The sequence below is a fragment of the Aquamicrobium terrae genome, assembly GCF_040545735.1.
Taxonomy (GTDB): Bacteria; Pseudomonadota; Alphaproteobacteria; order Rhizobiales; family Rhizobiaceae; genus Mesorhizobium; species Mesorhizobium terrae_A.
Window position 1 is genome coordinate 55,804 of the sequence record NZ_JBEPML010000017.1, and the last position, 48,469, is coordinate 104,272.

The following is a 48,469-nucleotide window of genomic DNA, read 5'->3' on the forward strand; positions in this document are numbered from 1 at the left end:
GTGAGCACCAGGTCGGTGGCTGTCAGGCCTTCCTTCAACTTGCCGGTCAGGCGGAAGCCGATCACCTCCGGCAGGAGCATGGACACGGGCTGGCCGAGCATGGCCGCCTCGGCCTCGATGCCGCCCACGCCCCAGCCCAGAACGCCGAGGCCGTTGATCATGGTGGTGTGCGAATCGGTGCCGACGCAGGTGTCGGGATAGGCCGTCGTCTCGCCGTCCTCGTTGTTGGTCCACACGACCTGGCCGAGATATTCGAGGTTGACCTGATGGCAGATGCCGGTGCCGGGCGGCACGACGCGGAAGTTGCGGAACGCCTGCTGGCCCCACTTCAGGAACTTGTAGCGTTCCTCGTTGCGCTCATATTCGAGCTCGACATTGCGGGCGAAGGCCATCGGCGTCCCGAATTCGTCGACGATGACCGAGTGGTCGATGACCAGGTCCACCGGCACCAGCGGATTGATCTTCTGCGGATCGCCGCCGAGCGAGGCGATGCCGTCGCGCATGGCGGCAAGGTCGACCACCGCCGGCACGCCGGTGAAGTCCTGCATCAGCACGCGGGCCGGACGATAGGCGATCTCGACGCCGGCGGTGCCCTTGTCGGTCAGCCAGCTGGCGACGGCCTGGATCGATTCCTTGGTGACGGAGCGGCCGTCCTCGTTGCGCAGCAGGTTCTCGAGCAGCACCTTCATCGAATAGGGAAGCTGGGAAACCCCGGTAAGGCCGTTCTTCTCGGCCTCGACCAGATTGTAGTAGACATATTCGGAGCCGCCAGCGGTCAGCGTGCGGCGGCAGTTGAAGCTATCGAGAGATTTGGACACGTGCGATCCCATCCTAAAGTCGTTCAGCCTGATGGGGAACGGACTCCGATGGCATGCTCATCACGCGCAAAGGTGCGGGTACGGCCATTTCCGCTGTCCGCTCCCAAGCGCTCGGGCCGTTCAAGGCGGCTCGCGCACCGGTTCGGCGCAATATGGTTTGCCTTCCCCGACCGCTGGGGTTGGTAAGCTGCATATAGAGAATATCCTGGAATAGTTCTAGACGGTGTTTGGGCATTTTTGACGCAGCGCCAGGCTGCACCGCCACGGGGCCGGAAAAGGAGAGCGAATGCGGCTGATTGCCGAGAATCTGGGCGGTGAACGCGGGGGAGACATCGTGTTCACCGATATCGGCTTTGCGCTGGAAGAGGGCGAGGCGCTGGTCGTCACCGGCCCCAACGGCTCCGGCAAATCCACCCTGCTGCGCGTCGTCGCCGGCCTCCTGCCGGCATCGCAAGGTCAGGTGCGTCTCGAGGGCGGCGGCGAGGCCTGGCCCTCGTCGGCCGCCGCCTGCCACTATCTCGGCCATCTCAACGCCATGAAGACGGCGCTGACGGTGAATGAGAACCTCGCCTTCTGGCAGAGCTTCGCGGGGGAGCCGAGACTCGGCATCGCCGAGGCGCTGGAGGCGGTGGGGCTCGGCCATATCGGCCACCTGCCCTTCGGCTATCTGTCCACCGGCCAGAAGCGCCGCGCCGCGCTGGCCCGCCTGCTCATCAGCCACCGGCCCGTCTGGCTGCTTGACGAACCGACCGCAGGGCTCGACAAGGCGTCCGAAGCGCGGCTCGCCGCCATGATGGAAGATCACCGCGCGGCCGGCGGCATCCTCGTCGCCGCCACCCACCTGCCGCTCGGGCTCGAAGGGGTGCGAACACTGGAGATGGGGGAAGTGCCACATGGGTAAAGACCCGACCATACGGTCCAAAGGCGTGCCCCCCACCCCTTACCCCTCCCCACAAGGGGGAGGGGAATTTTGCGCCGCAACTGCCTGTCGCATCGGTATTTTTGGAAAGGTGGCCAGGTCGACGTCTCCCCTCCCCCCTGTGGGGAGGGGTAAGGGGTGGGGGTACGGGGCGGAAACCACCTCATGCTAGCCCTCTACCTGCGCGACCTGCACCTTTCCATGCGCGTCGGCGGCGGTGCGCTGACCGGCATCGTCTTCTTCCTCGCCGTCATCGCCACCATCCCCTTCGGCGTCGGGCCGGACCTCAACCTGCTCGCCCGCATCGGTCCAGCGATCCTGTGGATCGGCGCGCTGCTGGCCTCGCTGCTCGGCCTCGACCGGCTGTTCCAGGCCGACCGCGAGGACGGCTCGCTCGACCTTCTGGTGCTGGAGGCCGACCGCCACCTGCTGCCGTTGACCGTGCTGGTGAAATGCCTCGCCCACTGGACCGGCTCGGTGCTGCCGCTGGTGATCGCCGCTCCCCTGCTCGGCCTGTTCATGAACATGGAGCCGCTGGCGATCGGCGCCACGGCGCTGACCCTGCTTGCCGGCACGCCGGCCATCACCTTCATCGGCGCGGCCGGGGCCGCGGTCGCCGTGGCGCTGCCGCGCGGCGGGCTGCTGATCTCCATCCTCGTGCTGCCGCTGACCATCCCGGCGCTGATCTTCGGCGTCTCGGCAAGCTACGGCGCCGTCGAGGACCCCGCCCCCTTCCTCCAGCCGTTCCTGATCCTGGTGGCGCTGACCCTGTTCCTCGCGGTGATCGGGCCGCTGGGCGCGGCACTGGCGTTACGCCGCAGCTCCGACTGATTGCAAGGCCGGACGGCCAAGTTTAAGGAAAAGCCATGGCTATGCGAAACGACCTGTCCCGGATCGGCGTGCGCGCGCAGGAGGTGCGGCCGTGACCACGCACGACCTCTACGTCGCGGCGGCCTATGGCATCACCGTCGTGGTGCTGGCCGGCCTGATCGGCTGGATATGGCTCGACCAACGCGCCCGCCGCCGGGAACTGGCCGAGCTGGAAGCCGCCGGCATCCGCCGCCGTTCCGACCGCAGCCAAGCGAAGAAGCCATGAGCGCGCAAGCCCCGAAACCCGTTTCGCGCCGCCTGATGGTGCTGCTGCCGCTGGCCATCTTCCTGGCCCTGTGCGGCGTCTTCCTCGCCCAGCTCCTGTCCGGCCGCGACATTTCCGAAATCCCCTCGGCGCTGATCGGCGAGCCGGCGCCCCCGACCCGGCTGCCGCCCTTGCCTGGAACGAACCTGCCCGGCCTCGATTCGCAGGAATTCCCCGGCAAGGTGACGCTGGTCAACGTCTTCGCCTCATGGTGCGTGCCCTGCCGCGACGAGCACCCGATGATGATGGACCTGGCGCGCGACGGGCGCTTCGCCGTCACCGGGCTGAACTACAAGGACAAGCCCGCCAACGCGCTGAAGTTCCTGGCCGAGCTCGGCAACCCCTATACCGCGATCGGCACCGACGAGAACGGCCGCGCCGGCATCGACTGGGGCGTCTACGGCGTGCCGGAAACCTTCGTCGTCGGCAGGGACGGCCGCATCGCCTACAAGCATGTCGGCCCGCTGACGCCGGCTTCCGTGACGGGCAGGCTCATGCCCGAAATCGAGAAGGCGCTGGCTGCCCAGCCCTGAAGCGGGTTGCGATCTTTCCGAAAAGCTATTTCTTCCCGGAAACCTCGTCGAGCGAATGCCGCATGATGAGCGGCATCTGGCTCATGGTGAACAGGATGGTGATGGGCATGATCCCCCACACCTTGAACGCAACCCAGAAATCGGTCGAGAACAACCGCCACACGATCTCGTTGACCACCGCCAGGAACAGGAAGAACACTCCCCAGCGCAGGGTGAGCTTGCGCCAGCCCTCGGCATCGAGCCGGAAGGCGGATTCGAGCACATAGCCGAGCAGCGACTTGCCGAAGGCGAGCCCGCCGAGCAGGGTGACGCCGAACAGCGTGTTGACGATGGTCGGCTTCATCTTGATGAACAATTCGTCCTGCAGATAGAGCGTCAGCGCGCCGAACACCAACACGACGATGCCCGACACCAGCGGCATCACCGGCAAGGTGCGGGTGAGCAGCCACGACGCGGCCAGCGCGATGGCCGTCGCCGCCATGAACAGGCCGGTGGCGATGAAGATCGGGCCGCCGAAATCCGCCAGCAGCGGAAATTTCCCGGCCAGCCACTCGCCGCGCGAATTGGCGAAGAAGAACACCAGAAGCGGCCCCAGCTCCAGCGCCAGCTTGAGAACGGGGTTGATACTTTCCTTGCCCCGACTGCGGGTTTCGGAAGGATCACGCTCGAAGAGGGGCTGGTTCATTGGGGCTCGCTACCTGTCAAATCGATCGCTTGCACGTTTCCTGCGCGATACCGCGCTCTATCCCGTTCCGGCAATGGCCTTGGCGAAATCGCCGGCCGAGAACGGTTCGAGATCGTCCACCTGCTCGCCGACGCCGATGAAATAGACCGGCAGCCTGTGCTTGGCGGCGATGGCGACAAGGATACCGCCGCGCGCCGTGCCGTCCAGCTTGGTCATCACCAGCCCGTTGACGCCGGCCACGTTGCGGAAAATCTCGACCTGGTTGAGGGCGTTCTGGCCGGTGGTGGCGTCCACCGTCTGCAACACCGTATGCGGCGCTTCCGGATCGAGCTTGCCGAGCACCCGCACGATCTTCTCCAGCTCCGCCATCAGTTCGGCCTTGTTCTGCAAGCGCCCGGCGGTGTCGATGATGAGCACGTCGGAGCCGGCCGCCTTGGCCTGCTCGAAGGCATCATAGGCAAGGCCGGCGGCATCGGCGCCGAGCTTCGTCGCGATCACCGGAGAATTGGTGCGCTCGCCCCATATCTTGAGCTGCTCGATTGCGGCGGCACGGAAGGTGTCGCCGGCCGCCAGCATGACCGAGAGCCCGCCTTCGGTGAGCTTGGCGGCGAGCTTGCCGATGGTGGTGGTCTTGCCGGTGCCGTTGACGCCGACGACGAGGATGACATGCGGCTTGTGCGACAGGTCGAGTTCCAGCGGCTTGGCCACCGGCCCCAGCACCTTCTCCACTTCCGTGGCCATCACCGCCCGCACCTCAGCGTCGGAGACGTCCTTGCCGTAGCGGCTGGCCGCCAGCGCATCGGTGACGCGCAACGCCGTCTCGACGCCGAGATCGGCGCGGATCAGCACGTCCTCCAGGTCCTGAAGCGTGTCATCGTCCAGCTTGCGCTTGGTGAAGACGCCGGCGATGTTGCCGGAAAGCTCGCGCGAGGACCGCGCCAGCCCTTCCTTCATGCGCTGGAACCAGGATTTCCGCGCAACCGGCGCCGGCGCCGGCTGCGCCTCCTGCTTCTGCTCGACCTTCTTGGTCACCGTCACCCTGCCGGCGGCAGGCTTCGGCTCCGGGGCGATCTCGACAGGCGGCGGTGCGACAGCGGCCGGTTCAGGTTCGTCGTCTCTCCTTGAGACCTCGACTTCCGCCTGCGGCTCGACCGCCTCCACCGGTGCAGCCGGTATGTCCTGCTCGATCTCGCCAGGTGCGGCCGGCTCACCCTCCTCGTGGGAGGTGTCAGGCACTAGCGCTTCCGCCGGGGCATCCGCGCCTTCGGCGTCGCCTTCCCTCAAAATAGAGGTAGAGGGCGGCACTTCCACCGGCACTTCGGCCGGAACCTGCTCGGGCTCGGCCGGGACCTCGACCGGCGGCGCGGCAGGCTCTTCCTGCGGCGGTGGAGCGGGAACTTCCGCCGGCGGCTTCGGAGCCTCCGGCGCGGGCGCGGGAATCTCAGGCTTATCGGGCTGAGGCGCGGGTGCCGGGGGAACTTCCGGCGGCTCGGGTTTGGCCGGTTCGGGTTCCGGCCGGACCGGTTCCGGAGGAATCTCCTGCGGTTCCGCCGGCGGTGGTTGCGGTTGAGGCTCCGGGGTTACCGGCTGTTCCGGTGGCGGAACGGGTTCCGTTTCCGGTGCGGGTTCCGGCCGGATTTCCGGTGTTGGTTCCGAAGGCACAGGCTCGCTCTCACCCTCTGCCCTCCCCTGCGCCGGCTTCAGCGCGTCGAAATTCAGCGGCGGAAGCGGGGCCGTTTCGTCGGGTTTTTCCTCGACCGCTTCCTTCCTGCCGAAGGAAAAAACCTTCTTGATGAAGTCGAATGCCATTCCGTCCCCTTGGATCAGGCCGCGCGCGCGGCGAGCGGCACCGCCTGAAGCTGCGCGCCGTCATTGCCCGTCACCACCGCCTCGACGATCTCGCCCGGCTGGCCGGCATCGATGGCGGCGAGGGTAAACCCCTCGGTGCGGCCGAGCCCGTCGCGCTCGATCAGGATCGATTGCGAGGTGCCAGCAAGCGCATCCAGATGGCGGCGATAGGCGGTCTCGCCCGCCGCCCGCAACCGCGCCGCCCGCTCCTTCACCACCTCGCGCCGGACTTGCGGCATGCGCGCCGCCGGGGTGCCCTCGCGCGGGCTGAACGGGAAGACGTGCAGATGGGTGAGGCCGCATTCCGCGACGATGTCGAGCGACCGCTGGAACATCTCCTCGGTCTCGGTCGGGAAGCCGGCGATGATGTCGGCACCGAACACGATGTCGGGGCGCAGCTTGCGCACCTCGGCGCAGAAACGGATGGAATCGGCGCGCAGATGCCGGCGCTTCATGCGCTTCAGCGTCAGGTCGTCGCCCGCCTGCAAGGACAGGTGCAGGTGCGGCATCAGCCGCCTTTCGGTGGCGATGGCGTCCAGAAGCTCATCGTCGGCCTCGATGGAATCGATGGAGGAGAGGCGCAGCCGCTTGACGTCGGGCACCTGGGCGAGGATCGCCTTCACCAGCCGCCCGAGCTTCGGCGCGCCGGGCAGGTCGGCGCCATAGCTGGTCATGTCGACGCCCGACAGCACCACCTCGGCATAGCCGTTACCGGCCAGACGCTTGACCTGCTCCACCACCGCGCCCATCGGCACGGAGCGTGAATTGCCGCGCCCGTAGGGGATGATGCAGAAGGTGCAGCGATGGTCGCAGCCGTTCTGCACCTGCACGAAGGCGCGCGCTCGCCCCTCGATGGCATCGACCATATGCGAGGCCGTCTCGCGCACCGAAAAGATGTCGTTGACGCGCGCCTTCTCGAACAGGTTGACGCCGAAATCCGGCAAGGCGCGATAGGAGTGGCTTTTCAGCTTCTCCTCGTTGCCCAGAACGAGATCGACCTCGTCCATTGCGACGAAATCCTGCGGGCCGGTCTGCGCCGCGCAGCCGGTGACGATGATGCGCGCTTCCGGATTCTCGCGCCGCGCCTTGCGGATCGACTGCTTGGCCTGGCGCACGGCTTCCGCCGTCACCGCGCAGGTGTTGAAGATGATCGCCCCACCGGCCAGTTCGCCGAGACCGGCGGCGGAAGCCTCGCGGCGCATCACCTCGGATTCGTAGGTGTTCAGCCGGCAGCCGAAGGTGACGACCTCAAGGCCCTTTGCACCCTGTGTGGTGTCGCCGTCGCTCATCAGGCCGCGCTCTCTTCATCGCGCTGCCAGGCACCCGTGGCTGGATCGAAGCTGCCCGAAAACTCCCATTCGGCGGCGCCCGTCAGCACGACATGATCGTCGTCGCGCCATTCGACATGGAGCGGGCCGCCCGGCGCTGTCAGGGCAACGCTGCGTCCGGTGCGACGCGTGCGGGCGGCAGCCACGGCGGCGGCGCAGGCGGCCGAGCCGCACGCCCTCGTCAGGCCCGCGCCCCGTTCCCAGGTACGGATCGTCAGATGATCCGGCCCGGTCACCTGCGCGATGGTGATGTTGGCGCGCTCGGGAAACAGCGGGTGATGTTCCAGCATCGGCCCGAAACGGTCGAGTTCGTAGGACCAGACGTCCTTGTCCACCCAGAAGATGACATGCGGATTGCCCATCGAGACAGCGGAGGGCGAATGCAGCACCGGCGCATCGATCGGCCCGACCTGCAATTCGATCATGCGCGTGTCGCGGAACTCTTCCGAAAGCGGAATGTCCTGCCAGCCGAAGCGCGGCTTGCCCATGTCGACGGAGATCAGCCCGTCCTCATGCTGGCGCGCATTGAGGATGCCGGCCACGGTCTCGAAGGTGAATACGCTTTTGCCCGTCTCGGCCGCCAGCGCCTGCACCACGCAGCGCGTGCCGTTGCCGCAGGCCTGCGCCGACGAGCCGTCCGCGTTCAGGATCTCGATGAAATTGTCCGTGCCCGCGGTGCGGGCGTCATGGATGGCCATGATCTGGTCGAAATGCGTGGCCGGGTCGGCCGCCAGCGCCAGCGCCGCCTGCGGCGACACGCGGTCGGCGCGGCCGCGCATGTCGGCGACGATGATCTCGTTGCCGATGCCGTTCATCTTGGCGAAGGGTGCCGGGCCTGGCATTTCCGTTTCGTTTCCAGCTTGCCTTGCGCCGCCGCGGACGGACATTCGCTTGCCGCGCTTCGGCTTTTCGTTCCGCGCATGTCTCCGCAAGCCGATGCCGGCTTCGGGAGACATGCTTTAGCGGGCTATATGGCGGAAACGGTCGGGAATTACCAGTGCGGACCGGCCCTGCGGCGGCTCACGTCACTGCGAAAAGGCCGAGCACCACCAGCAGGAAGATGATCAGCACGATGCCGATCAGGATGCGCGCCCCGGTGGCCGCCGCTCCCGCCAGCGCCGGCATGCCGAGCAGGCTGGCGGCGGCAGCGACGATGAGCAGGATGAGAATCCATTTGATCATGGCGAACCCCTCGGAATGAAGCTTCGGCTGGAAAATGCACCGCATGCCAATAGGTTCCGGGTCTTGCACCGGCCGGGTGGGGTCGGCCGTCGCGTGACAAAATTACAACAAGTTCTGTAACAAACCCAATTTTAACCATATGACGTTGAAATTCTGCCACCTTCACCGAATTGGTAGGGGGCAGGATTCATGGACGGCGCCGTTCTGGCCCCGCGGAGGTTGTTATGGCACTTTTGAAAACGGGCGCGATCGTGGCAATCGGCGCCGCCCTTTTGGCAAGCGGCTGCACCAGTTCACGCTTCTCCTCCATGGACAATGTGCGGCCCGAACCGCTCCAGCCGTCGCCTTCCGGCACCATTTCCTCCAATCAGCTTCCCCCGCCCACCGGGCCCGGCGCACCGGCCGATCCCTCGCAGTTCCCGGCGGCCCCGCAGCAGAACACCCAGGTCGCGGCACTGCCGCCGGATGGCAGCGCGCCGGCCGGAGCGGCCGACCTGACGGCGGCCAGCGTCGCCGGGGTGTGGACGGTCAATGTCAGCGGCCAGAGCTGCAAGGTGGCGACGCCGCAGACCAAGTTCGGCCAGGGCTACCGCGCCGGCCCGCTGCGCTGCCCCGCACCGGTCGACGGCGTCAAGTCGTGGAACGTGGCCGGCAAGCAGCTCACCCTCTACGATCAGGACGGCGGCGCGCTGGCCCGCCTCTACTCGTCGGGCAGCGGCCGCTTCGACGGCCAGACCTCGAACGGCCTGCCCATCGCGCTGAGCCGCTGACCCGCAAAGGGTGACCGCAAAGGGGCAACCGCAAAGATGCATCTGCGTGACGGCCTCCAGACGCACGCCACCGTCAGGCAGAGCTATCTGCACCGGGTCGAGACCGGCGCGGTGCGCCGTGACGAGGCCCAGCTCGTCATCGCCGACCGGCTCGACGTGCTGATCGACGAGATCGCCGACAAGCGGCTCGCCAAGAAGTCGAGCGCCCTCGGCTGGCTGTTCGCCCGCAAGCGCGAGAAGAAGGCCGGGATACGCGGCCTCTACATCCATGGCGGCGTCGGGCGCGGCAAGACCATGCTGATGGACATGTTCTTCGAGTTGGTCCCGGCCCGTGCCAAGCGCCGCGCCCATTTCAACGACTTCATGGTCGACGTGCACGACCGCATCCAGAAGCACCGGCAGGCGCGCAAGAACGGCACCGTCAAGGAAGACGATCCGATCCCGCCGGTGGCGCGGGCGCTGGCCGACGAAGCCTGGGTGCTGTGCTTCGACGAGTTCGCCGTCACCGACATTGCCGACGCCATGATCCTGTCGCGGTTGTTCTCCGCCCTGTTCGACAATGGTGTGGTGCTGGTGGCGACCTCCAACGTGGCCCCGCGCGATCTCTACCACAACGGCCTCAACCGCCAGCTTTTCCTGCCCTTCATCGCCATACTGGAGCGCCATGCCGAGGTGCTGAGCCTCGACATCGACACCGACTACCGGCTGGAGAAGCTCAACAGCCTGCCGGTCTACATCACCCCGGCCGACGCGGCCGCCGATGCGGCGCTCGACGCCGCATGGGAGGCGATGACCGAGGGCAATCCGACCGCGCCGGCCAGCGTCACGGTCAAGGGCCGTCGCGTGGCGGTGCCGCGCGCCGCCGGCGACGCCGCCCGCTTCAGCTTCACGGACCTGTGCGAAAAGCCGCTCGGCGCCCGCGACTATCTCGCCATCGCCGCCCGCTACTCCACCATCTTCATCGACCATGTCCCGGTGCTGGCCGAAAACCGCCGCAACGAGGCCAAGCGCTTCATCCTGCTCATCGACGTGCTCTACGACCACCAGGTGCGTCTGGTGATGAGCGCCGATGCGCCGCCGACCGGCCTCTATGCCGGGCGCAAGGGCACGGAAGCCTTCGAGTTCGACCGCACCGCCTCGCGCCTCATCGAGATGCAGAGCCGCGACTGGCGCGACGCCTGGGTAAAGCGCAACGGCTCGACCGCAAACGCGTCCCCGCCGCCAAGGACCGCGACGGTGGCCGAAGGTGCCTGAACGGTGCCGTCACCTTTTGGTGACAATCGCCTGCTATGCGGAAACAGCCGCTGGACACGTTAAAATTTTGACGCTTACGTAATTCAAACCTGTTCTAAACGATTGAAATTTCAGGAGCGGAAATAATCGTTTGAATTTTTTTGACACCGGGGCTATGGGGTGCGGCGAAAATTCGCGGGGGACCCTCATATCCCGCCTGCCCCACCTCGACGCCATCCCGGCGCCGTCACAGCAAAGGGAATTCATCCTGACATGGCACGCAACAAGATAGCACTGATTGGCTCCGGCATGATTGGCGGCACCCTCGCCCATATGATCGGCCTGAAGGAACTGGGCGACGTGGTCCTGTTCGACATCGCCGAGGGCATCCCGCAGGGCAAGGGGCTGGATATCGCCGAATCCTCGCCGGTCGACGGCTTCGACGCCCGCTATGTCGGCGTCAACGACTATGCCGGCATCGAGGGCGCGGATGTGTGCATCGTCACCGCCGGCGTGCCGCGCAAGCCGGGCATGAGCCGCGACGACCTCCTGGGCATCAACCTCAAGGTGATGGAGCAGGTCGGCGCCGGCATCGCCAAATACGCCCCCAACGCCTTCGTGATCTGCATCACCAACCCGCTCGACGCCATGGTCTGGGCGCTGCAGAAGTTCTCCGGCCTGCCCAAGAGCCATGTCGTGGGCATGGCCGGCGTGCTGGACTCGGCCCGCTTCCGCTACTTCCTGGCCGAGGAGTTCAAGGTCTCGGTCGAGGACGTCTCGGCCATGACGCTGGGCGGCCATGGCGACGACATGGTGCCGATGGTGCGCTACTCCACCGTTGCCGGCGTGCCGCTGCCCGACCTCGTCAAGATGGGCTGGACCTCCAAGGACAAGCTGGACGCCATCGTCGAGCGCACCCGCAAGGGCGGCGGCGAGATCGTCGGCCTGCTCAAGACCGGCTCGGCCTACTACGCGCCGGCCGCCTCGGCCATCGCCATGGCCGAGAGCTACCTGAAGGACAAGAAGCGCGTCCTGCCCTGCGCGGCCCATCTCAACGGCCAGTACGGCGTCAAGGACACCTATGTCGGCGTGCCGGTGGTGATCGGCTCCGGCGGCGTCGAGCGCATCATCGAACTCGACTTCAACAAGGACGAGCAGGCGATGTTCGAAAAGTCGGTCGCCGCCGTCCAGGGCCTCACCGAGGCCTGCACGGGCATCGCGCCGCAACTCGCCCAGAAATAACCAAGGAGAGGCTTGCAAATGAACATCCATGAATATCAGGGCAAGCAGCTTCTGAAAGCCTATGGCGCCCCCGTCGCCGACGGCGTGCCGATCTTCTCGGCGCAAGAGGCCGAAGCCGCGGCGAAGAAGCTTCCCGGTCCGCTCTATGTGGTGAAGAGCCAGATCCACGCCGGCGGCCGCGGCAAGGGCAAGTTCAAGGAACTCGGCCCCGACGCCAAGGGCGGCGTGCGCCTCGCCAAGTCGGTCGAGGAAGTCGTCGCCAATGCGAAGGAAATGCTGGGCAACACGCTGGTGACCAAGCAGACCGGCCCGGCCGGCAAGCAGGTCAACCGCCTCTACATCGAGGACGGCGCCGACATCGACCGCGAGCTTTACCTGTCGCTGCTGGTCGACCGCTCCGTCGGCCGCGTCGCCTTCGTGGTTTCCACCGAGGGCGGCATGGACATCGAGGCCGTGGCCGAGGCGACGCCGGAGAAGATCATCACCGTCGCCATCGACCCCGAAACGGGCGTCACCGATGCCGACGTGGCGAAGATCAACGAGGCGCTGAAGCTCGCCGGCGAGGCCGCCGAGGACGGGAAGAAGCTGTTCCCGCTGCTCTACAAGGCCTTCTCCGAGAAGGACATGAGCCTGCTCGAGATCAACCCGCTGATCGTCATGACCAACGGGCGCCTGCGCGTGCTCGACGCCAAGGTCTCCTTCGACAACAACTCGCTGTTCCGTCATGCCGACGTGGTCGAGCTGCGCGACACCACGGAAGAGGATGAGAAGGAAATCGAGGCCTCGAAATACGACCTCGCCTATGTGGCGCTGGACGGCGACATCGGCTGCATGGTCAACGGCGCGGGCCTCGCCATGGCGACCATGGACATCATCAAGCTCTACGGCGCCGAGCCCGCCAACTTCCTCGATGTCGGCGGCGGCGCTTCCAAGGAGAAGGTGACGGCGGCGTTCAAGATCATCACCGCCGATCCGAACGTGAAGGGCATCCTCGTCAACATCTTCGGCGGCATCATGAAGTGCGACGTGATCGCCGAGGGCGTCATCGCCGCCGTCAAGGAAGTGGGCCTCAAGGTGCCGCTGGTGGTGCGCCTCGAAGGCACCAATGTCGAGCTGGGCAAGAAGATCATCAACGAGAGCGGACTGAACGTGATTTCGGCGGACGACCTCGACGACGCCGCCCAGAAGATCGTCAAGGCCGTGAAAGGGAACTGAGCCCAGATGTCCATTCTCATCAACAAAGACACCAAGGTTCTCGTCCAGGGCCTGACCGGCAAGACTGGCACCTTCCACACCGAGCAGGCGCTGGCCTATCACGGCACCAAGATGGTCGGCGGCATCCACCCCAAGAAGGGCGGCGAGAACTGGACCGGCGCCAAGGGCGAGACCCTGCCGATCTTCGCCACGGTGGCCGAGGGCAAGGAACGCACCGGCGCCACCGCCTCGGTCGTCTATGTGCCGCCGGCGGGCGCGGCCGACGCCATCATCGAGGCCATCGAGGCCGAGATGGAGCTGATCGTGTGCATCACCGAGGGCATTCCGGTCATGGACATGGTCAAGGTCAAGGCGAAGCTCGACAAGTCGAAGTCGCGTCTGATCGGCCCCAACTGCCCCGGCATCGTCACCCCCGACGAGTGCAAGATCGGCATCATGCCCGGCAACATCTTCCGCAAGGGCTCGGTCGGTGTTGTCTCGCGCTCGGGAACCCTTACCTATGAGGCGGTGTTCCAGACCACCAACGAAGGCCTTGGCCAGACCACGGCCGTCGGCATCGGCGGCGATCCGGTCAAGGGCACGGAGTTCATCGACATGCTGGAGATGTTCCTGGCCGATGACGAGACCAAGTCGATCATCATGATCGGCGAGATCGGCGGTTCCGCCGAGGAAGACGCCGCGCAGTTCCTGCGCGACGAGGCCAAGCGTGGCCGCAAGAAGCCGATGGCCGGCTTCATCGCCGGCCGCACCGCCCCTCCCGGCCGCACCATGGGCCATGCCGGCGCCGTGATCTCCGGCGGCAAGGGCGGAGCCGAAGACAAGATCGCCGCCATGGAGGCGGCCGGCATCAGGGTTTCGCCGTCCCCGGCCCGACTGGGGAAAACCCTGGTCGAAGCCATCAAGGGCTGATCGACGCGCCGGGCGGTTCTCCTGCCCGGCGCGAATGCCAAGGGGGAGAGGGATTTCGCGACGGCCGAGACCGTCAGGCATATGCGGCCGAGCCGTAAACGCAAGGAGCTGAAGCAAAGGGCTTCAAGAAGCGACATGTCGAGACAAGACCAGAACAACGACCAATTCTCTCTCACCTCCTTCCTCTATGGCGGCAATGCCGATTACATCGAGGCGCTCCATGCCGCCTGGCAGGACGATCCGTCCGCCGTCGACCCCGAGTGGCAGGATTTCTTCGGCGCGCTGAAGGACGACGCCTCGGTTGTGAAGAAGAACGCCGAGGGCGCTTCCTGGAAGAAGCCCAACTGGCCGGTGCAGGCCAATGGCGAGCTTGTCTCCGCCCTCGACGGCAACTGGGGCCTGATCGAGAAGGTCATAGGCAAGAAGGTGAAGGACAAGGCGGTCGAGACCGGCACGCCGCTCACCAATGCCGACGTCCATCAGGCGACGCGCGATTCCGTCCACGCCATCATGATGATCCGCGCCTTCCGCATGCGCGGCCATCTCCACGCCAATCTCGATCCGCTGGGCATCGCCAAGCCGCTCGAGGACTATAACGAGCTGTCGCCCCAGAACTACGGCTTCACCGAGGCCGACTACGACCGCCCGATCTTCCTCGACAATGTGCTGGGGCTGGAGTTCGGCACCATCCGGCAGATGCTGGACATCCTCACCCGCACCTATTGCTCGACGCTCGGCGTCGAGTTCATGCACATCTCCGACCCGGAGGAGAAGGCCTGGATCCAGGAGCGCATCGAAGGCGCCGACAAGGAGATTTCCTTCACCGCCGAAGGCAAGAAGGCGATCCTGTCCAAGCTGATCGAGGCGGAGGGCTTCGAGCAGTTCATCGACGTCAAGTACAAGGGCACCAAGCGCTTCGGGCTCGACGGCGGCGAATCGCTGATCCCGGCGCTGGAGCAGATCATCAAGCGCGGCGGCGCGCTCGGCATGAAGGAGATCGTGCTCGGCATGGCCCACCGCGGCCGCCTCAACGTGCTCTCGCAGGTGATGGCCAAGCCCCACCGCGCCATCTTCCACGAGTTCAAGGGCGGCTCCTTCACCCCGGACGACGTGGAAGGCTCGGGTGACGTGAAGTACCACCTCGGCGCTTCGTCCGACCGCGTTTTCGACGGCAATCAGGTCCACCTGTCGCTGACGGCCAACCCCTCGCACCTGGAAATCGTCAACCCGGTGGTGATGGGCAAGGCCCGCGCCAAGCAGGACCAGCTCTACGGCCGCAGCCGCGAGGAGATCGTGCCGCTGGAGGAGCGCGCCAAGGTGCTGCCGCTGCTCATCCACGGCGACGCCGCCTTCGCCGGCCAGGGCGTGGTGGCCGAGATCCTCGGCCTGTCCGGTCTGCGCGGCCACCGCGTCGCCGGCACGGTGCACTTCATCATCAACAACCAGATCGGCTTCACCACCAATCCGCGCTTCTCGCGCTCGTCGCCCTATCCGTCCGACGTCGCCAAGATGATCGAGGCGCCGATCTTCCACGTCAACGGCGACGATCCGGAGGCGGTGGTCTACGCCGCCAAGGTGGCGATCGAATTCCGCATGAAGTTCCACAAGCCGGTCGTCATCGACATGTTCTGCTACCGGCGCTTCGGCCACAACGAGGGCGACGAGCCGGCATTCACCCAGCCGCTGATGTACCGCTCCATCCGCGCCCACAACACGACCGTCCAGCTCTATGGCGATCGCCTGATCGCCGAGGGCCTGATCACCCAGGACGAGATCGACCGCATACGGGCCGACTGGCGTGCTCGCCTCGAGCAGGAGTTCGAGGCCGGCCAGAGCTACAAGCCGAACAAGGCCGACTGGCTGGACGGCGCCTGGTCGGGGCTGCGCGCCGCCGACAACCAGGACGAGCTGCGTCGCGGCAAGACCGCCGTTCCGGTCAAGACGCTGAAGGAGATCGGCAAGAAGCTGACCGAGGTGCCGAAGGGCTTCGAGGCGCATCGCACCATCCAGCGCTTCCTCGACAACCGCCGCCAGGCGATCGAGAACGGCACCGGCATCGACTGGGCCACGGCCGAGGCGCTGGCCTTCGGCTCGATCCTGCTCGACGGCAACCCGATCCGCCTGTCCGGCCAGGATTCGGAGCGCGGCACCTTCTCGCAGCGCCATTCGGTGCTCTATGACCAGCGCGACGAGACCCGCTACATTCCGCTCAACAACCTCTCGGCGGCACAGGCCGGCTACGAGGTCATCAACTCGATGCTGTCGGAAGAGGCGGTGCTCGGCTTCGAATACGGCTATTCGCTCTCGGCGCCCAAGGCGCTGACGCTGTGGGAAGCCCAGTTCGGCGACTTCGCCAACGGCGCCCAGGTGGTGTTCGACCAGTTCATCTCGTCGGGCGAGCGCAAGTGGCTGCGCATGTCGGGTCTCGTCTGCCTGCTGCCGCACGGCTATGAGGGCCAGGGGCCGGAGCACTCCTCTGCCCGCCTGGAGCGTTTCCTCCAGCTCTGCGCCGAGGACAACATGCAGGTCGCCTACTGCACGACGCCGGCCAACTACTTCCACATCCTGCGCCGGCAGCTGAAGCGTGACTTCCGCAAGCCGCTGATCCTGATGACGCCGAAGTCGCTGCTGCGCCACAAGCGCGCCGTCTCGACCATCGCCGAGATGTCGGGCGAAAGCTCGTTCCACCGCCTGCTGTGGGACGACGCGCAATATCTGGGCGACCAGCCGATCAAGCTGGTGAAGGATTCGAAGATCCGCCGCGTCGTGCTGTGCACGGGCAAGGTCTATTACGACCTCTACGAGGAGCGCGAGAAGCGCGGCATCAACGACATCTACCTGCTGCGCGTCGAGCAGCTCTACCCGTTCCCGGCCAAGGCCCTGATCACCGAGCTGTCGCGCTTCCGCAACGCGGAGATGGTGTGGTGCCAGGAGGAGCCCAAGAACATGGGCGCCTGGTCGTTCATCGACCCCTATCTGGAATGGGTGCTGGCCCATATCGACGCCAAGCACCAGCGCGTGCGCTACACCGGCCGCCCGGCCGCCGCCTCCCCGGCGACCGGCCTGATGTCGAAGCATCTGGCGCAGCTTGCCGCCTTCCTCGAAGATGCGCTCGGCGAATAGCAATTCAAGACAAGCAGAACGGACAGGCACAATGGCTACCGAAATCCGCGTTCCCACTCTCGGCGAATCCGTCACCGAGGCGACCATCGGCAAGTGGTTCAAGAAGGTCGGCGATGCGATTGCCGTCGACGAGCCGCTGGTCGAGCTCGAGACCGACAAGGTGACCGTCGAGGTGCCGGCGCCGGCAGCCGGCGCGCTGGTGGAGATCACCGCCCAGGAAGGCGAGACCGTCGGCATCGACGCGCTTCTGGGCACCATCGGCGAAGGCAAGGGCGCCACGCCCGCGCCGAAGCAGGAGGTGGCCGTGGCGCAGGCGTCGGCCCCGACCGCCGCTTCCACCACCAGGGAAGCCGCCGCCCAGCAGGCGCAGATCGCCGGCGAGGGCCCGATCGAGGAGCGCACCATGCCGCCGGCGCCGTCCGCCGCCAAGCTGCTGGCCGAAAGCAAGCTGTCGGCCGATCAGGTGGCAGGTTCGGGCAAGCGCGGCCAGGTGCTCAAGGGCGACGTGCTCGACGCCATCGCCAAGGGTGCGCCCTCGCAGCCGGCGGAAGCGCCGGTCGTCGCCCGCGCGCCGTCCCCCGCCCAGGACGAGGGCCGCGAGGAGCGCGTGCGCATGACCAAGCTGCGCCAGACCATCGCGCGCCGCCTCAAGGACGCCCAGAACAGCGCCGCCATGCTCACCACCTTCAACGAGGTGGACATGAAGCCGGTGATGGACCTGCGCGCCAAGTACAAGGAGCTGTTCGAGAAGAAGCACGGCGTGAAGCTCGGCTTCATGGGCTTCTTCACCAAGGCCGTGACCCATGCGCTGAAGGAGATTCCGGCGGTCAATGCCGAGATCGACGGCACCGACATCATCTACAAGAACTACGCCCATATCGGCGTGGCGGTCGGCACCGATAAGGGCCTCGTGGTGCCGGTGGTGCGCGATGCCGACCAGATGTCGATCGCCGAGATCGAGAAGGAGATCGGCCGCCTCGGCATCGCCGCGCGCGACGGCAAGCTCTCGGTCGCCGACATGCAGGGCGGCACCTTCACCATCTCCAACGGCGGCGTCTACGGCTCGCTGATGTCGACGCCGATCCTCAACGCGCCGCAGTCGGGCATCCTCGGCATGCACAAGATCCAGGAGCGGCCGGTGGTCGTCGGCGGCCAGATCGTCATTCGCCCGATGATGTATCTGGCACTGTCCTACGATCACCGCATCGTCGACGGCAAGGAGGCCGTGACCTTCCTCGTCCGCATCAAGGAGACGCTGGAGGATCCGGAGCGTCTGGTTCTGGACCTGTAAAGGCAGCGGTCGTGACCGCGAAGCCTGTCTTCCGGCGGGGCGGCCCGTTGCTCGGCCTTGCCGCCCTGCTGCTGGCCGCCGCGCCGGCCGCCCATGCGGCCTGCCCGATGGAACTGTCCGTCTATGGCGACGCGACCGACGCGGCCGGTCTCGATTTCCGGCCGACCGGGGAATCCATGGTGGTGACCAATAGCTTCCGGATGAACCTGCGCATCGGCGTCCAGCTCGACGGCATCGTCATGTGGAGCGAGGAGACGCCCCGCCCCTATGCGTCGCTGATGTACCAGTGCCCGGAGGGCGACGTGACCGGCGACGAGATCGCCGAATGCACGCTTTGGGAAGGCCCGGTCTATGCGGCGGGCGAGGACGGCAAAGTCGGGACGATCCCGGCCGAGCGCACCCCCGCGCCGCAGACATTGATCTTCCCCGATCTCGGCCCGACATTGCGGCAGGCTTCCATCTTCGGCGAGGATGCCGACGATGCGCGGCTTCCCGGAGATATCTTCACCCTGAAGGGCTGCCAGGAATAGCTTTCTCACCGGCGCGCCGTCTGTCCGGCCGCCGCGACGTCAATGGAATGGCCGCAACGGCCGGCAGGAAAGGAATGGACAAATGGCATATGATGTCGTCGTCATCGGCTCGGGCCCCGGCGGCTATGTGTGCGCCATCAAGGCGGCGCAGCTTGGCCTCAAGGTCGCGGTGGTCGAAAAGCGCGAGACCTTCGGCGGCACCTGCCTGAACATCGGCTGCATCCCCTCCAAGGCATTGCTGCACGCCTCCGAGATGTTCGCCGAGGCCGGCCATTCCTTCGACACGCTGGGCGTCGAGATCCCCGCGCCGAAGCTGAACCTCGGGAAGATGATGGCGCACAAGGACACCACCGTGTCGGCCAATGTCGGCGGCATCGCCTTCCTGTTCAAGAAGAACAAGATCGACACCTTCCGCGGCACCGGCAAGGTCGTCGCCGCCGGCAAGGTGGCGGTCGCCGGCGAGGACGGCAAGACCCAGGAGATCGAGACGAAGAACATCGTCATCGCCACCGGCTCCGACGTCGCCGGCATCCCCGGCGTGGAAGTCGACATCGACGAGAAGGTCATCGTCTCCTCCACCGGCGCGCTGGCGCTGGACAAGGTGCCGCAGAACCTCGTCGTGGTCGGCGGCGGCGTCATCGGGCTGGAACTCGGCTCGGTCTGGGCCCGCCTCGGCGCCAAGGTCACCGTGGTCGAATTCCTCGACACCATCCTCGGCGGCATGGACGGGGAGGTCGCCAAGCAGTTCCAGCGCATGCTGGGCAAGCAGGGCTTCACCTTCAAGCTGGGCTCCAAGGTCACCGGCGTGACCAAAGCCAAGAAGGGCGCATCCGTGACCTTCGAGCCCGTCAATCCGGCCAAGGGGAGCGGCGATGCAGAGACCGTCGAGGCCGACGTCGTGCTGATCGCCACCGGCCGCAAGCCCTACACCGAAGGGCTCGGCCTGAAGGAAGCCGGCGTCGAGATGGACGAGCGCGGCCGCGTCAAAACCGACGGCCATCTGCGCACCAACGTGCCCGGCATCTACGCCATCGGCGACGTGGTGGCCGGCCCGATGCTCGCCCACAAGGCCGAGGACGAGGGCGTGGCCGTTGCCGAGATCATCGCCGGCCAGGCCGGCCACGTGAACTATGAGGTTATCCCGGGCGTCGTCTACACCAGCCCCGAAGTGGCTTCGGTCGGCAAGACCGAGGAGGAGCTGAAGAAGGCCGGCATCGCCTACAAGTCCGGCAAGTTCCCCTTCACCGCCAATGGCCGGGCGCGTGCCATGCAGCACACCGACGGCTTCGTGAAGGTGCTGGCCGACAAGGAGACGGATCGCGTGCTCGGCGTTCACATCGTCGGCTTCGGCGCCGGCGAGATGATCCACGAGGCGGCGGTTCTGATGGAATTCGGCGGCTCTTCGGAAGACCTCGCCCGCACCTGCCACGCCCACCCGACCATGTCGGAGGCGGTCAAGGAGGCGGCGCTCGCCACCTTCGCCAAGCCGATCCATATCTGACCGGCCGGCGCTTCATTCCATAAGGAAACGGCCCGCCAATCGGCGGGCCGTTTTTTGGTAAGCCGTCAGTTCGCCGGCTGCTCGGGGGCAGGTTCGGCCGGGGCCGGTTCTGCCGGAGCGGGCTCTGTGGGCGCCGGAGCGCTGTCGGTCGGCGCCGGGGCCGGTTCGGCCGGCGCAGGCGCAGGCTCGGCCGGAGCCGGGGCGGGTTCGGCCGGCGCGGGAGCCGGCTCCGCAGGCGCTGGCGCGGGCTCGGCCGGGGCTGGCGCAGGCGCGGGTTCGGTGGCCGCGGGCGGCGGTGCCTCTGGCGCCGGCTGCTCGCCGCCGGCGAAGATATAGTAGGCGGCAAGCGCCAGCACGACGACGATCAGTGCGATGATCCAGCCGCTTCCGCCACCGCGCGGAGGAGGAGCTGGATCGAGGCGCGGATCGGATGTCGAATGCGGCGGCACCGGGTTGAGAGGATCGAGCGGACGGGGATCGTCCGGACCCGGCGTGTTGGGATTGGCCATTCTGTCCTCCTGAAAAAAAGGATCAATCAACCCAAACCAACGCAAGAAACGCCGACAGGTTGCATCGGGAGCCTTTTCAGCCACCGGAAGCGCAGAAAACGCCCAAAGAGCCGTCAGCGCAAAACAGTCGCTCGGCCGGCATCCGGCCGGTTCACGGCACCCTGGTCACGGCATAGCCGGCCTTGCGAAACCCCTCGACCAGCCCTTCCGGCCCCGGCAGATGCAGGGCCCCGACCGCGAGAAAGGCATTGCCCTTGTCAAGATACGGTCCGGCATTGGCGATCATGCCCTTGTTGCGGCGATTGATGAGCGCTTCCTCGAAGGCGGCGTAGCCGGCGGCATCCTCTGCCTGCGGCATGACGACGTTGAACATCGGCATGATCATGCCGACATCGCCTTGCTGGTAGAGCCGGATCATCGTCTCCGTCATGTCGTCGATGCCGTCGCCCAGCCGGATGGTGTCCAGCAGCCCTTGCATGTGGAACTCCATCGGCAAGGAAGCCATGGCGCCCAACTGGTCCGCAGCCGTCTCCAGCGAGCCCAGTTCCTTGCCGGCCGCCGTGGCATCCTGCGCCAGCCTGACGTCGAGGATCGCCTCGCCGGCGGTCCGGCGGTCGACTTCGCATTGCGGCACCGCCACCATGGCCAGCAGCATCCACGGCTTCATCTTGGCCACGCTGGCCGGCGGGATCCCGCGCGCATCGAGACCCTTTTTCAGGACCTCGGCATCCTCGGCCGAGAGCTGCGAGGTGAGCGTCTCGGAGCCGGTGAACATCATCAGTTCCGGGTCACTGGCCATGGCCGCCATCATCCGCGCGGGATCGAGCACGTCGGTGGTTTCGATTACCACCGTGCCGGCGCCGTCATAGGCCGCCTGCGCCGACGCCGGCAGCGTGACGACACGCGGATCGCTCAGGTGGAAAGTGCCGAACAGATAGGACGGCTGGGCGCCCTCCTTCTCCAGCTTCCACAGCACGCCCTTGCCGTTGAGCACGGCGTCCGCCTCCTGCCGCGCCTTGGCATAGGCGGCCGGGTCGTCCTTTTCGAGCTTTTCCATCAGGTCGACGCCGGCGCAGGCGATCGCCTCGGCCTGCGCCCTGCCCGTCGCCATGGCCAGCACGATGAGGAAGGACAGGAAGAACAGCAGGTTCAGCCCCGCCAGCAGCTTGAGGCAGAACAGGGCGGTACGGTCGGCCAGGGCGAGTGTGCGTGTCATGCCCTTTCCTACCGCCAAATCGCGGCGAAACCGTTAACCCGATCGTCAGGCGCGCGGATGGGCAGCTTCGTAGATTTCCAGCAGCCGCGCCGTGTCGACGCCGGTATAGACCTGCGTGGTGGACAGGCTGGCATGGCCGAGCAGTTCCTGGATGGTGCGCAGGTCGCCGCCGCGGCCGAGCAGATGCGTGGCGAAGGAATGGCGCAGCGCATGCGGCGTCGCCGTATCCGGCAGGTTGAGCGCCGAGCGCAGACGCACCATCTCGCGCTGGATGATGGCCGGGTTGAGCGGCCCGCCACGCGCCCCGCGAAACAACGGCTGTTCGGTTTCGAGGTGATAGGGGCACAGGCGCCGGTACTCCATCACCGCCTTGGCGGCGACGGGCAGCAGCGGCACCAGCCGCGTCTTGCCGCCCTTGCCGGTCACGCGCAGCACGGTTTCGCCCGCATCGGCCAGTTCGCCGCCGGTGAGGCCGAGCGCCTCCGAAATGCGCAGGCCGCAGCCATAGAGAAGGGTCAGCACCGCCGCGTTGCGTGCCGCGATCCAAGGCTCCTCGGCAAGCTGCTCGCCCGCCGCCACCACGCGCTTGGCGTCGGGCGCGGTCAGCGGCTTGGGCAGGGATTTCGGCTGCCGGGGTGCGCGCAGGGCCGCAGCGCCCGCTGCATTCGCCATGCCCCGGCGCTCGAGGAAACGCAGCAGCGAGCGTATGCCGGCCAGCCCCCGCCCCAGCGTGCGCGCCCCGGCCCCCGCGCCCCGACGCGAGGCGAGGAAGGCGCGCAGGTCCGCCGGCTTGAGCTCGGCAATATCGGCAATGCCCGGCGGCCCGCCGCAATGGCCGGTCAAAAACTGCAGGAACTGGCGCGTGTCGCGCTCATAGGCCTCGACCGTCAGCGCCGACAGCCGCCGCTCGCCGGCCAGCGCCGAAAGCCATTCGGCGCGCGCCGCCTGAAGGTCCGGCCGGGCCGAAATGAGGAATTGTTCCTGTGTCTTCATGCGCGCATCTTCACCCGATCGGGTTAGGAAGCGGTGAAGCTTGCTTGAAAAGGCCCTGCCCCCGATCTAGGACATCACCAGACTGCAAGGATCGAATGTCATGGCCAAGCTCGAAAACCCCGTCCAGATGGCCGTGATCGGCGCGCCGCATGGCATCAAGGGCGAATTGCGCGTCAAGACCTTCACCGGCGACCCTGAGGCGCTGGGCGATTATGGCCCGCTCTACACGCAGGACGGCCGCTCCTTCGAGGTCGCCAGCATCCGCCCCGCCGGCAACGTGGCCGTCGTGCGCTTCGCCGAGGTCAGGGACCGCAGCGCCGCCGAGGCGCTGACCGGCACGGAACTGTTCGTCGACCGCTCCGTGCTGCCCGAGCCGGAGGAGGAGGACGAGTTCTACCATGCCGACCTGATCGGCCTCGACGTGCGCGACGACACCGGCGCCGTGCTCGGCAAGGTGCTGGCGGTGCAGAATTTCGGCGGCGGCGATATCCTCGACCTGATGATCGGCGGCCGCAAGGGCGTGCTCATTCCCTTCACCCAGGCCGCCGTGCCGGACGTGTCGGTCGCGGAAGGCTATGTCCGCGTCGATCCCGTCGCCGCCGGGCTGGTGGACGACGGCGACGAGGACGGCCGTCCGGATGAAGAGGATGAAACCTTCGACGCCTCCGACCGGCCGCGCGGCCCCAGGGATGCCGGAGGCAACCGGTGAGCTTTTCCGCCTCGGTGCTGACCCTCTACCCGGAGATGTTTCCGGGTGCGCTGGGCATGTCTCTGGCCGGGCGGGCACTGGAGGCCGGCACCTGGTCGCTGGAGACCGTGCAGATCCGCGACTTCGCCACCGACCGCCACCGCACCGTGGACGACACCCCGGCCGGCGGCGGCGCCGGCATGGTGATGCGCGCCGACGTGCTGGCCCGCGCCATCGACCACGCTTCCCCGCCCTCCGACCGGCGCCCGCGCCTGCTGATGAGCCCGCGCGGCCGGCCGCTGACGCAACAGCGCGTACGCGAACTGGCCGCCGGTCCCGGCGCGGTCATCCTGTGCGGCCGCTTCGAGGGCGTCGACCAGCGCCTGATCGAGGCCCGGCAACTGGAGGAAGTGTCGATCGGCGACTACATCCTCTCCGGCGGCGAGCCGGCGGCACTGGTGCTGCTCGACGCCGTGGTGCGCCTGCTTCCGGGCGTCATGGGCAACGAACTGTCGGGCGAGGAGGAAAGTTTCGAAGGCGGGTTGCTCGAGCACCCGCATTACACGCGCCCGCAGGAATTCGAGGGCCGGACGATCCCCGAGGTGCTGACCTCCGGCAACCATGCCAGGATCGCGGCATGGCGGCGGGCGCAGGCCAAGAAGCTGACCCGCGAAAGGCGCCCCGACCTGCTGCCTGAAGAGTAAAAGCCGCCGCCGGGTTTAGGCGGCCATGAATTCCGGGTTGCGCGCCACCAGCGCCACTTTCAGCTTTTCCATGGCGCGCGCCTCGAGCTGGCGCACCCGCTCCTTGGAAATGCCCATGGCTTCGCCGAGTTCGGCAAGCGTCGCCCCGTCGTCCTTGAGGCGTCGTTCCTCGATGATGCGCAGCTCGCGCGGGTTGAGCGCGCCCAGCGCATCCTTCAGCCAGATGGTGCGGCGTTCGACGTCGATGGCCTGCGAGGCCACCTCGTCGGGCAGAGGATCGTCGCAGACGAGGAAATCCATGCGCTCCAGCGAATCCGGCTCGCCCGACAGCGGCGCGTTGAGCGAGCTGTCCGGCGCGGAAAGCCGCGAATCCATGGTCGCGACATCGGCTTCCGGCACGCCGAGCGTGGTGGCGATCTCCTGATAGATGGTGGCGTTGGAAAGCGTGTCGGAACCGGCGGAAAGCCGCGCCCGCAGCCGGCGCAGGTTGAAGAACAGCGCCTTCTGGGCCGAGCTGGTGCCGCCGCGCACGATCGACCAGTTGCGCAGGATGTAGTCCTGCATCGAGGCGCGGATCCACCACGTGGCATAGGTGGAAAAGCGCACGTCGCGCTCCGGCTCGAACCGCGCCGCGGCCTCGAGCAGGCCGACATGGCCTTCCTGGATGAGGTCGCCGATCGGCAGGCCGTAATTGCGGAATTTCGCCGCCATGGAGATGACGAGACGCATATGCGCCACCGTCATGCGGTTCAGCGCCTCCTGGTCGTGCCGCTCGCGCCAGCTCACCGCCAGCGCCTGCTCCTCTTCGCGCTCCAGATAGGGCGCGGTCATGGCGGCGCGGATGAAATTGCGTTCTATGCTGTCCTGGATCATCGCGACTTTCCGGCATCCGATCGACTTCTGCCCGAATGCCGCGACAAGACTGCGGACATGTACGGGACCGCGGCCATAACGTGATGCGGGGCGGATTGGTTCCGCCCGAATGACAGCCAGGGGTTGACTATCCGATCGTGCGCTCCAGGACGCGCACCCAATTCTTCCAGGCGATCCTCTCGATCAATTCGCGCCCAAAGCCATGGGCGGCCAGCGCTTCGATGAGGCGCGGCAGGCCGGAAACGTCGCCGATAGTCGCCGGAATCGTCGCCCCGTCGAAATCCGAGCCGAAGCCGACATGATCCTCGCCCAGCGCCTCCACCAGCGCGCCGATGTGGCGGACCATCACGTCGAGGCCGGTGTTCGGGTCCATTCGGCCGTCCTCGCGCAGGAAGCCGGTGGCGAAGTTCAACCCCACCATGCCTCCGGTGTCGCGGATGGCGCCGAGCTGCCATTCGGTGAGGTTGCGGGCATGCGGGCACAGCGCATGAACATTGGAATGGGTGGCGACCAGCGGCGCGTCGCTCAGTTCTGCGACATCGCGAAACCCTTTCTCGTTCAGGTGCGACAGGTCGATCATGATGCGCAGCCGGTTGCAAGCCCTGACCAGCGCCTTGCCGACATCGGTGAGGCCGGGCCCGGTGTCCGGCGAGGATGGCAGGCGGAACGGCACGCCATGGCCGAAGGCGTTGGGCCGGCTCCACACGATGCCGAGGGAACGCAGGCCGGCGCCATGCAGCACGTCGAGCATGGCAAGGTCGGTGTCGATGGCTTCGGCGCCCTCGATGTGGAACACGGTGGCGAGCCGGCCGGCGGCCATGGCGGCACGGATATCGGCGGCGCTGCGGCAGACGCTCACCGCCCCGGCCCGCTCCAGCCGCAGCAGGATGGAGGCCATCGCCACCGTCGCGTCCAGCGCCTCGGCCCGGCCGAGTTCCGAGGCCAGCGGTTCGTCGGTGCCCGGCGCCGCGTTACCGCGCCGGGTTCTTTGCAGCGGCGGCGGGAAGATGGCGAACATGCCGCCGGCCAGCCCGCCCTTGCGGGCGCGCGGCAGGTCGATGTGCCAGCTTGCCGGGCTGCCTTCGACGAACAGCTTTTCCTTGTCCGGCTCCGCCGCCTCGTAGAGTTTCATCAGCGTGTCGTTGTGGCCGTCGAAGACGGGTATCAATTCTGTCACTTGCGCGTCGTCCTTACCGGAATGTCTGGTGTGGGGCCGGATTGTCTGGTGCGGGGATGGAGACTATCAGATTCGCTCCGGGTTCTGGTCCGGCAGTTGCACCGCAAGCCCGGCCTTGATCCGGTCCATCACCACCAGCGTGCGGAAGCGCTTCACATTGTGATTCTCGAAGAACAGGCGGCGCGTCAGCGCATCGTAGTCCGCCATCGAGGCGACCGTGACGATGAGCACGAAATCGGCCTCGCCGGTCACATAGTAGCATTGCTGCACGGCCAGGTCGGCGGCGAAGCTGCGCTTGGCGGCATCGAGCAGGTCGAGCCGCTCGCTTTCGACCTGCACCTCCACCACGATGGTGATGGGCTGGCCGACGCGGGCCGGATCGACGGCAGCGAAATTGCCGATGATGACGCCGCTTTCCTCCATGCGCCGCACACGCCGGTGCACGGCCGCCGCCGACAGGTTCACCCGCTCGCCGAGCACCCGGTGCGGCACCGTGTTGTCCCGCTGCAATATGGCGAGGATCGCCAGATCGAAGCGGTCGAGTCCTTCCGGTGCCGGTTCGGGCATGGCGGTCCCCAAAATCGAGATTTTTTTGCATTCTGGCGGCAGGAAAAGAAGAAATCCAGCCCTGTAGATGCAATAAACTTCAGCCTCCCGGAAGCGAGGAGCAACCATGCTGATCCTGAACACCCACCCCGACCATGACAAGGCGCTCGATCCCGCCGATGCCGAGACGCTGAGCCTAGAGGAAGCCCGCACCGTCGAGCGCTTCCTCCAGCATCGCCCCAACCACGAGCCGACGCCGCTGCATGCGCTGGACAACCTCGCGAAGGAACTCGGCGTCGCCTCCATCCACATCAAGGACGAAGGCTTCCGGCTCGGCCTCGGCAGCTTCAAGGCGCTGGGCGGCTCCTATGCCGTCATCCGGCTGGTGCTGGAGGCAGCCGGCCGCAAGCTCGGCCAACCGGTCGATATTTCCGACCTGCAATCGCCGGCGGTGCGCAAAATCGCCGAAACCATGACCTTCGGCTGCGCGACGGACGGCAACCATGGCAAGTCGGTGGCCGTGGGCGCCCGTATGGTCGGCGCCAAGGCCGCGATCTTCGTCCATTCGGGCGTCAGCGACGAGCGCGTCGCCGCCATCGCCCAATACGGCGCCGAAATGATCCGGGTCGAGGGCACCTATGACGATTCCGTCGCCGAGGCCGAAAGGGTATGCCGGGAGAACGGCTGGACCGTGGTTTCCGACACGTCCTGGCCGGGCTATGAGCGCATCCCCTCGCTGGTCATGCAGGGCTACACGGCCATGCTGGGCGAAGCGCTGCGCGCCCTGCCGCAGCCGCCGACCCATGTCTTCATCCAGGCCGGCGTCGGCGGGCTGGCGGCGGCCGTGGCCGGCTATTTCGACATCGTGTTCGGCGACAAGCGGCCGAAATTCGTCGTCGTCGAACCGGAACGGGCGGCCTGCATCCTGGAAAGCGCCCGGGTCGGCCATCCGGTCAAGGTCGAGCATGGCGAGGCCACCATCATGGCCATGCTCGAATGCTACGAGCCGTCGCTGGTCGGCTGGCGGGTGCTGTCGCGCAAGGCCGAGGCCTTCATGACGGTGAGCGAGGAGGACGCCGCGGAGACCATGCGGCGCCTGGCGCGCCCGAAGGGCTCCGACCCGGCCATCGTCGCCGGCGAAAGCGGCTGCGCCGGACTTGCCGGGCTGATCCGCGCCGCCGGCGACGCCGAAGCCAGGGCGGCGCTCGGCCTGGACGGCAATGCGCGCATCTTCCTCATCAACACCGAGACGGCCACCGACAAGGCCCGCTACGAGGCCATCGTCGGCACCGCGCCCGACAAGGTGCTCGAAACGGCATGACGCGCCGACCGGAGGCACCGCCTCCGGCGCGCGCCTGTAGCTCTTGTTTCCGGCCGTCCAAAAGGGCGGCCGGCTTCATTTCCGGATATCAGTCGGCGGCCTATGACAGCGTGTCGAGCTTGCGCTGCATCGCAGCGATCTGGTCCTTCAGTTCCTGAAGATCGTCTCCCCGCTCCGCGGTCTCCTTGCGCGGTTGCGGGTCCGCCTGCTGCGGCGCGGCACCGGCCGGGAAGGCGGTGAACATGCGCATGGCGTTCTGGAACATCTCCATGTTGCGCCGCGTCTGCTCCTCCAGCGCCTTCATCGGCGTCGGCATCTTCATCATGTCCATGGGCGACTTGCCGATCGCATCCTTCATCTGCTCGCGGAAGCGCTCCTGTTCCTTCGAGAAGGCGAGCATGGACTGTTCGAGAAAGGACGGCACGATCATCTGCATCTGGTCGCCATAGAAGGCGATGAGCTGGCGCAGGAACGGGATCGGCAGCATGTTCTGCCCGTCCTTGTTTTCCAGTTCGAAGATGATCTGGGTAAGCACCGAATGGGTGATGTCGTCCCCGCTCTTGGCGTCCTGGACGGTGAAGTCCTCGCCGCGCTTGACCATGGTGGCCAGGTCCTCCAGCGTCACATAGGTGCTGGTTCCGGTGTTGTAGAGCCGGCGATTGGCGTATTTCTTGATGATCACCGGTTCGTCTTTCGCAGCCATCAGCGTCCTCCCGATCAGCTTCGGCACATTGGTAAGCAAGCACTTACTGCCTGATTTCCACTGCTTGCAGGATAGGCCCAAAACAGACGCGACTCCAAGTCATTTTGTGCAGTGCAGAAGAAATGAACGGGTCGACGGCGGTGCAAAATGCTGCGCAGCATTGCTGAGCCGGCTTGGCGGCGCCGGCGTGACGGCCGCATTTCCGGTTTGACTCGCGTTTCGGAAAGGGCAACAAAAGTTAAGGAAACCCGTCGAAATGCCGTCCTGAAAAGTCCGGAGAAAAACATGTCCGCTTCCAACGCCATCGTTGTCGTCAGCGCCGCCCGCACCCCCGTGGGCTCCTTCAGCGGCGCCTTCGCCAACCTGCCGGCACATGAGCTTGGCGCCATCGTGATCAAGGAAGTGCTGGCCCGCGCCGGCGTCGACGCCGCCGAGGTCGACGAGGTCATCCTCGGCCAGGTGCTGACCGCAGCCCAGGGCCAGAACCCCGCCCGCCAGGCCGCGATGCTGGCCGGCGTACCGAAGGAGGCTTCGGCCTGGAGCATGAACCAGGTGTGCGGCTCGGGCCTGCGCTCTGTCGCCCTCGGCATGCAGCAGATCGCCAGCGGAGATGCCCGCGTCATCGTGGCCGGCGGGCAGGAATCGATGTCGCTTTCGCCGCATGCCCAGCATCTGCGCGCCGGCGTGAAGATGGGCGACTACAAGATGATCGACACCATGATCAAGGACGGCCTGTGGGATGCCTTCAACGGCTACCACATGGGCATCACCGCCGAGAACGTCGCGCGTGAGTTCCAGATTTCCCGCGACGAGCAGGACCGGTTCGCGCTGGCCTCGCAGAACAAGGCCGAGGCCGCCCAGAAGGCCGGCAAGTTCAAGGACGAGATCGTTTCGGTGACGGTCAAGTCGCGCAAGGGCGACACCGTGGTCGAGGACGACGAATACATCCGCCACGGCGCCACCATCGATGCCATGCAGAAGCTGAAGCCGGCCTTCGACAAGGAAGGCACGGTGACGGCCGGCAACGCCTCCGGCATCAATGACGGCGCCGCCGGCGTGCTGTTGATGACGGAGGCCGAGGCCCAGCGCCGCGGCCTCACGCCGATCGTCCGCATCGCTTCCTGGGCGACCGCCGGCGTCGATCCGGCGGTGATGGGCACCGGCCCGATCCCGGCCTCGAAGAAGGCGCTGGAAAAGGCGGGCTGGTCGGTCAACGACCTCGACCTCGTCGAGGCCAACGAGGCCTTCGCCGCCCAGGCCTGCGCCGTCAACAAGGGGCTCGGCTGGAACCCCGATATCGTCAACGTCAATGGCGGCGCCATCGCCATCGGCCATCCGATCGGCGCCTCGGGCGCCCGCATCCTCAACACGCTGGTCTACGAGATGAAGCGCCGCGGCGCGAAGAAAGGCCTGGCCACGCTGTGCATCGGCGGCGGCATGGGCGTCGCCATGTGCCTGGAGGGGATGAATTAGGGGAGTAGGGCAGTAGGGGAGTAGGGCAATATGTAAAGAAGCCCGAACTGACCGTTTCCCTACTGCCTTACTGCCTTACTGCCCTACTGCCTTACTTAACCTACTGCCTTACCACTCGCCTACTGCATCACCACGGAAGGACCAGAGCATGAGCAGGGTTGCAATCGTCACCGGCGGAACGCGCGGCATCGGCGCCGCCATTGCCAAAGCGTTGAGGGATGCGGGCTACTCCGTTGCCGCCAACTATGCCGGCAATGACGAAGCCGCCCGTACATTCAACGAGGAGACCGGCATTCCGGTCTACAAATGGTCGGTGGCCGATTACGACGCCTGCGCCGAGGGCATCGCCCAGGTGGAGGCCGACCTCGGCCCGGTGGGGGTGCTGGTCAACAATGCCGGCATCACCCGCGACGCCATGTTCCACAAGATGACGCGCGAGCAGTGGAACGAGGTGATCGGCACCAACCTCAATGGCGTCTTCAACATGACGCATCCGCTGTGGACCGGCATGCGCGACCGCAAGTTCGGCCGCGTCATCACCATCTCCTCCATCAACGGCCAGAAGGGCCAGATGGGACAGGCCAACTATTCGGCCGCCAAGGCCGGCGACATCGGTTTCACCAAGGCGCTGGCGCAGGAGGGCGCGCGCGCCGGCATCACCGTTAACGTCATCTGCCCCGGCTACATCGCCACCGACATGGTGATGGCGGTGCCGGAAAAGGTGCGCGAGGCGATCGTCGCCCAGATCCCGGTCGGCCGCCTCGGCGAGGCGGAGGAGATCGCGCGTTGCGTGGTCTTCCTCGCCTCCGACGATGCCGGCTTCATCACCGGCTCGACTCTCACGGCGAATGGCGGGCAGTATCTCGCCTGATCGATAAAAGGCTGTGCCGATCCGGCACGCAAGACTTAACGGCGCGGCGCGGCAAACCGCGCCGTTTCCACATCCAGCCTGTGCACGGCCTGTGGACAAGCTGTGCAAGCCACAACATCTGGTAGCGAACGAAACGGGAAACTTCTGCGATCAGCGATTCGTCGCCGTTTCGTTCCGTCTTTGATCGAGGTGTTAACGGCAACCCAGGCAAGGCCTTCGCAGATTCTTAAGGAAGATTAAGAAATTCCTTATTTTTCAATATATTAAGTTGAAAGATGCCGCATCATGGCGAGCCCGGCCGGCCCATGTCGCAGATTCCGCCAGATTCAGCCGAAACGGCGCTTCGGAAGATTCAGCATCTAGCCGCCTCCATCCGGCAAAAAGCTACATATAGCCGTGAACGAACCATGAATCGGCAGGAGTCAGCGATTCGTTCCAGACTCGTTCCAGACTCGTTCCACAGGCCGAAACGGCATCGAAACCGGCGCAATCAGGATACCCCACCACCCGCTCAGGGCGGAAATGGCCTGTCATTTCTCACCGGCAAACCGTGTTCCAACAGTGCATTGCGCCGCCATAGACATCAATGCCAGAATAATATGCCGCCTATGCCTGACATTGGAACGCAACATGCCAAGACGCCCCTTCGACGACACCGACCGCCGTATCCTGGCCCAATTGCAGAAAGACAGCAGCCTCACCAATGTCGAACTGTCGGCGCGGGTGGGGCTGTCCCCGTCACCTTGTCTCGCACGAGTCAAGCAACTTGAGCGCGACGGCTTCATCCGCGGCTATGTCGCGCTGGTCGATCCGGAAGCGCTCGACCTGTCGATCAACGTCTTCATTCAGGTGACGCTGGAAAAGCAGGTCGAGCAGGCCTTGCGCACCTTCGAACAGAAGATGAATTCCTTCCCTCAGGTGATGGAGTGCTACCTGATGACCGGCGACAGCGACTATCTGGTTCGCCTGATCGTGCCGGACATGAAGGCGCTGGAGCATTTCATCGTCAACGAACTGACCAAGATTCCCGGCGTTTCCAACATCCGCTCCAGCTTCGCGCTCAAGCAGGTGAAGTACAAAACCGCCCTGCCCGTCTGAACGCGCGGGAGGCAGGCGGCGGGCGAACATCCAGACTATCTGGCCGTCCAGCATTTCATGCCACGCATGGCGCGAAATGCGGCACTCAATGCCGTTACACACTCCATTGAAAGCATTTTCGGCATCATATTTTCCGTACCCGCCGTTACAGTTGCTGCCAGCAACATTGGGAAGAGGCAGCATGAGCGACTTTCAGCAGGACCGGCGCGGCCAGTCCGATACCGACCCCATCGAAACGCAGGAATGGATCGAGGCCCTCACCGCCGTCGCCGCCAGTTCGGGCAGCGAGCGCGCCGGGTTCCTGCTGCGCCAGCTCGACGACGTGGCCCGCGCCAATGGCGTCTTTTCCAAGGGCCAGCCCTATTCGGCCTATCGCAACACCATTCCGGTGGCGCAGCAGGGCTCCTATCCGGGCGATCTGGAGCTGGAGGAGCGCATCACCTCGATCATCCGCTGGAACGCGCTGGCCATGGTCGTGCGCGCCAACAAGGCCTATGGCGAGCTGGGTGGCCATATCGCCAGCTATGCCAGCGCAGCCGAGATCTTCGAGATCGGCTTCAACCACTTCTTCCGCGGCCGCACCGAGGATTTCGGCGGCGATCTGGTCTACTTCCAGCCGCATTCCGCGCCCGGCGTCTATGCTCGCGCCTTCCTGGAGGGCCGGCTGAGCGAGGACCAGCTCGCCAACTACCGGCAGGAGGTCGGCGGCAACGGCCTGTGCTCCTATCCGCATCCCTGGCTGATGCCGGACTTCTGGCAGTTCCCGACCGGTTCGATGGGCCTCGGCCCGATCAGCGCCGTCTATCAGGCCCGCTACATGCGCTATCTGGAAGGGCGTGGACTGGCCAGCACCGCCGGCCGCCACGTCTGGGGCGTGTTCGGCGACGGCGAGATGGACGAGCCCGAATCCATCGCCGGCCTGACGCTGGCCGCACGCGAGAACCTCGATAACCTGACCTTCGTCGTCAACTGCAACCTGCAGCGGCTGGACGGCCCGGTGCGCGGCAACGGCCAGATCATCCAGGAACTGGAGAGCCTGTTCATCGGCGCCGGCTGGAACGTCATCAAGGTGCTGTGGGGCTCGGAATGGGACGGGCTGTTCGCCCGCGACAAGGATCTGGTGCTGCTGCGCCGCTTCGCCGAGACGGTCGACGGCCAGTATCAGGATCTCGGCAGCAAGGACGGCGACTACAACCGCGCCAAGTTCTTCGATGCCGATCCGGCCAGCCGCGCCCTGGTCGCCCACATGACCGATGCCGAAATCCACGCGCTGAAGCGCGGCGGCCATGATTTCCGCAAGCTCCATGCCGCCTTTGCCGCCGCCAAGGCGCACAAGGGCCGCCCGACGGTGATCCTCGCCAAGACCAAGAAGGGCTACGGCATGGGCAATGCCGGCGAAAGCCGCATGACCGCCCACCAGTCCAAGAAGCTGGACATGGAGGCGCTGGTCGCCTTCCGCGACCGTTTCGGCCTGCCGCTGTCGGAAAGCGATCTGGAGGGGCTGAAGTTCTACAAGCCGGCCGAGCACAGCCGCGAGATGGCCTATCTGCGCGAGCGCCGCGCGACATTGGGCGGCTCCATCCCCGCCCGCCGCCCCGGCCAGGCGCCCGAGAAGCGCATCGCGGTGCCGGCGCTTGACAGCTACGGCAAGTTCGCCACCGGCGCCGACGGCAAGGAGATGTCGACCACCATGGCCGCCGTGCGCATGATGGGCGGGCTCCTGAAGGACAAGGGCATCGGCCCACGCATCGTGCCCATCGTCGCCGACGAGGCGCGCACCTTCGGCATGGACAACCTGTTCCGTCAGGTTGGCATCTACGCGCCGAAGGGCCAGCTCTACGAGCCCGAGGACGCCGGCTCGATGATGTACTACAAGGAGGCCAAGGACGGGCAATTGCTCGAGGAAGGCATCACCGAGGCCGGCGCGATCTCGAGCTGGGCCGCCGCCGCCACCTCCTACAGCGTGCACGACACGCCGACGCTGCCCTTCTACATCTATTATTCGATGTTCGGCTTCCAGCGCATCGGCGACCTGATCTGGGCGGCCGCCGACCAGCGCGCGCGGGGCTTCCTGCTCGGCGCCACGGCGGGGCGCACCACGCTGTCGGGCGAAGGCTTGCAGCATCAGGACGGCACCAGCCACCTGATCGCCTCGACCATCCCCAATTGCCGCGCCTACGACCCCGCCTTCGCCGGCGAACTGGCCGTCATCCTCGACCACGGCATGCGCCGCATGATGGAGGAGCAGGCCGACGAGTTCTACTACGTCACGGTGATGAACGAGAACTACGCCCAGCCCTCGCTGCAATCGGGCGCGGAAGCGGACATCGTCAAGGGCCTGTACAAATTCGCCAGCCGTGGCGACGAGGGCGCGGAAACCCGCGTGCGGCTGCTGGGTTCGGGCACCATCATGCAGCAGGTGATCGCGGCGGCCGACCTGCTGACTGAGCGCTTCGGCATCGCCTCGGACGTCTTCAGCGCCACCTCCTTTACGGAACTGGCGCGGGAGGCGCGCGCGGTCGAGCGCGCCAACCGGCTCTCCGCCGCCGAGGAACCGCAGATCGGCCATGCCGCAAGGCTGTTGTCAGGCCGCATGCCCATCGTGGCGGCGACCGATTATGTGCGCGCCCTGCCGCAGATGATCGCGCCCTATCTCGACGCGCGCTTCATCGCGCTCGGCACCGACGGCTTCGGCCGCAGCGACACCCGCACGGCGCTGCGCGCCTTCTTCGAGGTGGATGCCAAAAGTATCGCGCTGGCGGCCATCGAGGCGCTGGTGCGCGAGGGCCATGCCGAGCGCAAGGTGCTTGTCGAGGCCATCGCCGAATTCGGCATCCGGGCGGATGCGCCCGCCCCGTGGACCGTCTGAGGAGGAGCCGGACATGAGCAATCTGGTGAAGATCGCGGTTCCCGATCTGGGCGATTTCCGTAACGTGCCGGTCGTCGAACTGCCGGTCGCGGTCGGCGACACCATCGCCGCCGGCGACACGCTGGTGGTGGTCGAATCCGACAAGGCGACGCTGGATGTCCCCGCCGAGATCGGCGGGCGCATCACAGCCCTTCATGTGGGCATGGGCGACAAGGTGAGCGAGGGCACGCTGCTGGCCGAGATAGAAGCCGGGCAGGGGTCAGAGGCTGCGTCTGCCGCGCCTGCGCCCGAACCGGCCCCGGCTGCCGCACCGCCGGCCGAAGCCGTGCCGCAAGCCGCGGCGGCACCGGCGCCCGCCGCTGCGGCAAGCCCGGCACCTTCGGCACAGGACGGCCTGCCGCCGCACGCCTCGCCCTCGATCCGCAAGTTCGCCCGCGAACTGGGCGTGGACCTTGCCGGCATCCATGGCACCGGCCCCAAAGGCCGCATCACCCGGGAGGACGTGCAGGGCTTCGTCAAGGCGGCCTTGCAGGCCCCTGCCGCGAATGGCGCGACGGATGGCGGCATCGGCCTCGGCCTGCCCGACTGGCCGCGCGTGGATTTCGCCAAATTCGGCGAGATCGAGCGCAAGCCGTTGTCGCGCATCGTGCGCATTTCCGGCCCGGCTCTGGCGCGCAACGCCATCATGATCCCGCACGTCACCAATTTCGACGAAGCCGACGTGACCGATCTGGAGACCTTCCGCAAGGAAGCCAACGCGCAGGACGGCGCGCCGAAACTGTCGATCCTGCCCTTCGTGGTCAAGGCGGCGGTGGCGGCGCTGAAGGCCTATCCGGCCTTCAATTCGTCGCTCGACGGCGACGACATGGTGCTGAAGAAATACTGGAACATCGGCATCGCCGCCGACACGCCCGAAGGGCTGGTGGTGCCGGTGGTCAAGGACGCCGACCGCAAGGGCCTGCGCGAGATCGCCGCCGAAATGGCCGATCTCGCCGCCGATGCCCGCGCCGGGCGGCTGAAGCCTTCCGACATGCAGGGCGCGACCTTCACCATCTCGTCGCTCGGCGGCATCGGCGGAACGAACTTCACGCCCATCATCAACGCGCCGGAAGTCGCCATCCTCGGCATGACGCGCTCGGCGACCAAGCCGGTCTGGGACGGGGAAGCCTTCCAGCCGCGTCTGATCCAGCCGCTGTCGCTGTCCTGGGATCACCGCGCGGTCGACGGCGTGGCGGCGGCCCGCTTCCTCGGCTTCGTCAAGGACATCCTGTCCGATTTCCGGCGCATCAGCCTGTGAGGGGAACGGCCATGACGAGAGAAATCGCCATCCCCGACATCGGGGATTTCAAGGATGTCACCGTCGTCGAGGTCCCGGTCGGACCCGGCGACCGCATCGCGATCGATGACCCGATCCTGATGCTGGAGAGCGACAAGGCGACTCTGGATATTCCCGCACCCTGCGCCGGCGTGGTGCGCGAGGTGCTGGTGAAGGTGGGCGACCGCGTCAGCCAGGGAACCGTGGCGCTGCGCATCGAGGAGGAGCTTGCCGACCGGCCGGCTCCCACACCGGCAGCGGCTGCCGCAGGCGGCGACCATGTGGATCTGCTGGTCATCGGCGCCGGTCCGGGCGGCTATACCGCCGCCTTCCGCGCCGCCGACCTCGGCCGCAAGGTCACGCTGGTCGATGCGCGGCAGACCCTGGGCGGGGTGTGCCTCAATGTCGGTTGCATCCCGTCCAAGGCGCTGCTGCATGTCGCCAAGCTGGTCGACGACGCGGCCGAGGGCGCGGCGCATGGCGTCAGCTTCGGCGCGCCGCAGATCGACATCGATGCGGTGCGGGGCTGGAAGGAAAGCGTCGTCGGCAAGCTGACCGGCGGCCTTGCCAGGCTGGCGAAGCGGCGCAAGGTCACCACCATGCAGGGCATGGCGCGCTTCACCGGGCCGCACGAGGTCGAGGTGGCGACGCCGGACGGGCCGCGCCGCCTCACCTTCGATCAGGCCATCGTCGCCGTGGGCTCCAGCCCGATATGGCTGCCCTTCCTGCCAGACGACCCGCGCATCTTCGACAGCACCGGAGCACTGGACCTGAAAGCCGTGCCGCAGCGCCTGCTGGTTCTCGGCGGCGGCATCATCGGGCTGGAGATGGCGCAGGTCTATCATGCGCTGGGATCGCGCATCACCATCGCCGAGCGCATGGGCCAGCTCATCCCCGGCGCCGATGCCGATATCGTCAAGCCGCTGACGAGCCGGCTCAAGGCCCGCTACGAAGCCATCCATCTGGAGACCGGCGTCGCCGCCGTCGCGGCGGGCGAAGCGCTCACCGCTTCATTCGAGAATGCGTCCGGGACATGGCAAACGAAGTTCGACGCCATCCTCGTCGCCGTCGGCCGACGCCCCAACGGCGCGGAACTGGGAGCGGAGACGGCGGGTGTGGCGGTGACCGGCCAGGGCTTCATCCCGGTCGATGCGCAGATGCGGACCAACCAGAAGCACATCTTCGCCATCGGCGACGTGGTCGGCCAGCCGATGCTCGCCCACAAGGCCACGCACGAGGCCAAGGTGGCGGCCGAGGTCGCCTGCGGCCACAAGGCGGCATTCGAGCCGCGCTGCATTCCCTCCGTCGCCTACACCGATCCCGAGATCGCCTGGACCGGCCTCACCGAAACGCAGGCGAAGGCGGAGGGACGCAAGGTGAAGACCACCCCCTTCCCATGGGCGGCGTCCGGACGGGCGCTGTCGATGGGGCGCGGCGAGGGCCTGACCAAGCTTGTTCTCGACCCCGACAGCGGCCGGGTGCTGGGCGCGGCGATCGTCGGCGTCAACGCGGGCGAACTGATCGCCTCGGCCTGCCATGCCATCGAGATGGGGTCCGACGCGGCAGATCTCGCGCTGACCATCCACCCGCACCCGACGCTGTCCGAAACGCTCGGCTTCGCCGCCGAAGTTTTCGAGGGCACGCTGACCGACCTGTAGCGAACAGCCAGGCCGCGGCAAGTGCCGGCGGCTGGGTGCCCGTCAGATCAGGCTTTTGAGGTCGTAGCCGGCATCCGCCACCTGCCCCGGCAGGGGCGAGCGCCCCGCCTCGATCAGGCGCTTGCCGATCATGTAGCTGCGCGGATCGTTCATCGCATCCACGGCCAGCAACTCGCCTTCGCGAAAATACCAGTGCGAGCACGCCTGCCCGGCACCCGGCCGCACCACGACCTGATCGAAATTGCTGTTCAGCCCGGCGATCTGGAGCTTGATGTCGTACTGATCGGACCAGAACCACGGCTTCGGCACATAGTCCTGCCCCGCGCCCAGCATGTTGGCGGCCACCGCCTCGGCCTGGTCGATGGCGTTCTGCACGCTCTCCAGCCGGATCATCTCGCCGCGATAGGGAAAGCGCGTGCAGTCGCCGGCCGCCCAAACCGAAGGGTCGCTGCTGCGGCCCTGCGCATCGACGACGATGCCGTTCTCGCAGGCCAGCCCCGCAGCCGCCGCCAGCCCGTCATTGGCCATGACGCCGATGCCGACCACGACGAAATCCACCTCGCGCCGCGAACCGTCCGACAGCGCGACCGAGATCGCCGTACCCCCTTCAAGCCTCTGCAATCCCATGCCTTCCAGGATTTCGACGCCCTGCCCGGCGTGCAGCGCCCGGAAATAGTCCGAGGTTTCGGGCGCGGCGACGCGCTGGAGAATGCGCTGCGCCGCCTCCACCAACGTCACCTTCAGCCCCAGCTTGGCCGCCACCGCCGCCGCCTCCAGCCCGATATAGCCGCCGCCGACGATCAGCACTCGTCGCCCGGGCGCGAACTCGGGCGCCATGCGCTCGACATCGGCCAGATTGCGCACCACGTAGACGCCCGCCCTGGCGCCGCCCAGCGACGCCGGCAGCGTGCGCGGCGTGGCCCCGGTGGTCAGCGCCAACTGGTCGTAAGCCAGGCTCTCCCCGTCGAGGCGAAGCTGCCGGCCGGCCGTGTCGATGGCGGTGACCCTGCGCCCCCGCAACAGGGTGATGTCCTTTTCCGCGTAGAACCGCTCCGGGCGCAGGTGGAGTTGCTCCAGCGACATCTCCTTCAGTAGGTATTTCTTCGACAAAGGCGGCCGCTGGTAGGGCAGCGCCTCCTCCTCGCCGATGAGGGTGATGCGCCCCTCGAAGTTCAGCGCCCGTAGCCTGGCCGCCAGCGCCGCACCCGCCTGCCCCGCGCCCAGTATCGCGATATGGGTCATGTCCTGCCTCCTCTCCCCTGTTCAGGCGACCCTGTTCGCCGGCTCGCCGCCGCCGAAGAAGGCCTTCAGATTGTCAAGCGCCGTCATCCCCATCGCCTCGCGCGCCGATCGCGTCGCCGAGCCCAGATGCGGCAGCAGCACCACGTCGTCGCGCTCGCGCAGGGCCGCCGGCACCTCGGGCTCGAACTCGTAGACATCGAGCGCCGCGCCGGCGATCCGCTTTTCGCGCAGCGCCTCGATCAGCGCCGCCTCGTCCACCACCTCGCCGCGCGAGACATTGATCAGATGCGCGTGGGGCCGCATCAGCGACAACGCCTCGGCGTCGATCAGATGCCTTGTCCCGACACCGCCCGGCAGGGTCACGACGATGAAGTCGGACCGGCCCAGCACCTCGTCCAGCGGCACTTGCGTGGCCTCCGGCCCCGGCGGACGCTTCGGCGAACGGTTGTGGAACAGCACCTCCATGCCGAAGCCGGCGGTGGCGCGGCGGGCCACCTCCTGGCCGATCCGGCCCATACCGACGATGCCCAGCGTCCGGGCGCCGACCTCGTCGCCGAGAAGCTCCACCGGATGCCAGCCCCGCCATTGCCCGGAACGGACCAGCCGTTCGCCCTCGCCGGCGCGGCGCGCGCTCATCAGCAGCAGCATCATGGCAAGATCGGCCGTCGGCGCGGTGACGGCGCCCGGCGTGTTGGTCACCGCAATCTCTGCATCGGCGGCGGCGGCGAGGTCGATATGGTTCACCCCGGCCCCGAAATTCGCCAGGATCCGGCAGCGCGGCGCTCCTGCGGCCGAGAACACATCGCGCGAAAAGACATCGCCCAGCGAAGGCAGGATGGCGTCATATTCCGTCAGCGCATCCGCCAGCTCGGCCGGCCGGGTGGGACCGGTGCTATCCCGGATCGTCAGGTCGAACAGCACCCCGGCGCGGTCATGGACGGCGGCCGGCAGCGGCCTGGTGATCAACAGGCGCGGGCGCATCTTCTCTCCTTCATCTTGCCTCCCTTTTGGCGACCCCGTACCGGCACGCAGCCTCCACCGCTTTTGCCGGAAAGATTGAAAAATAATTAAAATCAGTAGCTTAATGGATTTTCAAAAATCCTACCAAATAGTTTGACCAATTGCTATGAATTTGTTTATCTGTCCGTGGAGGAGGACTGATCATGATAGGATTATTGCCACCCAGCAGTGCCCGGCACGGCAAGGGAGCCCCGCGATGAAGCGTTTCTGGGCCGATTATTCCAGCCGCGACTTCGCCGCCCTCGACCGCCAGCGCATCATCGCCGTTCTTCCGATCGGAGCCATCGAGCAGCACGGGCCGCATTTGCCCATGTCGGTGGACAGCTGCACCGTCGACGGTGTCGCCCGGCGTCTTGCCAGGGCCCTGCCCGAAACCAGCCCGGTCCTGATCCTGCCCACGCAGTCGGTCTGCAAGAGCGACGAGCACATCGACTATCCCGGCACCCTGACTTTCACGGCCGAAACGCTGATCCGCGTGCTCACCGAGATCGGCGCCAGCGTGGCGCGCTCCGGCGTGCGCAAGTTCGTGCTGCTGAACGGCCACGGCGGCAACATCCCGGTGATGGACATCGTCACCCGGCAATTGCGCGTCAGCCACGACATGCTGGCCTTCGCGGTCAACTGGTTCGGCTTCGGCATGCCTGACGGCCTCTATTCCGATGTCGAGCGCAGCCACGGCATCCATGCCGGCGATATGGAAACCTCGGTCATGCTGGCGCTCGACCCCGCCAATGTGAACATGGATGCGGCGCGCGATTTCCGTTCTCGCGGCCAGGACCTCGCCGAGAAGTTCCGCCATCTCGGATTGGGGCGCGGCGCCAGGCCCGGCTGGAAGACCCAGGACCTCAGCCCCGCCGGCGCCTGCGGCGAAGCCCATCTGGCCACCGCCGAAAAGGGCGAGGCGACGCTGGACCACGCCATCGACAGGCTTGTCGAGGCCATGGCCGAAATCGATAGCCTGCCGTCAGGTTGGCTCGACAGCAGACCGGAGTGGTGAGCGATGAACTGCCAGATTTCCAGGCCTGAGGCCCCTGTCCTCATCGAGATGAAGGACGTCCACAAGCAGTTCGGCAACGGCACCGTCGCGCTGCGCGGCATGTCCCTGCAGATCCGCAAGGGCGAGTTCGTCAGCTTCCTCGGCCCGTCGGGCTGCGGCAAGAGCACCGCGTTGAAGATGGTCGCCGGCCTGCTGTCGGTTTCATCCGGGTCGATCTCGGTCAACGGGCACCCGGCGGGACAAGGTTCCGACGGCAACGACATCGGCTACGTATTCCAGGAAGCCACGCTGATGCCCTGGGCGACCGTCTTCGAGAACGTCTACCTGCCGCTCAAGCTGCACGGGCTCAGGCGATCCGAGGCCCGGCCGCGCGTCGAGGAGGCGCTGGCCATGGTCGGCCTCGCCAATTTCGCCAATTCCTATCCGCGGGAACTGTCGGGCGGCATGAAGATGCGCGTCTCCATCGCCCGCGCCATGGTGACCAGGCCGAAGCTGCTTTTGATGGACGAGCCCTTCGCGGCGCTGGACGAGATGACGAGGTCCAAGCTCAACGACGAGGTTCTCGACCTGTGGCGCTCGCACGGCCTGACCGTGATCTTCGTCACCCATTCGGTCTTCGAGTCCGTCTATCTCTCCAGCCGTGTCGTCGTCATGGCCGCGCGCCCCGGCCGGGTCGTGCACGACATCGCGCTCTCCGATGGCCATCAGCGCACCGCCGCCCATCGGATGACGCCCGAATACACCGAGAACTGCCGTCTGGTCAGCAATGCGCTGGAAGGGACCATGGACCATGTCGATATCAACCATTGAACAGGGAACCGGCACCGTGGCCACGAACACCGGCATCGACCCCCGCATCCTGCGCGAACGGCGCGAGCGCAAGTTGCGCATCATCATGCCGGTCTCGACCATCCTACTGGCGCTCGGCCTGTGGGAATTCCTGGTCTGGTACAACGAGGTGCCGCACTACCTGATCCCGGCGCCGAGCCTGATCGCCAGGACGCTGGTGCAGGACTGGCCGACCCTGATGCAGAGCGCGGCCTTCACCGTCAAGCTGACGCTGTTGTCGCTGGGCCTCGCCATCGTCGGCGGCGTGCTTCTGGGCATGGTGTTCGCCCTGTCGCGCACGGTGGAGATGAGCCTGTTTCCCTTCGCCGTCATCCTGCAGGTGACGCCGGTCATCGCCATCGCGCCGCTGATCCTGATCTATGTCAGCAACACCTTCTTCGCGCTGCTGATCTGCGCCTGGATCGTGGCCTTCTTCCCGATCCTGTCGAACACCGCCATCGGGCTGCGCAGCGCCGACCACAATCTGCGCGACATGTTCCGGCTCTATCAGGCGACGCCCTGGCAACGCCTGCGCTACCTTCTGATCCCCTCGGCCCTTCCCTATTTCATGGCCGCGCTGAAGATCGCCGGCGGGCTGTCGCTGATCGGCGCGGTGGTGGCGGAATTCGTCGCCGGCACCGCGGGCCAGAACACCGGCCTTGCCTCGCGCATCCTGGAATCGAGCTTCCGCAACGAGATCCCGCGCATGTTCGCCGCGCTGTTTCTGGTGTCGGTGCTGGGCATCCTGATCTTCCTCGTCACCGCCTGGCTGTCGCGTGCCGTGCTCGGTCACTGGCACGAGAGCGAAATCAAGCGGGAACTGTAGCCGCCATGCGCAACGTCGGCCCGACTCCTTTTGCCACGACCGGCCCGGTCGCCTCGCAACCGGCGACCGCCGGGCGTGCCGGCCTGCACTTGGCGGGCCTGCGCCTGGCTGGCCGCGACAGGCACTGGGACATCGCCGTCGAGGACGGGCGCATCGCCGGCCTGTCCCCGTCGGCGGAAAAGGGCGGCGGCTTCGTCATGCCGCTGCTGGCGGACATCCACACCCATCTCGACAAGACCTTCACCGCGTCCCGCATGCCGGAACGCGCCACCTCGCTGTTCCATGCCATCGAGATGATGAAGGCCGATGCCGCAGGCTGGGACGAAGCCGATCTTCGCCGACGCGCCGGGCAGGCGCTGTCGCGGGCCTACCGGCACGGCACCGCGCTGATGCGCAGCCATCTCGACTGGTACGGGGCCGAGCCGCCCACGGCATGGCACGTGCTGCGCGAACTGGCCGGCGAATGGCAGGGCCGGGTCCGGCTCCAGCTCGCATCGCTGACCCCGCTCGACCTTTTCGCCGACATCGGCGAGGCGGTCGCCCGCGAGGTCAAGGCCGCCCGCGCCGTCCTCGGCGCCTTCATCTACCGCAACGACGATCTCGCCTCGAAGCTCGGCCATGTCTTCGACCTCGCCGAACGCCACGACCTCGAGCTCGACTTCCATGTCGACGAAGGGCTCGACACCGACGCGCGCGGCATCGACGCGATCGTCGCCGAGACCGCGCGGCGCGGGCTGGCCGGCCGGGTCCTGTGCGGCCATGGCTGCGCCCTGTCGATGCGCGATCCGGGCGAGGTCGGTGATCTTCTTCGGCATGCCGCCGAGGCCGGTGTCGGCCTGACGGTGCTGCCCGGCTGCAACAGCTATCTGCAGGATGCCGGAACCGGGCGCACCCCGCGCCTGCGCGGGCTGGCGCCCATGCACGAGGCGCGGGCGGCGGGGATGAAGGTGATGATCGGCTCGGACAATGTCCGCGACGGCTTCTTCCCCTATGGCGACTACGATCTGTGCGACATGTTCAGGGGTGCCGCCCTTCTGGGCCATCTGCAACCCGACGCCTGGCTCGATGCGATCAGCGAGACCCCCGCCAACTGGATGGGAAGCAGCCTGCGCGTCAGCGAAGGCGGCCCCGCCGATTTCATCTGGCTGGATGCCGACGACCTCACCGACGCGATCAGCCGCCCCCGCGCCGCGCGGGCGGTCTGGCGCGACGGCCGCATCCTGGCCGACCACCATCAAGGAGAGCAGACATGAGCGCACGCCACGACTGGGCGGCCTTCAAGGCGGCGTTGGACGGAATCCGTTTCCATGACGACGAGAACTACCTGGCCGCGCGGTCGCGCGACTATTTCTGGTACAGTCCGATACTCAACGACCAGCTCAAGGACAAGCTCGGCGATCTCGTCGTGGTGCCGCAGAGCGTCGACGAGGTGATCCGCATCGCCGGGCTGGTCGCCCGCCACAGGGTGCCGCTCACCCTGCGCGGCGGCGGCACCGGCAATTACGGCCAGTGCGTGCCGCTGGAGGGCGGCGTGGTCATGGACCTCACCCGCCTCGACAAGGTGATCGAGATCACCAGCGGCCATGTCCACGTCGAGGCCGGGGCCCGCATCTCGCGGCTGGACGACGCCGCCCGCGAGACCGGACAGGAACTCTTGATGTATCCCTCGACCCGGCAGATGGCGACCATCGGCGGCTTCATCGCCGGCGGCTCGGGCGGCATCGGCTCGCTCCGCCATGGCATGCTGCGCGATCCCGGCAACGTCACCTATGTCAAGGTGGTCACGGTCGAGCCCGAGCCGAAACTGATCGAGCTGCACGGCGAGGACATCCAGAAGGTCCAGCACGCCTACGGCACCAACGGCATCGTCGTCGAGCTTGGCCTTGCCCTGACCCGCGCCACCGACTGGGTGCATGCCGCCGCCCTGTTCGACGGCTATGGCGAGGCGCTGCGCTTTGCCAGCTCCGCCCAGCAACAGGGCATGGACTGTTATCTGCTGACCGCGGTCGAACGCCGCTTCGCCCCCTATTACAGCAAGCTGGGCGATCTGTTCCCCGCCGACCGGGACGCGATCTTCGCCATGGTCGCCCCGCAGGAGATGGAGCGCTTCACCGCCGCCGCCGAGGCGGCCGGCGGCCGCATCTCCTTTGCCATGAGCAAGCCCGAAATCCGCGCCGCCGGCCTCCAGCCGGCCTATGAATGCGGCTGGAACCACACCACGCTGCAGGCCCTCAAGGTCGACAAGGGTTGGACCTACCTGCAGGTCGCCTATCCGCGCCCCTTCGATCCCGATCTGGTCCTGCGCCAGATGGCCCGCTATGGCGACGAGATCTACTGGCACCACGAGATGGCCCGCATGGACGGCGAGATTCAGATCTTCGCCCTGCCGCTGGTGCGCTATCGCGGCGAGGCGGCGACCTACCGGCTGATCGCCGAGCTGGAGGAAAAGGACGGCTGCACCATCTTCAACCCCCATGTCGTGACCATCGAGGATGGCGGCATGAAGCAGATCGACCAGACGCAGATCGAGTTCAAGAAGCTGGCGGATCCGTACGGGCTGATGAACCCGGGCAAGACCCGGGGCTGGAGTGCCGACATGGCACGCGTCGACGACAACCAAATGGGAGAACACGCATGAAGCACATCACCAGCCTCTTAACCGCTTTGGGGCTCATGCTCGCGGCCGGGCCGTCCCTTGCCGCCGACAAGGTCGTGTTCGGCACCAACTGGCTGGCACAGGGCGGCCATGGCGGCTTCTACCAGGCCGTGGTGGACGGCACCTACGAGAAATACGACCTCGACGTCGAGATCCGCATGGGCGGGCCGCAGGTCAACACCCGGCCAATGCTGGCCGCCGGCCGGCTCGACTTCCTGATGGGCGGCAATCTGCTCCTGGCGTTCGACAACATACGCAACGACATTCCGACCACCGTGGTCGCCGCCCTGTTCCAGAAGGATCCGCAGGCGTTCATGGCGCACAAGGGCCAGTATGCCGACTTCGCCGCGCTGACCAAGGCGCCTTCCGTCCTCGTCTCGAAGGACGGCCAGTTCAGCTTCTGGCAGTGGATGGTCGACAGCCACGGCTTCCAGAACGAGCAGCTGCGCCCCTACGGCTTCAACCTCGCCCAGTTCCTGAGCGACCCGAAGATGGTCCAGCAGGCCTATGGAACCGCCGAGCCGCTCTATGCGGCCAAGGAAGGCGCCGAGGTGGATGTCTTCCTGCTGGCCGACCAGGGATGGAGCACCTACGGCTCGATCATCGAGACCCGCAGCGAGCTGGTGGAAACCAATCCCGATCTCGTGCAGCGCTTCATCGATGCGTCGATCGAGGGCTGGTACAACTATCTCTACGGCGACCGCACCGCCGCCTATCAGGCCATCATCGCCGCCAACCCGGAAATGACCGTCGAGAAGCTGGATGCCGAGATGCTACAGTTCGAACGGCTGGGCATCATCGATTCGGGCGACGCCCTAAAGAAGGGGATCGGGGCGATGGACGAGGCCCGCATCAAGGGGTTCTACGACCTGGCGGTGGAAAGCAAGATCATCGAGGCAGGCAGCGTCGACCTGTCCAAGGTCGCCGACATGCGCTTCGTCAACCATGGCAAGGGTCTGGACATCAAGGCCGCGCTGACCGGCAAATAGGGGCATGCGCCCCGCGCGGCCGGACGCGCGAATCGAAGCGACGATCGATGGCGCGGCGCCTGCCGCGGCATCGATCCGAACCTGAACCGTTGTGCATGCATGGGGAGCGTATGACCAGCGCCCAGAGAAAGCGGAAGGAAATCCACGGAGCGATCCGCAATGCCGCGATCCAGGAATTCGCGCGCAACGGGTTGGCCGGGACTTCGACCCAGGCCATCGCCCAGACGGCCGGCATCACCAAGGCCCAGCTGCATTACTACATCTCCTCGAAGGAGGAGCTGTACCAGCAGGTGCTCGGCGAGATCGTCGCCCAGTGGAAGGACATCTTCTTCCTGTCGGCCTCGCGCGAGGACCCGGCGCTGGCGATCACCGAATATATCGACCGCAAGGTGCGGCATGCGCTGGAATATCCAGACGTCTCGCGCTTCTTCGCCAATGAGATCGCCCGCGGCGCACCGGAAATGGCGCCCCACTGGAATGACCTCAAGAGCGCCGTCGAGGAGGCCAGCGGTGTCATCCAGGAATGGATCGACAGCGGCAAGATCCGCCCCGTGGACCCGCTGCTGTTCCAGATCAACATGTGGGCAGTGACCCAGCACTATGCCGAGTACGAGGCCCAGACCCGCGTTTTGATGGGCAAGCCGGAACATTCGCCGCTCGATGCGGACCGCATCGTCGCCGAGGCGACGCAGCTTTTCCTGCAACGCTGCGGGCTTCATTCCAAAGAGGAAGAGGAAAAGCCATGAAGGCCCTTGCCCCCGCCACCATGCCGGCCCCGTTCGGCAGCTATTCGCACGGCGTGGCCTCGGGCCTGCTGATCGTGACCTCCGGCCAGCTCGGGCTCGCCGCCGATGGAACGATCCCGGCCGGCGTCGAGGCCCAGGCCGAGCTTTGCTTTTCCAACATCCGGGCCATCCTTGCCGAGGCCGAGGCGGACCTGTCACATGTCCTGCGCTTCACCGCCTTCGTGACGCGGCGTGAGCACATGGCCGACTATATGGCCGTCCGCGACCGGCTAGTGGCCGGGCTCGCCACAAAACCCGCCTCGACCCTGTTGATCGTCTCCGGCTTCACCCGGCCGGAATTCCTGGTCGAGGTCGAGGCCATGGCGCTGCTGCCGCACTGAAACAGGGAAAAAGCGCATTGCTGCGCAAGGCGGAAACGCTCCAGCATCGCGGGAGAAAGACAATGGTTCAGATCACCTTCGTTGAACATGACGGAAACCGGCGCGTCGTCGAGGCCACGGCCGGCATGAGCTTGATGGAGGCCGCCCGCGACGAGGCCGTGCGCGGCATCGAGGCCGAGTGCGGCGGCGCCTGCTCGTGCTCGACCTGCCATGTCTATGTCGCGCCCGAATGGGTGGAGAAACTGCCCCCCTCCTCGGACATGGAGCACGACATGCTTGATTTCGCCTATGAACCGGACCCGCAACATTCGCGGCTGGCCTGCCAGATCACGGTGACGGACGACATGCAGGGATTGCTGGTCCGCGTTCCCGAGCGGCAGGGATGATCGCCTGCACCCTTAATCCATAGCTCACAGCCAAGGACGAGATTGATGCCTTCCTACCGTTCCCGCACGACGACGCATGGCCGCAACATGGCGGGGGCGCGCGGGTTGTGGCGCGCGACGGGG

General features: G+C 66.5%; 46 protein-coding genes (1 of these 46 cut by a window edge). 31 read left to right on the plus strand and 15 right to left on the minus strand.

Annotation, left to right across the window (positions count from 1 at the left end; genetic code table 11):
• Window positions 1-818: the start of an aconitate hydratase AcnA gene (gene acnA, locus ABID37_RS20025; RefSeq protein WP_354197974.1), read on the minus strand. 1,873 nt of this gene lie to the left of the window's left edge; the window shows 818 of its 2,691 coding nt (coding positions 1-818); the start codon lies at window positions 816-818; the stop codon falls past the left edge of the window.
• A gap of 286 nt (window positions 819-1,104) precedes the next feature.
• Between acnA and ccmA the strand changes: the two genes are divergently transcribed.
• From ccmA to ABID37_RS20045, 4 genes are all read left to right on the plus strand, one after another.
• Window positions 1,105-1,719: a heme ABC exporter ATP-binding protein CcmA gene (ccmA, locus tag ABID37_RS20030; protein WP_354197976.1), complete on the plus strand. Its 615-nt coding sequence runs from the start codon at window positions 1,105-1,107 to the stop codon at window positions 1,717-1,719.
• Window positions 1,720-1,902: 183 nt separating this feature from the next.
• Window positions 1,903-2,568, plus strand: coding sequence for a heme exporter protein CcmB (gene ccmB, locus ABID37_RS20035; RefSeq protein ID WP_354197978.1), 666 nt, complete (start codon window positions 1,903-1,905; stop codon window positions 2,566-2,568).
• Between the two features lie 91 nt (window positions 2,569-2,659).
• A complete protein-coding gene (gene ccmD, locus ABID37_RS20040; protein ID WP_354197980.1) occupies window positions 2,660-2,833 on the plus strand; it encodes a heme exporter protein CcmD in 174 nt (57 codons plus the stop codon).
• Window positions 2,830-3,405, plus strand: a complete 576-nt coding sequence (locus tag ABID37_RS20045; RefSeq protein WP_354197982.1) for a DsbE family thiol:disulfide interchange protein — start codon at window positions 2,830-2,832, stop codon at window positions 3,403-3,405. The genes ccmD and ABID37_RS20045 overlap by 4 nt, the downstream gene beginning before the upstream one ends.
• A 25-nt stretch (window positions 3,406-3,430) precedes the next feature.
• On the opposite strand, the gene ABID37_RS20050 is transcribed toward ABID37_RS20045, so the two are convergent.
• The 5 genes from ABID37_RS20050 to ABID37_RS20070 form a co-directional block, all read right to left on the minus strand.
• Window positions 3,431-4,090: a septation protein A gene (locus ABID37_RS20050; RefSeq protein WP_354197984.1), complete on the minus strand. Its 660-nt coding sequence runs from the start codon at window positions 4,088-4,090 to the stop codon at window positions 3,431-3,433.
• A 57-nt stretch (window positions 4,091-4,147) separates the two neighbouring features.
• Complete coding sequence (gene ftsY, locus ABID37_RS20055; RefSeq protein WP_354197986.1) at window positions 4,148-5,899, minus strand: signal recognition particle-docking protein FtsY; 1,752 nt, start codon at window positions 5,897-5,899, stop codon at window positions 4,148-4,150.
• A 14-nt stretch (window positions 5,900-5,913) separates the two neighbouring features.
• A complete protein-coding gene (mtaB, locus tag ABID37_RS20060; RefSeq protein WP_354197988.1) occupies window positions 5,914-7,227 on the minus strand; it encodes a tRNA (N(6)-L-threonylcarbamoyladenosine(37)-C(2))-methylthiotransferase MtaB in 1,314 nt (437 codons plus the stop codon).
• Window positions 7,227-8,108, minus strand: coding sequence for a diaminopimelate epimerase (gene dapF / locus ABID37_RS20065; RefSeq protein WP_354197990.1), 882 nt, complete (start codon window positions 8,106-8,108; stop codon window positions 7,227-7,229). Before dapF ends, mtaB begins: the two co-directional genes overlap by 1 nt.
• A gap of 178 nt (window positions 8,109-8,286) precedes the next feature.
• On the minus strand, window positions 8,287-8,448 hold the full coding sequence (locus tag ABID37_RS20070; protein ID WP_354197992.1) for a DUF1328 domain-containing protein: 162 nt from the start codon (window positions 8,446-8,448) through the stop codon (window positions 8,287-8,289).
• 224 nt (window positions 8,449-8,672) lie between these two features.
• Here ABID37_RS20070 and ABID37_RS20075 point away from each other — a divergent pair, with 224 nt between their 5' ends.
• From ABID37_RS20075 to lpdA (ABID37_RS20115), 9 genes are all read left to right on the plus strand, one after another.
• Window positions 8,673-9,218, plus strand: a complete 546-nt coding sequence (locus ABID37_RS20075) for a protease inhibitor Inh/omp19 family protein (RefSeq protein ID WP_354197993.1) — start codon at window positions 8,673-8,675, stop codon at window positions 9,216-9,218.
• A 36-nt stretch (window positions 9,219-9,254) separates the two neighbouring features.
• Entirely contained in the window at window positions 9,255-10,472 is a 1,218-nt protein-coding gene (gene zapE / locus ABID37_RS20080) for a cell division protein ZapE (RefSeq protein ID WP_354197995.1), read from the plus strand.
• 252 nt (window positions 10,473-10,724) lie between these two features.
• Window positions 10,725-11,693, plus strand: coding sequence for a malate dehydrogenase (gene mdh / locus ABID37_RS20085; RefSeq protein WP_354197997.1), 969 nt, complete (start codon window positions 10,725-10,727; stop codon window positions 11,691-11,693).
• 18 nt (window positions 11,694-11,711) lie between these two features.
• On the plus strand, window positions 11,712-12,908 hold the full coding sequence (gene sucC, locus ABID37_RS20090) for an ADP-forming succinate--CoA ligase subunit beta (RefSeq protein ID WP_354197999.1): 1,197 nt from the start codon (window positions 11,712-11,714) through the stop codon (window positions 12,906-12,908).
• Window positions 12,909-12,914: 6 nt separating this feature from the next.
• Window positions 12,915-13,817: a succinate--CoA ligase subunit alpha gene (gene sucD / locus ABID37_RS20095; protein ID WP_354198001.1), complete on the plus strand. Its 903-nt coding sequence runs from the start codon at window positions 12,915-12,917 to the stop codon at window positions 13,815-13,817.
• Window positions 13,818-13,952: 135 nt separating this feature from the next.
• Window positions 13,953-16,940, plus strand: coding sequence for a 2-oxoglutarate dehydrogenase E1 component (locus ABID37_RS20100; protein ID WP_354198003.1), 2,988 nt, complete (start codon window positions 13,953-13,955; stop codon window positions 16,938-16,940).
• Window positions 16,941-16,971: 31 nt separating this feature from the next.
• Window positions 16,972-18,231, plus strand: a complete 1,260-nt coding sequence (odhB, locus tag ABID37_RS20105) for a 2-oxoglutarate dehydrogenase complex dihydrolipoyllysine-residue succinyltransferase (protein WP_354198005.1) — start codon at window positions 16,972-16,974, stop codon at window positions 18,229-18,231.
• Window positions 18,232-18,242: 11 nt separating this feature from the next.
• On the plus strand, window positions 18,243-18,761 hold the full coding sequence (locus tag ABID37_RS20110) for a hypothetical protein (protein WP_354198007.1): 519 nt from the start codon (window positions 18,243-18,245) through the stop codon (window positions 18,759-18,761).
• An 82-nt stretch (window positions 18,762-18,843) separates the two neighbouring features.
• A complete protein-coding gene (gene lpdA / locus ABID37_RS20115; protein WP_354198009.1) occupies window positions 18,844-20,262 on the plus strand; it encodes a dihydrolipoyl dehydrogenase in 1,419 nt (472 codons plus the stop codon).
• A 65-nt stretch (window positions 20,263-20,327) separates the two neighbouring features.
• Here lpdA (ABID37_RS20115) and ABID37_RS20120 read toward each other — a convergent pair whose 3' ends face one another.
• The 3 genes from ABID37_RS20120 to ABID37_RS20130 all read right to left on the minus strand — a co-directional run bounded on the left by ABID37_RS20120 (window position 20,328) and on the right by ABID37_RS20130 (window position 22,980).
• Window positions 20,328-20,771 carry a hypothetical protein gene (locus ABID37_RS20120; RefSeq protein ID WP_354198011.1) on the minus strand — a complete coding sequence of 148 codons (444 nt, stop codon included), beginning with the start codon at window positions 20,769-20,771 and terminating at the stop codon, window positions 20,328-20,330.
• A 151-nt stretch (window positions 20,772-20,922) separates the two neighbouring features.
• Window positions 20,923-21,987 (minus strand): TraB/GumN family protein, encoded by a 1,065-nt coding sequence (locus ABID37_RS20125; protein ID WP_354198013.1) that lies wholly within the window; start codon window positions 21,985-21,987, stop codon window positions 20,923-20,925.
• Window positions 21,988-22,032: 45 nt separating this feature from the next.
• Window positions 22,033-22,980, minus strand: a complete 948-nt coding sequence (locus tag ABID37_RS20130; RefSeq protein WP_354198015.1) for a tyrosine recombinase XerC — start codon at window positions 22,978-22,980, stop codon at window positions 22,033-22,035.
• Between the two features lie 100 nt (window positions 22,981-23,080).
• Between ABID37_RS20130 and rimM the strand changes: the two genes are divergently transcribed.
• Together rimM and trmD are read left to right on the plus strand one after the other, a co-directional pair.
• Entirely contained in the window at window positions 23,081-23,689 is a 609-nt protein-coding gene (gene rimM, locus ABID37_RS20135; protein WP_354198017.1) for a ribosome maturation factor RimM, read from the plus strand.
• Complete coding sequence (gene trmD / locus ABID37_RS20140) at window positions 23,686-24,372, plus strand: tRNA (guanosine(37)-N1)-methyltransferase TrmD (protein WP_354198019.1); 687 nt, start codon at window positions 23,686-23,688, stop codon at window positions 24,370-24,372. The genes rimM and trmD overlap by 4 nt, the downstream gene beginning before the upstream one ends.
• 15 nt (window positions 24,373-24,387) lie before the next feature.
• Here trmD and ABID37_RS20145 read toward each other — a convergent pair whose 3' ends face one another.
• The 3 genes from ABID37_RS20145 to ABID37_RS20155 form a co-directional block, all read right to left on the minus strand.
• Complete coding sequence (locus ABID37_RS20145; RefSeq protein WP_354198021.1) at window positions 24,388-25,245, minus strand: RNA polymerase factor sigma-32; 858 nt, start codon at window positions 25,243-25,245, stop codon at window positions 24,388-24,390.
• Window positions 25,246-25,372: 127 nt separating this feature from the next.
• Complete coding sequence (locus tag ABID37_RS20150) at window positions 25,373-26,422, minus strand: dipeptidase (protein WP_354198023.1); 1,050 nt, start codon at window positions 26,420-26,422, stop codon at window positions 25,373-25,375.
• Window positions 26,423-26,488: 66 nt separating this feature from the next.
• Window positions 26,489-26,989: an Lrp/AsnC family transcriptional regulator gene (locus tag ABID37_RS20155; protein ID WP_354198025.1), complete on the minus strand. Its 501-nt coding sequence runs from the start codon at window positions 26,987-26,989 to the stop codon at window positions 26,489-26,491.
• A gap of 106 nt (window positions 26,990-27,095) precedes the next feature.
• Between ABID37_RS20155 and ABID37_RS20160 the strand changes: the two genes are divergently transcribed.
• Window positions 27,096-28,289, plus strand: coding sequence for a diaminopropionate ammonia-lyase (locus ABID37_RS20160; protein ID WP_354198027.1), 1,194 nt, complete (start codon window positions 27,096-27,098; stop codon window positions 28,287-28,289).
• A gap of 100 nt (window positions 28,290-28,389) precedes the next feature.
• Here the strand turns inward: ABID37_RS20160 and phaR are convergent, their stop codons facing one another.
• On the minus strand, window positions 28,390-28,992 hold the full coding sequence (phaR, locus tag ABID37_RS20165; protein WP_354198029.1) for a polyhydroxyalkanoate synthesis repressor PhaR: 603 nt from the start codon (window positions 28,990-28,992) through the stop codon (window positions 28,390-28,392).
• A 285-nt stretch (window positions 28,993-29,277) separates the two neighbouring features.
• Between phaR and ABID37_RS20170 the strand changes: the two genes are divergently transcribed.
• The 6 genes from ABID37_RS20170 (at window position 29,278) to lpdA (ABID37_RS20195) (ending at window position 38,276) form a co-directional block, all read left to right on the plus strand.
• Entirely contained in the window at window positions 29,278-30,465 is a 1,188-nt protein-coding gene (locus tag ABID37_RS20170) for an acetyl-CoA C-acetyltransferase (protein ID WP_354198031.1), read from the plus strand.
• Window positions 30,466-30,613: 148 nt separating this feature from the next.
• Window positions 30,614-31,336: an acetoacetyl-CoA reductase gene (phbB, locus tag ABID37_RS20175; protein WP_354198033.1), complete on the plus strand. Its 723-nt coding sequence runs from the start codon at window positions 30,614-30,616 to the stop codon at window positions 31,334-31,336.
• Between the two features lie 630 nt (window positions 31,337-31,966).
• A complete protein-coding gene (locus ABID37_RS20180; RefSeq protein WP_354198035.1) occupies window positions 31,967-32,434 on the plus strand; it encodes an Lrp/AsnC family transcriptional regulator in 468 nt (155 codons plus the stop codon).
• A gap of 181 nt (window positions 32,435-32,615) precedes the next feature.
• Window positions 32,616-35,303, plus strand: a complete 2,688-nt coding sequence (gene mdeB / locus ABID37_RS20185) for an alpha-ketoglutarate dehydrogenase (protein ID WP_354198037.1) — start codon at window positions 32,616-32,618, stop codon at window positions 35,301-35,303.
• Window positions 35,304-35,316: 13 nt separating this feature from the next.
• Window positions 35,317-36,600 (plus strand): 2-oxo acid dehydrogenase subunit E2, encoded by a 1,284-nt coding sequence (locus tag ABID37_RS20190; protein WP_354198039.1) that lies wholly within the window; start codon window positions 35,317-35,319, stop codon window positions 36,598-36,600.
• An 11-nt stretch (window positions 36,601-36,611) separates the two neighbouring features.
• Window positions 36,612-38,276, plus strand: coding sequence for a dihydrolipoyl dehydrogenase (lpdA, locus tag ABID37_RS20195; RefSeq protein ID WP_354198041.1), 1,665 nt, complete (start codon window positions 36,612-36,614; stop codon window positions 38,274-38,276).
• A 42-nt stretch (window positions 38,277-38,318) separates the two neighbouring features.
• Here lpdA (ABID37_RS20195) and ABID37_RS20200 read toward each other — a convergent pair whose 3' ends face one another.
• Window positions 38,319-39,518: an NAD(P)/FAD-dependent oxidoreductase gene (locus tag ABID37_RS20200; protein WP_354198043.1), complete on the minus strand. Its 1,200-nt coding sequence runs from the start codon at window positions 39,516-39,518 to the stop codon at window positions 38,319-38,321.
• Window positions 39,519-39,539: 21 nt separating this feature from the next.
• Window positions 39,540-40,499, minus strand: coding sequence for a 2-hydroxyacid dehydrogenase (locus tag ABID37_RS20205; RefSeq protein ID WP_354198045.1), 960 nt, complete (start codon window positions 40,497-40,499; stop codon window positions 39,540-39,542).
• 235 nt (window positions 40,500-40,734) lie between these two features.
• Here ABID37_RS20205 and ABID37_RS20210 point away from each other — a divergent pair, with 235 nt between their 5' ends.
• The 9 genes from ABID37_RS20210 (at window position 40,735) to ABID37_RS20250 (ending at window position 48,346) form a co-directional block, all read left to right on the plus strand.
• The gene (locus tag ABID37_RS20210) at window positions 40,735-41,535 is read left to right on the plus strand and encodes a creatininase family protein (RefSeq protein WP_354198047.1); all 801 of its coding nucleotides are present in this window, start codon (window positions 40,735-40,737) and stop codon (window positions 41,533-41,535) included.
• A gap of 3 nt (window positions 41,536-41,538) precedes the next feature.
• Window positions 41,539-42,345: an ABC transporter ATP-binding protein gene (locus ABID37_RS20215; protein ID WP_354198049.1), complete on the plus strand. Its 807-nt coding sequence runs from the start codon at window positions 41,539-41,541 to the stop codon at window positions 42,343-42,345.
• 85 nt (window positions 42,346-42,430) lie between these two features.
• On the plus strand, window positions 42,431-43,189 hold the full coding sequence (locus ABID37_RS20220) for an ABC transporter permease (protein WP_354198066.1): 759 nt from the start codon (window positions 42,431-42,433) through the stop codon (window positions 43,187-43,189).
• A gap of 5 nt (window positions 43,190-43,194) precedes the next feature.
• A complete protein-coding gene (locus ABID37_RS20225; protein WP_354198050.1) occupies window positions 43,195-44,442 on the plus strand; it encodes an amidohydrolase family protein in 1,248 nt (415 codons plus the stop codon).
• A complete protein-coding gene (locus ABID37_RS20230; protein WP_354198052.1) occupies window positions 44,439-45,827 on the plus strand; it encodes an FAD-binding oxidoreductase in 1,389 nt (462 codons plus the stop codon). The genes ABID37_RS20225 and ABID37_RS20230 overlap by 4 nt, the downstream gene beginning before the upstream one ends.
• Entirely contained in the window at window positions 45,824-46,834 is a 1,011-nt protein-coding gene (locus tag ABID37_RS20235) for an ABC transporter substrate-binding protein (RefSeq protein ID WP_354198054.1), read from the plus strand. The genes ABID37_RS20230 and ABID37_RS20235 overlap by 4 nt, the downstream gene beginning before the upstream one ends.
• 110 nt (window positions 46,835-46,944) lie before the next feature.
• Window positions 46,945-47,580, plus strand: coding sequence for a TetR family transcriptional regulator C-terminal domain-containing protein (locus ABID37_RS20240; protein WP_354198056.1), 636 nt, complete (start codon window positions 46,945-46,947; stop codon window positions 47,578-47,580).
• On the plus strand, window positions 47,577-47,960 hold the full coding sequence (locus tag ABID37_RS20245; RefSeq protein ID WP_354198058.1) for a RidA family protein: 384 nt from the start codon (window positions 47,577-47,579) through the stop codon (window positions 47,958-47,960). Before ABID37_RS20240 ends, ABID37_RS20245 begins: the two co-directional genes overlap by 4 nt.
• Before the next feature lie 62 nt (window positions 47,961-48,022).
• Complete coding sequence (locus ABID37_RS20250) at window positions 48,023-48,346, plus strand: 2Fe-2S iron-sulfur cluster-binding protein (protein ID WP_354198060.1); 324 nt, start codon at window positions 48,023-48,025, stop codon at window positions 48,344-48,346.
• The last annotated feature ends 123 nt before the right edge of the window (window positions 48,347-48,469 follow it).

Excerpts from the sequence above, each read along its gene's own strand:
- ABID37_RS20210 (WP_354198047.1), top strand. The coding sequence starts at position 40,735 with ATGAAGCGTTTCTGGGCCGATTATTCCAGCCGCGACTTCGCCGCCCTC.
- mdeB (WP_354198037.1), top strand. The coding sequence starts at position 32,616 with ATGAGCGACTTTCAGCAGGACCGGCGCGGCCAGTCCGATACCGACCCC.
- ABID37_RS20200 (WP_354198043.1), bottom strand. The coding sequence starts at position 39,518 with ATGACCCATATCGCGATACTGGGCGCGGGGCAGGCGGGTGCGGCGCTG.
- ccmA (WP_354197976.1), top strand. The coding sequence starts at position 1,105 with ATGCGGCTGATTGCCGAGAATCTGGGCGGTGAACGCGGGGGAGACATC.
- phaR (WP_354198029.1), bottom strand. The coding sequence starts at position 28,992 with ATGGCTGCGAAAGACGAACCGGTGATCATCAAGAAATACGCCAATCGC.
- lpdA (WP_354198009.1), top strand. The coding sequence starts at position 18,844 with ATGGCATATGATGTCGTCGTCATCGGCTCGGGCCCCGGCGGCTATGTG.
- rimM (WP_354198017.1), top strand. The coding sequence starts at position 23,081 with ATGGCCAAGCTCGAAAACCCCGTCCAGATGGCCGTGATCGGCGCGCCG.
- ABID37_RS20190 (WP_354198039.1), top strand. The coding sequence starts at position 35,317 with ATGAGCAATCTGGTGAAGATCGCGGTTCCCGATCTGGGCGATTTCCGT.
- ABID37_RS20170 (WP_354198031.1), top strand. The coding sequence starts at position 29,278 with ATGTCCGCTTCCAACGCCATCGTTGTCGTCAGCGCCGCCCGCACCCCC.
- ABID37_RS20120 (WP_354198011.1), bottom strand. The coding sequence starts at position 20,771 with ATGGCCAATCCCAACACGCCGGGTCCGGACGATCCCCGTCCGCTCGAT.
- ABID37_RS20075 (WP_354197993.1), top strand. The coding sequence starts at position 8,673 with ATGGCACTTTTGAAAACGGGCGCGATCGTGGCAATCGGCGCCGCCCTT.
- mtaB (WP_354197988.1), bottom strand. The coding sequence starts at position 7,227 with ATGAGCGACGGCGACACCACACAGGGTGCAAAGGGCCTTGAGGTCGTC.
- ftsY (WP_354197986.1), bottom strand. The coding sequence starts at position 5,899 with ATGGCATTCGACTTCATCAAGAAGGTTTTTTCCTTCGGCAGGAAGGAA.
- ccmB (WP_354197978.1), top strand. The coding sequence starts at position 1,903 with ATGCTAGCCCTCTACCTGCGCGACCTGCACCTTTCCATGCGCGTCGGC.
- sucC (WP_354197999.1), top strand. The coding sequence starts at position 11,712 with ATGAACATCCATGAATATCAGGGCAAGCAGCTTCTGAAAGCCTATGGC.
- ABID37_RS20160 (WP_354198027.1), top strand. The coding sequence starts at position 27,096 with ATGCTGATCCTGAACACCCACCCCGACCATGACAAGGCGCTCGATCCC.
- ABID37_RS20050 (WP_354197984.1), bottom strand. The coding sequence starts at position 4,090 with ATGAACCAGCCCCTCTTCGAGCGTGATCCTTCCGAAACCCGCAGTCGG.
- ABID37_RS20205 (WP_354198045.1), bottom strand. The coding sequence starts at position 40,499 with ATGCGCCCGCGCCTGTTGATCACCAGGCCGCTGCCGGCCGCCGTCCAT.
- ABID37_RS20240 (WP_354198056.1), top strand. The coding sequence starts at position 46,945 with ATGACCAGCGCCCAGAGAAAGCGGAAGGAAATCCACGGAGCGATCCGC.
- ABID37_RS20155 (WP_354198025.1), bottom strand. The coding sequence starts at position 26,989 with ATGCCCGAACCGGCACCGGAAGGACTCGACCGCTTCGATCTGGCGATC.
- dapF (WP_354197990.1), bottom strand. The coding sequence starts at position 8,108 with ATGCCAGGCCCGGCACCCTTCGCCAAGATGAACGGCATCGGCAACGAG.
- ABID37_RS20220 (WP_354198066.1), top strand. The coding sequence starts at position 42,431 with ATGCCGGTCTCGACCATCCTACTGGCGCTCGGCCTGTGGGAATTCCTG.
- odhB (WP_354198005.1), top strand. The coding sequence starts at position 16,972 with ATGGCTACCGAAATCCGCGTTCCCACTCTCGGCGAATCCGTCACCGAG.
- ABID37_RS20100 (WP_354198003.1), top strand. The coding sequence starts at position 13,953 with ATGTCGAGACAAGACCAGAACAACGACCAATTCTCTCTCACCTCCTTC.
- ABID37_RS20235 (WP_354198054.1), top strand. The coding sequence starts at position 45,824 with ATGAAGCACATCACCAGCCTCTTAACCGCTTTGGGGCTCATGCTCGCG.
- zapE (WP_354197995.1), top strand. The coding sequence starts at position 9,255 with ATGCATCTGCGTGACGGCCTCCAGACGCACGCCACCGTCAGGCAGAGC.
- phbB (WP_354198033.1), top strand. The coding sequence starts at position 30,614 with ATGAGCAGGGTTGCAATCGTCACCGGCGGAACGCGCGGCATCGGCGCC.
- lpdA (WP_354198041.1), top strand. The coding sequence starts at position 36,612 with ATGACGAGAGAAATCGCCATCCCCGACATCGGGGATTTCAAGGATGTC.
- ABID37_RS20250 (WP_354198060.1), top strand. The coding sequence starts at position 48,023 with ATGGTTCAGATCACCTTCGTTGAACATGACGGAAACCGGCGCGTCGTC.
- ABID37_RS20070 (WP_354197992.1), bottom strand. The coding sequence starts at position 8,448 with ATGATCAAATGGATTCTCATCCTGCTCATCGTCGCTGCCGCCGCCAGC.
- ABID37_RS20245 (WP_354198058.1), top strand. The coding sequence starts at position 47,577 with ATGAAGGCCCTTGCCCCCGCCACCATGCCGGCCCCGTTCGGCAGCTAT.
- ABID37_RS20130 (WP_354198015.1), bottom strand. The coding sequence starts at position 22,980 with ATGAAGACACAGGAACAATTCCTCATTTCGGCCCGGCCGGACCTTCAG.
- ABID37_RS20230 (WP_354198052.1), top strand. The coding sequence starts at position 44,439 with ATGAGCGCACGCCACGACTGGGCGGCCTTCAAGGCGGCGTTGGACGGA.
- ABID37_RS20225 (WP_354198050.1), top strand. The coding sequence starts at position 43,195 with ATGCGCAACGTCGGCCCGACTCCTTTTGCCACGACCGGCCCGGTCGCC.
- mdh (WP_354197997.1), top strand. The coding sequence starts at position 10,725 with ATGGCACGCAACAAGATAGCACTGATTGGCTCCGGCATGATTGGCGGC.
- ABID37_RS20145 (WP_354198021.1), bottom strand. The coding sequence starts at position 25,245 with ATGATCCAGGACAGCATAGAACGCAATTTCATCCGCGCCGCCATGACC.
- ABID37_RS20180 (WP_354198035.1), top strand. The coding sequence starts at position 31,967 with ATGCCAAGACGCCCCTTCGACGACACCGACCGCCGTATCCTGGCCCAA.
- ABID37_RS20215 (WP_354198049.1), top strand. The coding sequence starts at position 41,539 with ATGAACTGCCAGATTTCCAGGCCTGAGGCCCCTGTCCTCATCGAGATG.
- ABID37_RS20125 (WP_354198013.1), bottom strand. The coding sequence starts at position 21,987 with ATGACACGCACACTCGCCCTGGCCGACCGTACCGCCCTGTTCTGCCTC.
- ABID37_RS20045 (WP_354197982.1), top strand. The coding sequence starts at position 2,830 with ATGAGCGCGCAAGCCCCGAAACCCGTTTCGCGCCGCCTGATGGTGCTG.
- sucD (WP_354198001.1), top strand. The coding sequence starts at position 12,915 with ATGTCCATTCTCATCAACAAAGACACCAAGGTTCTCGTCCAGGGCCTG.